Here is a 57,671-nt window from a genome sequence, read left to right on the forward strand (position 1 = left end):
AGGGGCGACGCGCGTGCAGCAGCGCGGCAGTGTCGAGCAGCGCCTGGGACTCAATTGGCAGGAAGAAAAGCAGACGCCGAAAGGTTCGCCGACGACGACCAACCAGGCCCTCACCGCGCAGGCCGGCTGGACCTGGCGGCACGCGCGGGATCCCCTCGATCCGTCGGAGGGGATTGCCCTGCAGTTTCAGCTTGGCGGAGCCAGCAAACAGCTGCTGTCCGATCAGAACTTCCTGCGGACCTACTTTCGCTACGCGCAGGGGGTGCCGCTGGGCGCCAGCGATGGCCTGCTCCTGCGCGCCGAACTGGGCGCCACCTTGGCGCCCTCGAGCAACGGTATTCCGCAGGATTTCCTCTTTCGTACCGGCGGCAGCAACTCGGTTCGCGGTTACGCCTATCAGAGCCTCGGTGTGCAGCAAGGCGAAGCAGTTGTCGGCGGCCGTTACCTGATGACCATGAGTGCCGAATACACGCACTGGATCACCCCCTCCTGGGGTGCGGCGGCATTCGTCGACGCGGGTGACGCACAGGACAGTCGTGACGCCTTCGATCTGGCGGTGGGCTACGGTCTTGGCGCGCGCTGGAAGAGTCCGGTTGGCCCGCTCGGTCTGGATCTCGCTTACGGCCAGCGCGACGGCAAGTTGCGCTTCGACTTTTCGCTGGCGGTGCCGTTTTGAACGACGAAAAAGAACCGCCCGCGGCGCCCGTGGCGAGTCCGCTCGACGGACAGGCGGAGGCGCCCGAGGGCGCCGGCGGCGACAGCCGGGCGGCGCCGCCGGCGCCATCCAGGCGTTCTCTGCGCTGGCTATGGATCAGCCCGTTGGCCATCGTACTGGGCCTCTTCGTCGCCCTGGCCTGGCTGCTGGCGACCGAGAGTGGTTTTCGCGTCGCCTGCCGCGCCCTCGAGCAGCTCGCCGGGGGGCAGCTGACGCTCGGCGAACCGACGGGCTCGTTGCAGGGTTCGCTGACCCTGCCGTCGCTGCACTGGCGCGACGCGACGCTCGACGTGCAGCTGCAGGACCTGCAGTTCGACTGGCGCCCCGCCGAGTTGTTGCAGGCGCGACTTTCGGTCAGCCGTCTGGCCGTGGCGAGCCTGCGCTTCGCCAGCCTTCCCAGCGACGAGCCGCTGGTCGTGCCCGACAGCCTGCGTCTGCCGCTGGCCATCGACGTCGAGCAACTGCAGCTCGGAAGCATCGAAGTCGGCGCACTATACCCCCCCGACGGAAAGGCGGCGATGGTCGTCGAGGCGCTGGCGCTGGAGCTGAGCAGCGCTGGCGAATGGCATCGCGTGACTGCGTTGACCGCCAATGTCAGCGGGCTGGCGCTCAGCGGCGAGGCCTCTCTGGCCGCCGACAAGCCGTACGCGCTGCGGCGAAGTTGCGCATCGAAGGCGAAGCCGCTGGACGAGCGCTGGCTTTCGATCTGCTCGCCGACGGGCCGCTCGAAGAACTGAGCCTGCGGGGCAGCGGTGAGCCGATCGACGGTAGAACCGGCGAGAGTTTTGCGGCTGAAGTCAGTGCTCGACTGAAGCCTTTCCTGGCGCAGCCGATCGTCGAAATCGTGGCCAAGATATCGGGAGTCGACCCGGCGGCATGGAGCAAGGGTGCGCCACAGGCAGCGCTCGATCTGGGCGTCGATTTGCGGCCGCTCGCTGACGCGCCGGACGTCCTGGGTGGGCGTTTGACGCTGCGCAATCGGCGTCCGGGCGCTGCCGACCAGCAGTCGCTGCCGGTCGAGTCCCTGCACGCCGGTTTGCGGCTGAGCGGCGACGAGTTGCAGTTGGCCGATCTCGATCTGCGCTTGTCCGGCGGCGGGCGCCTGCGCGGCAGTGGCCTTCTCCGCGGCAGCGAACTGACCCTGCGCCTGATGGCCACGGCGCTCGACGCGCGCGCCCTGGTCAGCACATTGCGCCCAACCAAGCTCGCCGGCCCGTTGCGCGCCAGCCTGGGCATCAATCAGCAGCTGCTCGAGCTGGAACTGCGCGACCCGCAGTTCAGCCTCGACAGCAAGATCGCCATCAAGCCGACGGAGATCGTCGTCGACCAGCTGCGATTGTCCACTGGCGACGCCAGGCTCGTCGCCAGTGGGCGGCTCGGCCTGGTCGACGCCGGCAGGTTTGTCGTCAAGGGAAGTCTGAAGAACTTCGATCCCAGCCGCTTTGCCGAGGTGCCGCCGGCACGGCTCAACGCCGACTTCGACGCCAACGGCAGCAGCCGGCCGCCGCTGACGCTCGCTCTGCGCTTTCAGCTGCACGACAGTCGCTTTCGCGGCCAGTCGCTGACCGGTTCCGGAGAAGTCGATCTTGCCGGTGAACGCCTGCGCAAGGCCGACGTCGAGCTCAACGCGGCCGGCAATCGGCTGACCGCGAAAGGCGCTTTCGGCGCCCGTGGCGACCGTCTGACGGTATCGATCAGTGCGCCAAGACTCGATCCGCTGGGTGTGGCCGGCGATCTCAACGGGACGCTGCTGCTCGCCGGTACCATGAAGTCGCCCGAAGTGTCGGCCGACCTGCGTTCGGCGCGTCTGGCGGGGAAGGACTTCGGCGAAATCCGCGGGCTCGATCTCGCAGCCCGCCTGGGGGACGGCAAGGACGGCGCGCTGTCGGGAAGGTTGCAGCTCAGCGGCGTCGATCTGGCCGACGGCAATCCGGTGGCCGGCAAAGTGCTGTTCGAGGCCGACGGCGTACGCAGCGCACACCGCCTGCGCGGCCAGCTTGCGCTACCCGGAAAACGCGATCTGCGCCTGCTGCTCGAAGGGGGGCTGACGACTCCGGCGAGCGGCATGGCATGGACTGGCGCGCTCAGCGAACTGAGTGTCTCGTCGCTGGCGAGCAAGGACAAGCCCTTCGTCCGCCTCGCCGGGCCCTTGCCCTTGCAGGTCGCTGCGGCGCGCTTCAGCGCCGGTCCCGCAGACTTTGTCGGGCCGACGTGGTCGGCGCGCCTCGAGCGGGTGTTCTACGCGGGGCAGCGTTGGCAGACCGCCGGCAGTCTGCGCGGCCTGCCGCTGGTCGCGACGCTCGCCGAATTTCCGGAATGGTTCGACGACTCGGCCATCGGGGCCGCCAAGGGCAGCGGCGAGACGCTGCGCCTGAACGCCGAGTGGGATCTTGGCAACAGCGGCGATAGCCGTGCAAGCGGCCAGCGCAAAGTGGCGAAGAGCAGCTTGCCGACGGGCCGTCTGCGGCTGTGGCGCGAGAGCGGCGACCTGTCGATCGGCGTCGTTCCGCTCGGTTTGACGGAGGGAGTGGTCAGCCTTCTCGCCAAGGATGGACGTCTCGACGCCGAACTCAGCCTGCGGGCAAGAAACTGGGTGAGCTGAGTGGCAGGCTCAGCGCGGCGAGTTCGGCGACGACGCTGATCAGTCAGCAGGCGCCGTGGCGCGGGCAACTCAAGATGGACGTTCCGGATCTGGCCTGGGCCGCTCGCCTGGTGGGAGACGGCTGGCAATTGGGCGGTCGTCTGGAGGGCGCGATGCAGCTTGCCGGAACTCCGGCGAAGCCTGAGCTCGGCGGAGAATTGCGTGGTGACGGCCTCGCCGTGCGCGCCCTGGACCACGGGATGCGCCTGGAACGTGGCAAGTTGCTGCTGCAGCTGACCGGCGACAAACCCGGTGACGTGCGCCTGCTTCTCAAGCAGCTGTCTTTCGAGAGTGATTTCCAGGCCATGCCGCGCACCCTGGCCCTCGACCCCGGCGTCGCTGCCGCCAACCTGACCGCCAAACCCGGTCGTGTCGAGGCCAGCGGCGAATTGCATCTCGGGAATACCGATGGCGTCTTGACCCTGCGCGCAGATCGTCTCGGGGTGACGCAGCGCGCGAATCAGTGGATGCTCGTCTCGGGCGACGCCAAACTGACCCTGGGCGAGAAACTGCTCGACGTTCTCGGAAGTTTCAAGGTCGACGCCGGTTACTGGGAATTGGCCAAGAGTGGCACACCGCAGCTCTCCGACGACGTGGTGATCAAACGCAAGGAACAGAAGAAAGCCAAGGCGCCGGCGGCGGCGCGTCTGTTGTCGCTGAAGATCGACGCTGACCTCGGACGCTACTTCCATTTTCGTGGTGCCGGCGTCGAAAGCCGCCTCGCAGGCTCGATCAAGATCGCCTCGGAAGGAAGCGGCCTGCCACGAGCGACCGGGTCGATCCGGACGGTAGGCGGCCGCTTCGACGCCTACGGCCAGAAGCTGGCCATCGAGCGTGGCATTCTCAACTTCCAGGGACTGATCGACAATCCCGGTCTCAACATCCGGGCGATTCGTACCAACCTGCCGGTCGAGGCCGGTGTCGAAGTCACCGGAACCGCCCGGCGACCGATCGTGCGCCTGGTTTCCGACCCCGTGGTGCCGGATGCCGAGAAACTCTCGTGGCTGGTTCTTGGGCACGCGTCCGACCAGGAGGGATCGGGCGGTGGTGGCGTCCTGCTGGCCGCCGCGCAGACGCTGTTTGGCGGCCAGGACGGCGGGACGCTGGGCAAGCTGCAGCGCAGTCTGGGGATCGACGAATTCGGTGTCAGCAGCGGTTCGATCGGCGGTTCGGGCCGCTCGCAGACCAGCAGCATTGCCAACACCAGTTCCTTTGGTTCGACCAATACCACCACCGGCCAGATCGTCAGCGTCGGCAAGCGGCTGTCGTCGGATGTCCTGATCAGCTACGAGCAGTCACTGAGCACCGCGGAAAGCGTCGTCAAGCTGACGGCCTATCTCAACCGCAACTTCTACGTCGTCGGTCGTGCCGGTTCAGACAACGCTCTGGATTTCTTCTGGAAATACAGTTTCGGGCGTTGAGGCGGTCGCAATCCCGGCAATCCCGGCAATCCCGGCAATCCCGGCAATCCCGGCACTCCCCGCGCCGTCAGCCTCGTTTTTCCGGGCCGGCCTGCCGCTGACCGGGAGTCGGCGTTACCCGTCGCGCAGACCCGTGGCCTGAGCGCCAGCGGCAGAGCGCCGCAGGCGGTCGGTGACGGCAGCCCAGGATGGCGTCACGGGGACGTCTTCGACGACGATCAGGTCGGCCGCGCTGTGATCAAGCTCGCGCAGGGCCCGGTAGAGCGCGCGCGCGTAGCCGCGGGGATCGTCGGGCAGCTTGCGCAGCGCGTGCGGCGAGACGGCTTGCGGCAGCGGGCTGCGGCAGACGACCGCACAACGGCGTCCCGCCTGCTGTAGCGCGTCGACGACGTCGGCAAGCTGCGCGGGGGCGACCAGTCGCAGGGGCGTCGTCGGCGCGTAGTGAGCGGCCAGCGATCCGGACACGCGCGGCGCGTCGTCGCTCGTCGCCGGCGTCGCCGTCTGCGGCAGGACGCCGATCACCGCGGCGATCTGTTCGGGCGTCACGCGTCCCGGGCGCAGCAGCCGCGGCGGCTGGGTCTCGCCGCGGCTCAGGTCGACGATCGTCGACTCGATGCCGACCAGGCAGCGACCCCCGTCGAGGATCAGCGGCACGGTCTCGCCCAGCTCTTCGCGCACATGTCTCGCTTCGGTCGGGCTGATGCGCCCGAAGCGGTTGGCCGACGGCGCGGCGACACCGCACATGCCGCCGACGCCTCCGCCGGCCTCGGCGTAGGCACGCAGCAGCGCCAGGGCCACGGGATGGGCCGGTACGCGTACGCCGATCGTGTCCTGGCCGCCGGTGGTCGCAGTGGGAACCGCCGCTGCGCGCCTGAGGATCACGGGTCAGCGGTCCCGGCCAGAAGGCCTCGGCGAGTTCCCAGGCCAGTGGCGGGACGTCGCGGGCCCAGCGTTCGAGACAGCCGGCGCCGGCGAGATGGACGATCAAGGGGTGATCGGCGGGGCGACCCTTGGCCGCAAAAATCCTCGCCACTGCGTGCGGGTTGGCGGCGTCGGCCCCCAGACCGTAGACCGTCTCGGTCGGAAAGGCGACCAGCTCGCCGGCCTGCAGCAGCGCGACGGCACGATCGATGTCGGCCTGCTCAGGAAGCATCGACGATGCCGATCGCAGCGCGCGCTGCCAGCGCCCTTTCGCGGGCTTGCTGCGGGTCGTCGTCGACCACCGTGAAATGCCCCATCTTGCGACCGTGCCGTGCGTGGTGCTTGCCGTAGAGGTGCAGCTTGAGGCCCGCAAAGGCGTGCAGCTGCGACCAGTCGGGTTCCCGGTAGCGAGGACCGGCCGGGGCCGTTTTCGTACCACAGGTCGCCGAGGAGGTTGACCATCGCCGCTGCCGAGTGCGCGCGCGGGTCGCCGAGTGGCAAGCCGCAGAGCGCGCGTACCTGTTGCTCATACTGGCTGGTCAGGCAGGCGTCGAGCGTGAAGTGACCGCTGTTGTGCGGACGCGGCTGCCATTTCGTTGACCACCAGCTCGCCGTCAACGACGAAGAACTCGACCGCCAGCGTGCCGATATAGCCCAGGCCGTCGGCGATCTTCTCGGCCAGCTCGGCGGCCCTGCTGCGCAGCCCGGACGGCGCGCGCGCCGGTACCAGGGAAACGTCGAGGATGCCCTTGCGGTGACTGTTCTCGACGGCCGGAAAGCTCTTCATCCGGCCGTCTTCGTCGCGCGCCAGGACGACCGAGATTTCGCTGCCGAGCGCGAGCTTCTGTTCGAGGACGCAGGTCTCGCCCTGGAAGTGCTGGAAAGCAGCGATGGCTTGTTCACGGCCGTCGACCACCGCCTGTCCCTTGCCGTCGTAGCCGAAACGGGCGACCTTGAGGATGGCCGGGAATAGGCCCGGCGCGGCACTGCGCAGATCCGCTTCGCCCGTCACGGCGATGAAGTCGGCGATCGGCAGGCCGTGCTGGCGCAGGAAGTTCTTCTCTGCGATGCGGTTCTGGCAGACGCTGACTGCCGCTGCCGACGGTCGGACGAGGACGAACTTGGCCAGGTAGTCGAGGGTGGCGGCGGGGACGTTCTCGAACTCGGTGCTGATCGCCGTGCACGCCTGCGCCAGTTCGTCGAGCGCTGGATAGTCGTCGTAGCCGGCGACCAGATGGCGGTCGGCAATCAGTCCGGCGGGGCTGCGCGGGTCGGGGTCGAGTACCCAGACCTTGTAGCCGAGTTCGTGCGCGGCGGCGACGAAGAAGCGGCCGAGTTGGCCGCCGCCGAGCATGCCGAGATTTGCAGGAGGAAGAATCATTTTCTTCTCACGTGGCGCGCGGCGATCCGTTGAACGAGACGCGGATAGCGGCGCGTGAAGGAAGTGTTGCCGGAAGCGGGGGGCTGCTCGGCGCTGCGCTGCGTCACACTTCCGGCAGCTTCATGGCCATGACCTTGGTCGCCTGCGCCTGCCGGAACTCGTCGAGGCGCTGGGCCAGCGCCGGGTCACCGGTGGCCAGCATGGCGACGGCAAACAGCGCGGCATTGGCCGCGCCGGCTTCGCCGATGGCAAAAGTGGCGACCGGTATCCCTTTCGGCATCTGCACGATCGAGAGCAAGGAATCCTGTCCCGACAGCGCCTTCGACTGCACCGGCACACCGAGAATCGGCAGGGTGCTCTTGGCGGCAAGCATGCCGGGCAGATGCGCCGCGCCACCGGCGCCGGCGATGATCGCCTTCAGGCCTCGCGCGGCAGCTGTCGACGCGTACTCGAACAACAGGTCCGGGGTGCGATGGGCGGAGACGACGCGTGCTTCGAAAGGCACGCCGAACTCCTTGAGCATCACGGCCGCGGCCTGCATGGTTGGCCAGTCGGAATCAGAGCCCATGACGACGCCGACCAGCGGAGCCTGTTGCTGCGCCATCAGAGCGCCTCTCTTTCGGCGGCTTCGAGGGTGTTGGCGAGCAGCATGGTGATGGTCATTGGCCCGACGCCGCCGGGGACCGGCGTGATCGCCGAGGCGACCTGGCTGACCGCAGCGAAGTCGACGTCGCCGCAGAGCTTGCCATTGGGCAGGCGATTGATGCCCACGTCGATGACCACCGCACCGGGCTTGACCATCTCGGCGGTGACGAATTGGGCACGCCCGAGCGCGGCGACCAGGATGTCGGCGCGCCGGGTATGGAACAGGAGGTCGCGCGTCTGCGAATGGCAGACGGTGATCGTCGCGCCGGCCTGCATCAGGAGCATGGCCATCGGCTTGCCGACGATGTTCGAGCGACCGATGACCACTGCCTCCTTGCCTTTCAGGTCGATGCCGGCGTCGGCGAAGAACTTCATCACGCCATACGGGGTGCACGGGATGAAGCGCGGATTGCCCTGCATCAGGGCGCCAAAGTTCTCGGCATGAAAGCCGTCGACGTCCTTCTCCGGCGAGATCGCCTTGAGTACCGCGTCGCTGTCGAAGTGTTTTGGCAATGGCAACTGGACGAGGATGCCGTGGATCCTGGAGTCGGCATTGAGTTCGGCGATCTTCTTGAGCACCACCGCCGGCTCGACGTCGGGCGGGTAGCTGATTTTCTCGGAGTGGAAGCCGGCCTGCGCGCAGGCGTTGACCTTGTTGCGGACATAAACCTGCGAAGCGTGGTCTTCGCCGACCAGGATCACCGCCAGTCCGGGGCGTGTGCCGCGCGCGGCAAGGGCTTCGGCGCGGGTCTTGAAGTCGGCACGCAGTTTTTGTGCGAGAACGGTGCCGTCGAGGATTTTTGCGGTCATGTCGGGTGTTCCTGGAGTCGCCAGAAGGGAGGTGGAGAAAGGGGCGGGAAGGGCAATGGCGGACGGCAGCGGCGGGCGACGTACGGGCGCCAGCCGCGCTGACGGTCGCAGGGAGCGCGGCCTCTTCTCAACACCTCGGGAAAGCCGCGATTTTATCGCAAATCGGCCCCTGCCCGGTACTGCCAAGCAGGGTGGTGCCGAGTCGCTGGTCGAGCTTGGCCGCCGCAAGGGAAGCAAGCGCGCAAGGGTCGTGTTGCACGCGGTGTGGAAGCCAAGGATTCCGGCGACGACAGGCTTTCAGGCGGCTGCCCAGTTTGCTGAAGGCGGCGGAATTGCGGCGCCACGCCCGCCCCGAAGTGGCGACCAAGGCAGCGGTGTTAAGCGGGCCAGCGAGCCGCTGATTGACGATTTTCGGTTGCCGCCGATCAACTTCCTGGCCAAGGCACGGTCAATAGGAAGTGCCGAAAAGCCTCGAAAGTGCCACTCGGGGCCAAAAAATTGCACGATACAAAATGCTGTTTTACAATGCGATAAACAGGCGCTTGCTGCACTGCGGTACTTTGTCGGCACGCAAGCGTTTACCCTCCGTGTTGGCGTCCGCTTTGGCGTCCGGCAAGACTATTCATTTCATGATTCTGCAGACCAGGAGACAAGTTCATGGCAGCTCTGCCCGAAAACGCGCTGTCGGCCGGCGCCACCGATGCCGACCCGCAAGAGACCCAGGAATGGCAAGACGCGCTCAGTGGTGTAATCGACAGGGAAGGCGCCGAGCGCGCTCACTACCTGATCGACGGCCTGATTTCGCAGGCGCGCCAGGAGGGAATCGATATCCCCTACAGCGCCACTACCGAGTACATCAATACCATCCCGGTCGATCAGCAGCCCAAGTATCCCGGTAATGCCGATCTCGAAATCAGGATTCACAACTACATTCGCTGGAACGCCATGGCGATGGTTGTGCGCGCCAACCGCGACACCAACGTCGGTGGCCACATCGCTTCCTTTGCCTCGGCGGCGGCGCTTTACGATGTCGGCTTCTCGTGGTTCTGGCACGCGCCTTCCGAGCAGCACGGCGGCGACCTGATCTTCTTCCAGGGACACTCGGTGCCCGGTGTTTACGCGCGGGCGCACCTGCTCGGGCGTCTGACCGACGAGCAGATGGACTGCTTCCGGCAGGAAGTCGATGGCAAGGGGGTGTCTTCCTACCCGCACCCCTGGCTGATGCCCGATTTCTGGCAGTTCCCGACGGTGTCGATGGGCCTCGGTCCGATCCAGGCGATCTACCAGGCGCGTTTCATGAAGTACCTCGACAGCCGCGGCTTCATCCAGGCCGGAGACCGTAAGGTTTGGGCTTTCCTCGGCGACGGCGAGACCGACGAGGTCGAATCGCTGGGCGCCATCGGCATGGCCGCACGCGAAAATCTCGACAATCTGATCTTCGTCATCAACTGCAACCTGCAGCGTCTCGACGGGCCGGTGCGCGGAAACGGCAAGATCATCCAGGAACTCGAAGGCACTTTCCGCGGCGCCGGCTGGAACGTCATCAAGCTGGTCTGGGGAACGCAATGGGACACGCTCCTGCTGCGCGACAAGAAGGGCATCCTCAAGCAGCGCATGATGGACGCCGTCGACGGCGAGTACCAGACCTTCAAGGCCAAGGACGGGGCCTACGTCCGCGAGCATTTCTTCAATACTCCGGAACTCAGGGAACTGGTCGCCGACTGGACCGACGAGCAGGTCTGGGGGCTGAACCGCGGTGGTCACGACATCTTCAAGATCTTCAGCGCCTACAAGGCGGCCGTCGAGCACCAGGGCCAGCCGACGCTGATTCTGGCCAAGACGATCAAGGGCTTCGGCATGGGCCAGGCCGGCGAGGCTATGAACATCTCGCACCAGCAGAAGAAACTCGATTACGAGGCGATCAAGCGCTTCCGCGATCGCTTCAGCCTGCCGGTCGCCGACGACCAGCTCAAGGAACTGCCGTACCTGAAGTTCGCGGAGGGCTCGCCGGAACTGACCTACATGCGCCAGCGGCGGATGGACCTCGGTGGCTACCTGCCGAAACGCCGCCGCACTGCCGAAGCACTGGATATCCCCGCCCTGTCGGCTTTCGACGCGCTGCTCAAGGCGTCGGGCGAGGGGCGTGAAGTATCGACCACGATGTCCATCGTCCGCTTCCTGAACATCCTGCTCAAGGACAAGAAGGTCGGCCGCCACGTGGTCCCCATCGTTCCCGACGAATCGCGCACCTTCGGCATGGAAGGTCTCTTCCGGCAGATCGGCATCTGGAATCAGCAAGGCCAGAAGTACGTCCCCGAAGACCACGACCAGCTGATGTTCTACAAGGAGTCGATCGACGGCCAGGTGTTGCAGGAAGGAATCAACGAAGCCGGCGCAATGAGCGACTGGATCGCTGCGGCGACCGCGTACTCGGTGCACGGCGTCCAAATGATTCCCTTCTACATCTGCTATTCGATGTTCGGTTTCCAGCGCGTGATGGATCTTTGTTGGGCGGCTGGCGACCAGCGCGCGCGCGGTTTCCTGATCGGCGGTACCGCCGGCCGGACGACGCTCAATGGCGAAGGCCTGCAGCACGAAGACGGTCATTCGCTGATCCTCTCCGGTCTGATCCCGAACTGCATCAGCTACGACCCGACCTTCTCCTTCGAAGTCGCCGTCGTCATGCGTGAAGGGATGCGCCGGATGTACCAGGAGCAGGAGGATGTCTTCTATTACATCACCGTGATGAACGAGAACTACGAGCATCCGGAGATGCCGGCAGGCGCCGAGGCCGACATCCTCAAGGGCATGTACCTGCTGCGCCGCGGCGCGTCCGCGGAGGGCAAGGCAGCGGCGCCACGGGTGCAGTTGCTCGGTTCGGGAACCATTTTCCGCGAAGTCATTGCCGCCGCCGACCTGCTCAAGAACGACTGGGGTGTCGATGCCGACCTCTGGGGCTGCCCGGGCTTTGGCGAACTGGCACGCGAGGGCAATGACGTGCAGCGCTGGAACATGCTCAACCCGACCGAGAAACAACGTCTGTCGCACGTCGAGAAATGTCTCGGCGAGACGCGCGGTCCGGTCGTCGCGGCGACCGACTACGTCAGGTTGTTCGCCGAACAGATTCGTCCCTTCATCAACCGTCGCTACGTAACCCTGGGTACCGATGGCTTCGGCCGCTCGGACACGCGCGAGAAGCTGCGTCATTTCTTCGAGGTCGACCGCCGCTGGGTCACCGTGGCTGCGCTGAAAGCGCTCGCCGACGAGGGAACGATCGAGCCGGCAACGGTCGCCACGGCAATTGCCCGCTACGGCATCGACGTGAACAAACCCAATCCGATGACGGTTTAAGGGAGCCCCCTGATGAGTCAAATGATCGAAGTAAAAGTCCCTGATATCGGTGATTACACCGACGTGCCGGTGATTGACGTCTGTGTCAAGGCGGGCGATGTGGTCAAGGTCGATGACGCCCTGGTCACCCTCGAATCCGACAAGGCGACGATGGACGTGCCGTCTTCGGCGGCCGGCGTGGTCAAGGAAGTGCGCGTCAAACTGGGCGACAAGATTTCGGAAGGCGCGGTGGTCGTCGTCCTCGAAGCCGCCGGGGCAAGCGCTGCCGCCGCGCCTGCCGCAGCGTCTTCGAACGCGCCCGCCGCTGCGCCCGCCGTGGCTCCGGCTGCGCAGGCTCCGGCCGCTGGCGGCGCGAGCGTCGAGGTCAGCGTGCCCGACATCGGCGACTACAGCGACGTGCCGGTGATCGACATCTGCGTCAAGGTCGGTGACACGGTCAAGGTCGACGATGCGCTGGTTACCCTGGAGTCCGACAAGGCGACCATGGACGTGCCGTCATCGGCGGCCGGCGTGGTCAAGGAGATCAAGGTAAAGCTTGGCGACAAGGTCTCCGCCGGCGCCGTGGTCGTCGTTCTCGACAGCGCCGGGGGCGCGCCTACCGCTGCCGTTGCCGCTGTTCCGGCGAGTCCCGTGGCCGCGGCGCCCGCTGCTGCGGCGCCGGCCGCCAGCGCGGCGCCCGCCGCCGTCGCTGCCCCGCCCGCAGCCGGTCTGGCCATCGGTTCCAGGACGCATGCCAGCCCCTCGGTGCGCCTGCTCGCCCGTGAACTCGGCGTCGACCTGTCCCGGGTCACGCCGAGCGGTCCCAAGTCGCGGATCCTCAAGGAGGACGTCAGCGCCTACGTGAAGAGCGTCCTGAGCGCCGGGCCGGCCGCCGCGGCGGCCGCCGGTGCTTCGCTGGGCGGCGGTCTCGACCTGCTGCCGTGGCCGAAAGTCGACTTCGCCAAGTTCGGCGCCGTCGAGGTCAAGCCGCTGTCGCGGATCAAGAAGATCTCGGCGCAGAATCTGGCCCGCAACTGGGTGATGATCCCGGCGGTGACCTACCACGAAGACGCCGACATCACCGATCTCGAGGCCTTCCGCGTGGCGATGAACAAGGAGAACGAGAAATCGGGGACCAAGATCACCATGCTCGCTTTCCTGATCAAGGCCAGCGTCATGGCGCTGAAGAAGTTCCCCGAGTTCAACTCCTCGCTCGACGTCCAGAATGGCGAAATGAGTCTGGTCATGAAGCAGTATTTCAACATTGCTTTCGCCGCCGACACACCGAACGGCCTGGTCGTACCGGTGGTCAAGAACGCCGACCAGAAATCGGTGACGCAGATCGTCGTCGAAAGCGGCGAGCTGGCGAGAAAGGCGCGCGATGGCAAGCTCGGCCCGGCAGACATGTCCGGCGCCTGTTTCACCATCTCCAGCCTGGGCGGTATCGGTGGCACCTATTTCTCGCCGATCGTCAATGCGCCGGAAGTGGCCATCCTGGGGGTCAACAAGTCGGTCATGAAACCGGTCTGGAACGGCCGCGAGTTCGAGCCGCGCTTGATCCTGCCGATGTCCTTGACCGCCGACCATCGCGTCATCGACGGCGCACTGGCCACCCGCTTCAACGTCTATCTTGCCCAGTTGCTCGCCGACATGCGACGCGTGCTGCTTTGATCGGGAGAAAATCATGAGCCAGGTCATTGAAGCAAAAGTGCCCGACATCGGCGACTATCACGACGTGCCGGTGATCGACGTCTGCGTTGCCGTTGGCGATACCATCAAGGTCGACGACGCGCTGGTCACCCTCGAATCCGACAAGGCGACGATGGATGTTCCGAGCAGTGTCGCCGGCGTGGTCAAGGAAGTGCGCGTCAAGCTCGGCGACAAGGTCTCCGAAGGGGCGGTCGTGGTGCTCATCGAGACCGGCGCCGCCGTGTCGACGGCAGCACCGGCAGCCGCGGTGGCGACCACCGCCGCGCCGGCGGCAAGTGTCGCCCCACCCCCGCAGGCCGCCGCAGCGATCAGCGGCAACGCCGACATCGAGTGCGAGATGCTCGTCCTCGGCGCCGGTCCGGGCGGCTATTCGGCGGCCTTCCGCAGCGCCGATCTGGGCATGAAGACGGTCCTCGTCGAGCGCTACGCAACGCTCGGCGGCGTCTGTCTGAACGTCGGCTGCATCCCGTCGAAAGCACTGCTGCATATCTCGGGGGTGATGGAGGAGGCGGAGCACATGGCCGATTGCGGAGTCAGTTTCGCCGCCCCGACCATTGACCTCGACAAGCTGCGCGCGCACAAGGACAAGGTCGTCGGCAAGCTGACCGGCGGTCTCGCGGGCATGGCCAAGGGCCGCAAGGTCGAAGTGGTGCGCGGCGTCGGTCAGTTTCTCGACCCCAGTCACGTCGAAGTGGCGCTCGCCGACGGCGGCAAGAAGATCGTCAGGTTCCAGAAGGCGATCATCGCCGCCGGCTCGCAAGCCGTGGCGCTGCCGTTCATGCCCAATGACGACCCGCGGGTCGTGGACTCGACCGGTGCCCTCGAGTTGCGCCAGATACCCAAGCGCATGCTGGTCATCGGCGGCGGCATCATCGGCCTCGAAATGGCCAGCGTCTACTCGGCGCTCGGCTCGCGCATCACCGTCGTCGAGCTTGGATCGGTACTGATGCCCGGTGCGGACCGCGACCTGGTCAAGGTCTGGGAGAAGAAGAACGCGCACCGTTTCGATCGTATCCTGCTCAACACCGGCGTCGTCGCCTCGACGGCGAGCAGTGAGGGCATCGAAGTCACCTACAGCAACGACGAGAAGGAAAGCTTCGATCTGGTGCTGGTCGCCGTCGGCCGCTCGCCGAACGGCAGGAAGCTGGCGGCCGAGAAGGCGGGCGTCGCGGTCAGCGACCGCGGCTTCATTGCCGTCGATACGCAGCAGCGCACCAACGTGCCGCACATCTTCGCTGTCGGCGACATCGTCGGGCAGCCGATGCTGGCGCACAAGGGTGTGCACGAGGCGCACGTGGCCGCCGAAGCCGCGAACGGCAGCAAGCGCTGTTTCGACGCCCTGCAGATCCCGTCGGTCGCCTACACCGACCCGGAAATCGCCTGGGCCGGCAAGACCGAGGAGCAGTGCCGCGCCGAGGGGATCAAGTTCGGCAAGAGCGTCTTCCCCTGGGCGGCGTCGGGTCGGGCGCTGGCCAACGGTCGCGAGGAGGGCTTCACCAAGCTGATCTTCGACGAGGAAACGCACCGCCTCATCGGCGGCAGCATCGTCGGCACTGAAGCCGGCGACCTGATTGGTGAAATCTGCCTGGCGATCGAGATGGGCTGCGACGCCACCGACATCGGTCACACCATCCACCCGCACCCGACACTGGGCGAGTCGGTGGGAATGGCGGCCGAAGTTTATGAAGGCGTGTGCACCGATCTGCCGGCGATGAAGAAGAAGTAGGCGCGACCGCCGCCGGTCGTAGTTACGATTACGCCGCCGCACGCGAAGTGCGGCGGCGTTTTGTTATTTCGACCGGCTTTTCGTTGCCGTGACGGGAAGGGTGCCGGCCGGGGAGACCACGGCCTGCACTCAAGGCTCGACCAGGATACCCCGCACGAAACACTGCCAGCCGGTTTGCAGGATGCGTTGGCGACCCGAGAGGAGATACATGGTGGGCTGCTTTACCTCGGGCACGTCGAATTCGAGCCGGACACGATGGACCGTGGCCGCGACAGTGTCCGGGCGCGACTTTATCGCCAGGCGCGTGCCGTCGTGTTCGATGAGCAGACTCGACGATTCTGCCGACCTGGGTTTGAGAAGCGGCAGATCCAGGCGGGTGTCGACCGGAAACTCGAGCAGCGCACCATCGGCGCCGACGGTGGTCAGCAGGTCCAGGCTGGCCACCTGCCCACCCTTGATCCACAGACTCGCTTGCTCGGTCCAGGTGCCGGGCGTCGGACAGGTCCCGTTGATGCCCATGAGGCTGGCGAAACCGCTGCCTTCCAGGGTCTCGGTGGCGGGTGCTCCTGGCGCGTGAAGCAGGCCAAGGGCCGCGCCGCCGTCGGCCAGTCGGTATTCGATCAGCGCTTCGCCGGCCAGCTTGCCTGCCTTGTGGCACACCGTCGATCCTGCTTCGATTGGCCATTGCAGCAAGGGCTCGGCGGGGTGCGCGCGCGAGCGCCAGCGTGACACAAGCAGCGTCTGGTCCTTGCCGGTGCGATTGGCCACGCAAAGACGAGGCTTCCTTGCCTGCCAGATCTCCTGCACGAAAATCCCGCGATTGATGTCAAGGCCGAGCGGGATCCGGTCGGCAACTGCGTAAAGCGGTGCCATCAGGGCGCCGCCGAGCATCGCCAGTGCTGACCGTCGAAAGAGTTGTTGCACTTCAATACTCCAAACGAACGAGCCGGCCCGCGGCCGGCTCGACACACCGCCGTGGCTACCGCTCGGGCAGCCACGGAACGGGGCGACCTTGCACTCTTGCCGATCAGGCGGCCTTGCGACGACGCGCCGCGCCAAGCAGGCCGAGGCTTCCGAGCAGCAGGAGAACGGACGACGGCTCGGGCACCGTGCCGCCAGGTGGCTGCGTCTGAACGCCGAACTGGGTATACCCGATATCGCGCATCATGCCGACTTCCAGCGCGGTGATCGTGCGCACACCCAGGCCCGAGATCGTCTGGGCCTCCATCATATAGGTGCTGACCGTGTTCGGGGCAGTGTAGCAGTTGTCATCGAGGTGCGAGCCCGAGCTGCCATCTTCCCAGGTAGTGGGCGCGTAGATCTGCGGCGCGACGCCGCCGTTTGCCGCCACGGCATTCGGGCCGTTGAACAGGGTGCCGGCTCCGCAGCCCGACAGGCCATTGCCATCGGCGGACAGCCGGGCCTGATCATAGATCACTTTATCGAGAATGTACGTCGTCTGATCGATGAACGGCGTGCCGTTGTAGCTGGTCAGGAATTGGGAAAACGGCGACCATACGCCGGCAGTGCCAGGCACGTCGCCAAATCCGTCGTTGCCATTCTCCGCGATACCGGCGGCAAAGCCGAGGGCATGCACGAGCTCATGCACCGCGGTCGAGAAGAAATCGTATTCGCCGGGCTGGAACGTGTTGCCCAACGCCCAGTCATTGGTGGCAAAGTTCCATTTCACCGTTCCGTCTGCGGTGCCCACCGCGGGATCCGCGGCGTCGCCACCGAGAATCTTGAGCATCACGTCACCCCTATCGTTGAAGCCGTTGGCGGGTCTTGACGCGTTGAAATTCGAACTCGCCGACGCCAGGTTGCCCGGCGTATTGCCGCTGCCATCGACACTCATGAAGATGTTCGCGGTATAGCTGGTCAGAAAGGTACTAACGTAGTTGGCAGCCGACTGCAGTTCGCCTCGCCGTGCAGCCCCTGCTGCGATATCGTTGAATCCGACGCCCACGGCATCCAGATAGTCGAACGACCAGGTTACGGCAGCATGGGTCGGTGCAGCGGCAAACGCAGCGCAGAGGGCTGCGGCGGCAAGTCTTTTCTTCATGGGGCATTGCTCCTGATTGTGGGTCCGGGCATCTGCTATGCGTTGCCCTGTTTTTCGGTGGTCGTCGAGGCAGAAATACTTTGTACGCGGGTCTTGGCAGTCGTGCCCTTGCGTAGCATGAGATCATCCGTCGCACAGCTATTAATGGAATCTATTCCAAAGGCCTGCGCGCTGGACTGAACAGAAAAAGCAACATCCATGCCTATGTGATAAGAAGCAATGATATCAATAACCTGCGGGCGCCAGGCGAAGCCCGGAATCCCTAAGTGTAAAGTTTTCCGACAGCCGGTTTCCGGCATGGATTGGCCTCGGCGAGCGTGCCACGAGGCGGCTGTCAGTCGGGCCGGGCGCTGTCGTGTTGCTGGCTGCAAGGTGAACGCTCCGAAGTCCGTTCCATCGCCGCAGGCTACGGCTATAATTACCGGCTCTATTACCCAATTTCCAGGATCGACATGCGCCTACTCAAACTTCTCCCGTCTGCGGTGGCAATCGTTCTTGCTGCCCCGCTTGCTTTCCCGGTGTTCGCGGCACCGGTACAAATCGACCTCTCGCATCGCCTTGACGAGGAACGTGGCGAACGGCTCGAGAAATTCGTCGCGCGTTTCAATGAGCGGCAGAAGGATTACCAGCTCAACGTCGTGCGCCGCGTCGACGGTGACGCGCCGAAACACCTCAATCTGGTCACGCGCGAAGAACAGGCACAGTTCCAGACCCGCAAGGAGGACTTCAAGCCGCTGTACCTGGTGATGAAGCAGGCCAAGCAGCCTTTCGATGGCCGCAAACTGTCGCCTGAGCTGCGCGTCGGCCTCGACGACGCGAAAGGAAACCTGTTTGCCCTGCCGCTGGCCTTGTCCACGCCGGTCCTCTATATCAACAAGGAAGCTTTCCGCAAGGCCGGTCTGGATCCCGAGAATCCGCCCAAGACCTGGGCCGCGGCGCAGAAGGCCGCCGACAAACTGTTCGATTCGGGTAGCGCCTGTCCTTACACCACCTCCTGGCCGGCGTGGGTGCATATCGACAATCTGAGCGCCTGGAACGGCAGTGAAGTCTCCGATGCAAAGGGCAGGCTGGACTTCAACGGCCTGGTTCAGGTGAAGCACACGGCGATGCTGACGACCTGGTCGAAAGCCAAGTTCTTCACCTATTTCGGTCGGCGCGACGAGGCTGACCGGCGCTTTGCGGATGGCGAGTGCGGCATGCTGACCAGCACGTCGTCGCTCTATGGAACGCTGCGCGCGGGTCGCAAGGTCGAAACCGGAGTGTCGGCGCTGCCCTATCACGACGATGTGCAGGGCACGCCGCAGCAGACGCTCGCCGACGGTGCCTCGCTATGGGTCGGGGGCGGCAAGAAGGCAGACGAGTACAAGGGTGTGGCGCTCTTCGTCAACTTCCTGCTCGAACCTGACCTGCAGGTCGAACTGACCGCTCTTGAGGGCTTCCTGCCGATGACTTCGGTGGCCCGCGCCGCCGCCAATAGCCAGCTCCTGCGCGCCGACGTCGCCAGTCTCGACGTCGCCTACCTGCAGTTGCAGGGCAAGGGCGCCTTGCGTCAGCTGCGGGTTTCGCAAATCGAGCCGGTGCGCATCATCGTCGAGGAAGAGCTGGAAGCCGCCTGGGCTGGCCGCAAGCCGGCCAAGGAGGCGCTCGACAATGCCGTCGAGCGTGGCAACCAGGTCCTCCCGGCGGCGCTCAGGGCGCAAGTCTTGAAGTGATTCGTCCGCGGCTCGGCTGGTCCCTGCCGCGCGTCTTCGCGCACCGCTGTGGCGGTGCGCTGGCCCCGGAGAACACCCTGGCCGGCCTGCGTATCGCTGCCCGGATGGGAGTGCGGGCAGTCGAGTTCGACGTCATGCTTTCTGCCGACGGCTCGCCCTGGCTGATGCACGACGAACGCCTGGAGCGCACCAGCAACGGCTCCGGGCGGGTCTGCGAGACCAGCGACGCGACGCTGCGGGTGCTCGACGCAGGCGCTTATCAGCACCCCGCTTTTCTGGGTGAGCCGGTCCCCTCTCTGGCGTCGGCGGCCCTGCTTTGTCGGCAGCTCGGGCTGGTGGCCAACGTCGAGATCAAGCCGGCCGCCGGTTTCGAGGTGCTGACCGGCGAGGTTGTCGCTCGGCAGGTCCGTGAGTTCTGGGCGGGTACCGAGCTGCCGCTGGTCTCGTCGTTTTCCGAGGACGCGTTGCTGGCCGCGCGCGAGGTGGCGCCCGAACTGCCGCTCGGCGCGCTCTACGAACGTCCGCCGGACGACTGGCTGACGCGGGTCAACCGCGTCGCGGCGCTGAGCCTGCACTGTGACGCCGAGCAGCTTGACGACAGCGTGCTGAGCCGTGCGCGGGCCAACGGCATTCCGCTGCTGTGCTACACGGTCAATGAGCTCGGCGCGGCCGAAGCACTTTTCCGGCGCGGCGTGATGGCGGTTTTCAGCGATCGCATCGACTGCGTGCGCGACAGCTCAGAGATCTTCCTTCCGGCGTTGGCGATGCGGCAACCGTGAAGAAGTCAGAGGGTGGCGCTGGATTGCCGCGTCGGCTGCGCCTCCTCGCAATGACGGTGTGGGTGGGTGCCGCGTGCCGGCGGTGGCGCGCGGCAAGTCTCGTCAAGAAGGCACGCTGCACTGGCTGCGCCTGTGCCTGAAAGATTTCCTGCGCCGTTGCCTGTTCCCCGCTGCCAAGTGGAGCCGTGCTGGCGTGCGCCCGACCGTATTGGGGCTCAGCGGGCGATACGCCGGTCGCGGCTTGCGCTTTCACGTTAGAATCGCAGCTTTTTGAACGACCCCGCGCGGGTACGGACGACGATGAAAAGCACCACCATGAGCAGCGCTGAAATCCGCGAGAAATTCCTCAGGTTCTTTGAGTCCAAGGGCCACCAGATCGTCGAATCGAGTTCTCTGGTACCGCATGCCGATCCGACGTTGTTGTTTACCAATGCCGGAATGAACCAGTTCAAGGACGTCTTTCTCGGTTTCGACAAGCGTCCTTACCAGCGGGCGACAACGTCACAGAAGTGCGTTCGCGCCGGCGGCAAGCACAACGACCTCGAAAACGTCGGCTATACCGCGCGTCACCATACCTTTTTCGAAATGCTCGGCAACTTCTCCTTCGGCGACTACTTCAAGCTGGAGGCGATCCGCTACGCCTGGGAGTTGCTGGTCGATGTCTACGGCCTTCCCGCCGATCGCCTGTGGGTAACGGTGTATGCCGAGGACGACGAAGCCTACTCGATCTGGACCCGGGAGATCGGCGTGCCTGCCGAGCGCGTGATCCGCATTGGCGACAACAAGGGCGCGCGCTACGCCTCCGACAACTTCTGGATGATGGGCGACACCGGTCCCTGCGGACCGTGTACCGAGATCTTCTACGATCACGGCGAAGGCATCGCCGGCGGTCCGCCCGGCTCGCCCGACGAAGAGGGCGACCGCTACATCGAGATCTGGAACAACGTCTTCATGCAGTTCAACCGTGACGAGGCCGGCGTCATGCACCCGCTGCCGAAACCATCGGTCGACACCGGCATGGGGCTCGAGCGGACGGCTGCGGTCCTGCAACACGTGCACAGCAACTACGAGATCGACCTCTTCGTCCGCCTGATCGCGGCGGCAGCCCGCGAAACCTCGTCGGCGGACATGGACAGCCCGTCGCTGCGGGTCCTCGCCGACCACATCCGCGCCTGCTCCTTCCTCCTCGCCGACGGCGTCATTCCGGGCAACGAGGGGCGCGGCTACGTCCTGCGCCGCATCATCCGGCGCGCCATTCGCCATGGCTACAAGCTGGGTGCGCGTGCCGCCTTCTTCCACCGCATGGTGCCCGACCTGGTCGCCGAGATGGGCGCCGCCTATCCCGAACTGGTGGGTAGCCAGGAGCGTGTCAGCGAGGTCCTGCGCCAGGAGGAGGTGCGCTTCTTCGAGACCATCGAACACGGCATGAGTCTCCTGGAGAGCGAACTCGCGGCCCTGGCTGGCGATGGCGTTTTCAGCGGCGCCACGGCTTTCAAGCTGCACGACACCTTCGGCTTTCCCCTCGATCTGACCGCCGACGTCTGCCGTGAGCGCGGCGTCAGTGTCGACGTCGCCGCCTTCGACGCGGCGATGGCCCAGCAGAAGGAGCAGGCGCGCGCCGCGGGCAAGTTCAGGATGGCCGCCGCACTCGACTACAGCGGCCCCGAAACGGCCTTTCACGGCTATGACGCGCTCGACTTCAACGGCCAGGTGCTGGCGCTGTACAGGGATGGCAGCCCGGTCGATGAACTCAGGGAAGGCGAACTCGGCGTCGTCGTTCTCGACCAGACGCCGTTCTACGCCGAGTCGGGCGGCCAGGTCGGCGACCGCGGCGTGCTGCAGGGCGCGCAGGGCATTTTCGCCGTCGAGGACACGCAGAAGATCCAGGCCGCCGTTTTCGGTCACCAGGGCGTCGTCCGCACCGGCGTCGTCGTCGTCGGCGACCGGGTCGCTGCCCGCGTCGACGTCGTTGCGCGGGCACGCACCGTGCGCAACCACTCGGCGACGCACCTGATGCACAAGGCGCTACGCGAAGTGCTCGGCGCGCACGTGCAGCAGAAAGGCTCGCTGGTCGACCCGGAGAAGACGCGTTTCGACTTCGCGCACAATGCGCCGATGAGCGCCGACGAGGTTCGCCGCGTCGAGCGTATCGTCAATGACGAGATTCTCGCCAACGCCGCCGCCGAAGCACGCATCATGGCCATTGACGACGCCCGCAAGTCGGGCGCGATGATGCTGTTCGGCGAAAAATATGGTGACCAGGTGCGCGTGCAGACGATCGGCTCGTCGATCGAATTCTGTGGCGGCGTGCATGTTCGCCGAACGGGCGACATCGGTCTGTTCAAGATCGTCTCCGAAACCGGCGTCGCGGCTGGCGTCAGGCGCGTCGAGGCGGTCACCGGGGACGTTGCGCTGGCCCTCGTGCAGCAGCAGCAGACGATGCTGGCCGAAGCGGCAGCGGCTTTCAAGGCGCCAATCGCCGAGGTCCCCGCCAAGCTCGCGCAGGTGCTCGACAACGTTCGTTCGCTGGAAAAGGAACTTGCGCGCCTGAAGGCGAAACTGGCGTCGGCGCAAGGCGACGACATGCTCGCGCAGGCGGTCGATGTCAAGGGGGTCAAGGTTCTCGCGGCACTCATGGAGGGCGCCGACGTCAACGCCCTGCGTTCGGCCGTCGACAAGTTGCGCGACAAGCTGAAGAGCGCCGCGGTCGTCGTCGCCTCGACCAGCGCCGGCAGGGTGACGCTGATTGCCGGCGTGACCGCCGACCTGACCGGCAGGGTCAAGGCCGGTGAACTGGTGAATATGGTCGCCCGCCAGGTCGGTGGCAAGGGCGGCGGTCGCCCGGACATGGCGCAGGCGGGCGGCAACGAACCGGAAAAGCTGCCCGCCGCGCTGGCCTCCGTGGCCGCATGGGTCGCCGAGCGTCTTTGATTGATCAACGCTCCGCGACCGCAAGTGCCAACGCGATGACGACCGGCCAGCATTTCGCCAGTGACAATTACGCCGGCGTCTGCCCGGAGGCTCTGGCCGCCCTGCTGGCGGCCAACGACGGCCACGTTCGCTCGTATGGCGACGACCAGTGGACGCTGCGCGCTGCCGACCGCCTGCGGGAAGTGTTCGCGACCGACTGCGACGTGTACTTCGTTTTCAACGGGACGGCGGCCAATTCGCTGGCCCTCGCCGCGCTTTGCCAGTCCTACCACAGCGTCATCTGTCACCAGCTGGCGCACGTCGAGACCGACGAATGCGGCGCCCCGGAGTTCTTCTCGAATGGCGCCAAGCTGCTCGCCCTTGCCGGCGAAGAGGGCAAGCTGACTCCGGCAGCGATCGAAGAGGCGGTGACCAGGCGCACCGACATCCACTACCCGAAGCCAAAGGTGGTGACGCTGACCCAGGCCAGCGAAGTCGGCACGGTGTACCGTCCCGACGAATTGCGCGCCCTCACTGCCACGGCCCATGAGCTGGGTTTGCGCGTGCATATGGACGGCGCCCGCTTCGCCAACGCCGTCGCCGGCCTTGGCGTCGCTCCGGCCGACCTGACCTGGCGCGCGGGTGTCGATGTGCTCTGCTTCGGAGGCACCAAGATGGGGCTGCCGGTCGGCGAGGCGGTGGTCTTCTTCGACCGCCGCCTGGCTGAGGACTTCGCCTACCGCTGCAAGCAGGCCGGCCAGCTGGCGTCGAAGATGCGCTTTCTTTCCGCGCCGTGGCTCGGGATTCTCGAAAACGACAGCTGGTTGCGCCACGCCGCGCACGCCAACGCGATGGCCCGCCGCCTGGCCAGCGGGCTGGCGGAAGCCGCGGGTCTGCAGACGCTTTTTCCGGTCGACGCCAACGGCGTTTTCGTGCACCTGCCAGGCGTCGTCGAGCAGGGCCTGCGCGCGCGCGGCTGGCTCTTCTACACCTTCATCGGCGCCGGCGGTGCGCGCCTGATGTGCGGCTGGGATACCGCGCCGGAGACCGTTGATCGCTTTCTGGCCGACGTCCGCGAGTTGTTGGCCGCGTCGTAAGCGAAGTAAGTGAAGTAGCGAAGTGAGCGACGCTTGGAATTTCTGCCCCCGCTGCGCTGCTCGTCTTAAGTCCAGCGACGAGGGGGGGTTGCCGCGGCTCTCCTGCAGTGCCGGCTGCGGCTTCGTGCATTGGGACAACCCGGCGCCGGTGCTGGCGGCGCTGGTCGAGTATCAGGGCGCCATCGTGCTGGCGCGCAACCGGGCCTGGGCGGCAGGGGCGTTTGGCCTGATCACCGGTTTTCTCGAGCGCGGCGAAGACCCGGTGGTCGGTGTCGCGCGCGAGGTCAGGGAAGAACTCGGCCTGGAGGCGTCGGCGACGACGCTGATCGGTGTCTATCCCTTCGCCCGCAAGCACGAAGTGATCATCGCCTACCACGTCGTCGGTCGCGGCGAGATCGCCCTCAACGAAGAGCTCGCCGAGTTTCGCCTGATCGCCCCCGAAAGGCTCAAACCCTGGGACTTCGGAACCGGCTTCGCCGTCAGCGACTGGCTGGCGCGCCGTGGCGCCTGAAACACTCAGTCCGGGCTGCTGTTCAACCAGCTCAGCGCGGCGCTCAGGCCGGTGTTGAGCGTCTGCCGGTCGTAGTTGCCGGGTAGCCGGGACAGCAGGCTGTCGCAGCAGGCGGCGTCGTCGTTGTCGAAGCACTCGAGCAGCGCGAGGAGCGTTCCCAGCAGACCTTCGTGCTGACGCAGCGCGTTGCCGACTTCGCGCTCGACGGCGATCTGTTCGAGGATTTCTTCAATCGGCAGGCCGAGCGCGGCCGGCATCATCGACAGGATGCCGGTGATGAACGCCAGGTCGGCCTGCTTGTGGTCTCCCGGCTTGCCGACGGCGACCAGCAATTCCATCATCCGCCCGCGCAGGGCGGCGACTTGCAGCAGCGGCGAACGGGCGGGGTCGAGCGAATCGTTGGCCTGGTTGCCGGGTGCCAGCAGCAGCAGCGATAGCCAGCGCTGCAACTGGCGCCTGCCGAGCAGGGTGATGGCGTGGCGCAGCGAGGTCACCGGTTGCGTCGAGCGGTTGCCGAGGCGCCCGACCGAGTTGACGATGCGCAGCAGGTTGAGCGTCAGTGCCGGCTCGTGTTTGAAGGCGTCTTCGATCACCGCCGTGTCGACGTCGCGGCCGACCAGGTTGCACAGGCGAATCAAGGTCGCGTGCGCGGCCGAGAGGCGGCGGCCGCTGACGATTTCGGCCTGGGCAAAGTAGCGGCCCTGGAAGAGGGCGAAGCCGAGGTTTCGACAAGCTTCCATCTGCGCGTGGTTGTCGACCCCCTGCGCCAGAAGCTTGAGTGGCAGTTGCCGCAGCGAGCCCGCCAGCTCTTCCAGGCGGGCCTGGCCAGCACGACGCAGGTCGATCTTGACCACCGAAACGAGCGGCAGCAGCGGCCGGCTGCGGTCGTCGATGCCCTGGTAGTTGGTCAAGGCCAGGGAATAGCCGCGCTGGAGAAGTACATGACAGCGCGTCAGCGTGGCTTTCTCGGGAACGCCGTCGACGAGCAGTTCGAGCACCACACCTGGCGGTGGCAGCAGCTCGATCGCCTCCTGTTGCAGGAAGTCGGCGTCGACGCCGATGTAGGCGCAGGTATTGCCCAGGGCGCCGTGCATGCCGAGTTCGGAATAGGCCGCACACAGGGGTGCGCCGGCGCCGCGCGAGGCCGAGACAGCGTCATCGTCGTCGATTCCTTCGCTGCCGTGGAACGACAGCTGGTAGCCGGCGAGCTCCTGCCGGCGGTTCAGGATTGGCTGGCGGAAGAGGAATGCGTTCTGCAGGAATTGATCACTCATCGGGCCTGCTCATCTGTGCGGTGCATTCCGGTGTCTCGCTGATCTCGTGCGGCCATCTTAGCATTCCATTTCGGCGAAGCGCTCGTGCGGGGCGCTCAGAAGGGCAGTTCCAGTCCCGGGCGCGCGGCGTGGATGACGCGGCGGAAATCAGCCTGGATGCGTTCGAGTGCCGCCGGGTTGTCGGCCTCGAAGCGCAGGACGACCACCGGCGTGGTATTCGACGGGCGGGCGAGGCCGAAGCCGTCGGCGTACTCGACGCGCAGGCCGTCGATGGTGATGATTTCGCGGGCGCCGTCGAAGCGGGCGTTGCGGCGCAGCTCGTCGATCAGCGCCAGGGGTTCGCCCTCGTGCATGGCGATGTTCAGTTCGGGCGTCGAACTGCTGTCCGGCAGGCCCGTGAGCAGGGCGTTGGCGGCGTCGGCGTCGCTGCTGCGCGAGAGGATCTCGAGCAGCCGGGCTCCGGCGTAGAGGCCGTCGTCGAAACCGAACCAGCGCTCCTTGAAGAACACGTGCCCGCTCATTTCGCCGGCCAGTGGCGCACCGGTTTCCTTCAGTTTGGCCTTGACCAGCGCGTGGCCGGTCTTCCACATCAGCGGTTCGCCCCCATGCTCGCGAATCCACGGCGCCAGCTGGCGGGTGCACTTGACGTCGTAGATGATCGGCTGGCCCGGACAGCGACTGAGGACGTCGGCGGCAAAGAGCATCAGCTGACGATCCGGGTAGATGATCTGGCCGTCCTTGGTGACCACGCCGAGGCGGTCGCCGTCGCCGTCGAAGGCGAGTCCGAGTTCGGCGTCGGTGTCGCGCAGGGCGCGGATCACGTCCTGCAGGTTTTCGGGCTTCGACGGGTCGGGATGGTGATTGGGAAAGTTGCCGTCGACGTCGCAGAACAGTTCGACCAGCTGACAACCGAGCGCGCGGAAGAGCTGCCCGGCAATCACGCCGGCAACGCCGTTGCCGCAGTCGACGACGATTTTCATCGCTCGCGCCAGGCGGACGTCGGCGACGATGCGCGCCAGGTAGGCGGGCAGGACGTCGGCACTGCTCGCCGTCCCCGCACCCTCGCGCAGCTCGCCGGCGTCGACGCGCCGGCGGATGCTCTGGATCGTTTCGCCGGCCAGCGTTTCGCCGCCGACGACCATCTTCAGCCCGTTGTAGTCAGGCGGGTTGTGGCTGCCGGTGACCGCCACGCAACTGCCGCAGCCCAGCTCGTGGGCGGCGAAGTAGGCCACCGGCGTCGGTACGCAACCGACGTCGATGGTGTCGACGCCGGCCAGGCGGATGCCTTCCATCAGTGCCGCCGCCAGCTCCGGCCCCGAAAGGCGTCCGTCGCGGCCGACGGCAATCGCTTGTTGACCCCGCTCGGCGGCCAGAGAGCCAAGGCCATGGCCAATGCGGCGGACGATGTCGCTGGTCAGCGTCTTGCCGACGATGCCGCGAATGTCGTAGGCCTTGAAGATTTCGCTGGGCAGGGCGGTGGCGTTGGCGGTGGCGTTCATTCAAACCTCGTTCTGAAAATAGTGGAGAAGGCGCTGCGGCAGCCAGTCAAGGTGCCCGGGTGGCTGGCCGGCAACGAAGCCGACGTGGCCGCCCTGCGCCGGGAACTCGCGCCGCACACTGGCGGCTACCTGGCTGGCGGTGGGCAGCGCCGGCTCGGGCAGGAAGGGATCGTTGCGCGCGTTGAGGAGCAGGGTCGGCAGGCGGATGCCGGGCAGCCAGGGCTTGCTCGAGGCGCGTCGCCAGTAGTCGTCGGCGCTGGCAAAGCCATGCAAAGGCGCCGTGACCTGTTCGTCGAAGTCGTGCAGATTGCGCGCTGCGCGCATCCGTCGCTCATCGAAGATTCCCGGGTGGCGGCGCAGCTTGGCGGCCGCCTTGCCCTTGAGCGTGTGCAGGAAGTGCCGGGTATAGACGCGGTTGAAACCACAGGCCAGATGGTGCCCGGAGACGCTGAGGTCGAGCGGGGCGCTGACTGCTGCTGCGGCGTGCAGGCAGTCGGCGGCTTCGGTTTCCCGTTCGCCAAGCCACTTGAGCAGCGCATTGCCGCCCAGAGAGACGCCGACTGCGTAGCGCAGGCGGTCGGAATGGAGCTGCTGCAGGCGGCGCAGAATCCAGTCGATCTCGTCGCTGTCGCCCGAATGGTAGGCGCGTGGCAGGCGATTGAGCTCGCCCGAGCAACCGCGGAAATGCACCACGACGCCGGTCCAGCCGATGGCCGCGGTGGCGCGCATCAGCGCGCTCGCGTAATGGCTGGCCGAGCTCCCTTCGAGGCCGTGAAAAAGCGTCAGCAGCGGTGCGGAAGCCGCCGTCGTCACGCCCGGCTGCGGGTCGCTCCAGTCAAGGTCGATGAAATCGTCGTCGGGTGTTGGCCAGCGTTCGCGGCGATAGCGCGGGGGAGCCGGCTTGATGAGCAGCGGGTAGATCGTCTGGGCGTGGCTACCGGGCAGCCACGACGGCGCACGGTAGCCGGTCAATGCAGAATCCGGGGCGGGCTTTCCTCGCGCTCGCCGGCACGCTTGTCGGCCAGGTCGCGATCGGCCGCGGTCGATGAATGATGGGCCAGCAGGCGCCAGCCGCTGGTTCCGCGCTGGAAGACGTTGGTGGCGAGCATCGGGCCGTGCGGTTTTTGCTCGTCGCCGATGTACAGCGTCTCGACGACGTTGTGCACCGCCAGGAGCATGCTGTTCCAGCGCAGAACGCGCGACAGGCGTACCTTGAGGCGCGGGTTATTGGCGAAAATACTCCGCCAGCTGTCACGGATCGCTGCCGTGCCGCTCAGCCGCTGGCCGGTCGGGTGGATGCAGACGATGTCTTCGTCGTCGGCCCAGACGCTCATCAGGGCGACCAGGTCGGCACGCGCGATGGCCTCGTAGAACGCAGCCTCGACGTCAGCGGGGCTGGCGAAGGTGGCGATCATTCGGCACTCCTCGCCAGGCAGGCGTCGAGCACGCGCTGCGGTTCGAGCTTGTTCAGGCAGTCGAGGTGGCCGAGCGGACATTCCCGCTTGAAGCAGGGGCTGCATTCGAGGCGCAGGCTGATGACCTGCGCCCGCTCCGACAGTGGCGGCGTGAAGCCTGGCGACGACGAGCCGTAGACGGCGACCAGCGGCCGGCCGAGTGCGGCGGCGACGTGCATCAGGCCGGAGTCGTTGCAGACGACGAAAGACGCTGCGGCCAGCAGGTCGATGGCCTGGCTCAGCGAGGTGCTGCCGCAGAGATTGCGTGGCGCGCTGGTCGTTTGCGCCAGCTCGGCGATCTGTTCGGCAATCGGCCGGTCTTTCGCCGAGCCGAGCAGCCAGACGGCGTAGCCCCGCGCGGCCAGCGCGTCGGTCAGCGCGGCGAAATGGCGCGCCGGCCAGCGCTTGGCCGGGCCGTACTCGGCGCCGGGGCAGAAGACCGCCAGTTTTTCAGGGAGGTCGAGGGAAAGTTCGGCGAGGGTTGCCGCGCGTTGCTCGTTGCTCGAAGTCAGTCGTGGCGACGGCAGCGGTCGCGGCAGCGGCGCGCCGGGGGCCTCGGCAAGCTGGGCGAAGCGCTCGGCCATCTGCGGCAGCACGGTCTTGTCGAGCGCATGGCGCTGGTTGATCAGGCCGTAGCGCTTCTCGCCGACGAAGCCGATGCGTTCGGGAATGCCGGCAAAAAACGGCACCAGCGCCGATTTGAGCGAGTTGGGCAGGACGTAGGCACGCTGATAGCCGGCTGCAGCGAGCCGGCGGGCGAGGCGGTGACGTGTTTTCAGCGACAGCTCGCCGTGGACAAAGGGGCTGTCGACGACCTGTGCGATTTCCGGCATACGTTCGAGGACCGGCGCCACCCAGCGCGGCGCCAGTGCGTCGAGCTGCAGGCCGGGCGTGCGTTCGTGCAGGCGCCGGAACAGCGGCTGCGCGAGAACCGTGTCGCCGATCCACGATGGGGCGACCATCAGCGCTTTCATGAGAACCTGTTCAGCCGGCTACCCCGCAGCGGACAGCCGCCGACGATCAGTGATGCCCTTTCGGCAATCCGCCGGTCAGCACGTAGTGCGCACTGCAGTACGGGCAGACGGCCTCCCCGGTGTGGGTGATCTCGAGAAATACGCGCGGATGCCGCGCCCACAGCGGTGCGTCGCTGGTGGGGCAATGCAGGGGCAGATCCTTGGCGCTGATCTCGATGGGCTTCTGCGGGGTGTTCTGGGGCATGGTGGAAACCTTGCAAACTGGGTTAGACGTAGGCGAGCCAGTCTGCATGCGCCGGAACCCGGCCATTCACGCAGTCGAAGTACAGGCTCTGGATGCGGGTGGTGATCGGTCCGCGGTGGCCGGCACCGATCTGGCGATTGTCGAGTTCGCGAATGGGCGTCACTTCGGCGGCGGTGCCGGTGAAGAAGGCTTCGTCGGCGCAATACACTTCGTCGCGGGTGATCCGCTTTTCGATCACCGGAATGCCGAGTTCGTCAGCCAGCTCGAGCACCGAGGCGCGGGTGATGCCCTCGAGGCAGGAGGTCAGATCCGGTGTGTACAGCTTGCCGTGCTTGACGATGAAGACGTTTTCGCCGGCGCCTTCGGCGACGTAGCCATCGACGTCGAGCAGCAGCGCCTCGTCGTAGCCGTCGTGCGCCACTTCCTGATGGGCGAGGATCGAGTTGGTATAGGTCCCGACCGACTTCGAGCGGCACATGTTGATATTCACGTGGTGACGGGTGAATGACGAGGTCTTGACGCGAATGCCCTTTTCCATGCCCTCGACGCCGAGGTAGGCACCCCACGGCCAGGCGGCGATGGCCACGTGCGTGCTGACTGCCGTGGCGGCAATGCCCATGGCTTCGGAACCGTAGAAGACGATCGGCCGGATGTAGCACGATTCGAGCTTGTTGGCGCGCACCACTTCCTTCTGTGCTTCGAGCAGCGTTTCCTTGTCGTAAGGCATTTTCATCTGGAAGATGTAGGCCGAATTGAACAGCCGGTCGGTATGCTCCTCGAGACGGAAAATGGCGGTGCCCTTTTCGCCCTTGTAGGCGCGAATCCCTTCGAAGACGCCCATCCCGTAGTGCAGGGTGTGCGTCAGCACGTGCGTCGTTGCCTGGCGCCACGGCACCAGCTTGCCGTCGTGCCAGATGAATCCGTCGCGATCCGCCATGGACATGTCTTGTTCTCCCTTTTGCTGGAAATCCTGAAGCGGAAAGTTTAGCCGATTTCGCCCCCCGGTTGGCGGTAAAATGGCGAGTTCCCGCTACCCGCAAGGCTTGTCGAATGGTCTGGAAACCCAACGTCACCGTCGCCTCTGTGCTCGAACGAGATGGCCGCTTTCTGCTTGTCGAGGAGGAGACCGAATACGGTGTCTGCTACAACCAGCCGGCAGGCCACCTCGAGTGTCGCGAGTCACTGATCGATGCGGTGGTCCGCGAGACGCTCGAGGAGACGGCCTGTACGCTGAATCCGCAATACCTGGTCGGCGTCTACAACTGCCGCAACGAAGCCCTCGACCTGACCTACCTGCGCTTTGCCTTTGGCGGCGAGATCGTCGCTCACGATCCCGGCCGGCAGCTCGACACCGGCATTCTGGCTGCGCACTGGCTGAACCTGGCCGAGATTCGCGCCCTGCAGGCGCAGCATCGCAGCCCCCTGGTGCTGCGCTGCATCGAGGACTGGCTGGCGGGCAGGCGCTATCCGCTGGATCTGCTGACCCACTGTCAATGAAGTGGCTGCTGGCGCTGGCGCTCCTGGCTGCGGCGGCACCGCTGAGCGCTGGCGAGGCGATCAGCGTCTGTTACAACTACGGTTGTCTGAGCCAATCCGACGTGCACTACGCCGACGAGCAGCTGGCGCAGATTCAGGCCCTGCTCGGCACGGCAGAGAGTGCCGCCGACGAGCGTGCGAAGCTGTCGCTGGCGATGGGCTGGCTGCTCGGCTGGGCCGGCCAGCAGACGCCGATTGCCGCCGACCGTGGCGGTAACACCGCCGACAATGGTGTCTATGGGAGGATGGATTGCATCGATCACTCGACCACCGGCACGCGCCTGCTGCGCTTGCTCGAGGCTCGCGGCTGGCTACGCTTTCATCGCGTTCTCGATCCGGTGTGGCGCGTGCTCTACCTGTTCCAGGTGCACCATGCGGCGCAGATAGAGGAGGTCGCGGCAACGGTCGGGAGCGAGTCGGGGACGAACGCCGCCCAGGCGGCAAGCGCCGGGGGCGGGGGCGGGGCAGCCGAGCCGGCGCGCTACGTCGTCGACAGCTGGTTTCGCGACAACGGTCAGCCGGCGCTGGTGATCGATTTGCAGAGCTGGCTGGATGGCCGGGAAGAGAACCTTGAACCTTAGCAAAGGCGGGAACATGAAGGTGGCAAAGACGGTGGTCGTCGGCTTGTCCGGGGGCGTCGATTCGGCAGTGGCGGCCATGCTGCTCAAGGAGCAGGGCTGGCACGTTCTCGGCCTGTTCATGAAGAACTGGGAGGACGACGACAGTGACGAGTATTGCTCGTCGCGACAGGATCTGGTCGATGTGATGAGCCTTGCCGACGTGATCGGCATCGACGTCGAGGTGGTGAACTTCGCTGCCGAATACAAGGAACGCGTTTTCGCCCACTTTCTCAAGGAATACCAACTCGGTCGCACGCCGAATCCGGACGTGCTGTGCAACTCGGAGATCAAGTTCAGCGCCTTTCTCGAACACGCGCTGAGCATTGGCGCCGATTGCATCGCCACGGGCCACTACGCCGGCGTGCGCGAGTTTGCCGGGACGTTCCAGTTGCTCAAGGCCGAGGACGGGACCAAGGACCAGAGCTATTTCCTGCACCGCCTGAATCAGCAGCAATTGGCGAAGACGCTGTTCCCGCTGGCCGGCCTGTACAAGCGCGAGGTGCGCAAGATTGCTGAAGCAGCCGGGCTGCACGTCGCGCTGAAGAAGGATTCGACGGGTATCTGCTTCATCGGCGAACGCCCGTTCAAGGACTTCCTGATGCGCTACCTGCCCAGGCAGAAGGGCGAGATTCGCAGCCTCGACGACGATCGCCTGCTCGGCGAGCACGACGGCGTCGCCTATCACACCATCGGCCAGCGCAAGGGTCTGCACATCGGCGGGGTCAAAGGCGGCAGGAGTGGTGACGGCGGCGACCACGACGCCTGGTTCGTGGCCCGCAAGGACATCGCCAGCAACACTCTATACGTCGTCCAGGGGCACGCACATCCGGCGTTGCTGACCGACGAGCTGCGTGCCGAGGACCTCTCCTGGGTGGCCGGCAGGGCGGCGCACACGCACTGGGTGTACACGGCCAGGACGCGTTACCGCCAGGCCGACGCCGCTTGCGAAATCGAGCGCATCGATGCCGACGCGTGCCTGATCCGCTTCGCCGAGCCGCAATGGGCGGTGACGCCGGGCCAGTCGGTCGTGATCTACGAAAGCCGCGTCTGCCTCGGCGGCGGCGTTATCGCCTGATCGCGGTGGTGTTTGCCCGCGGCGCCCCTCATGTGGCGCCACGGCTGTCGCGCCGGCTTCAGACCCACGCGTCGGCGCCTGCTGATCGCAGGCGGTCGCCGATGTTCGCCCCGGACTCGTCTGCCGCCCGATCTGATCGATGTTGGCCGGTGCGAAATGTCACGTTGACGGGCGGCAAACTGTCGGAAAATTTTACAGTGGTATGCATTCTTGGCTGTTGAAGTGCGCTAAGTCTTTGATTGTGCGATGTGAAATGTTTCTGGCACGGTACGTGCTTATAGTTGGTCGGGTCCCATGAAAGTTACAGCCCGCCAGGTTTGCCGAGTTCAATGGACTAACTAATACCCTCAAGGAGAAAATTGTGATGAAAAAAAGAATGCTGGCTTCGGCCATCTGCGGCCTGGGCCTTATGGCTTCGGGTGCTGCTTCCGCCACTGTCATCGGGGGTGTCGATTTCGGCCCCTTCGGCTTCCACATCGATACCACCACGCTGGCCGAGACCTTTGTCGGCGCTAACGGCGACATCGCCCGGGGTTACGGCGTCGTCAATACCATCAACGGCAACAACGCCTACGCCGGTACCGACAAGCTGTTCTTCATCTTCGACAACTATGTCGCGAAGGATTACACCCCGACCACGGTCAACTTCTCGGGTGGCGTGATCAAGATCTACAAGCGCGCAGACTTCAACCTGCTCCTGCAGGGCTCGGAAGGCGTCGGCGGCAACCTCGACCTGATCGACGACGGTATCCTGTGGGCGACGATGACCGGCCATGCGCAGCAGGGAACGGTCAATACCCTGTCGGCAAGCGGTCAATTCACCGGTGCGTCGCTGAGCTTCACGGGTGCGGGCCTGCTGGATATCGACCAGACCCCGGGTACCGGCCTGCTCGACGTGCAAACGCGCCTCAACGGCAACGACATCCCGGACGGCGTTGCTCCTGGTTTCGGCTTCGCGGACGTTGCCCTGACCACCTCGGCCAACAACTTCGTGCTGAACCCGTTCGACAATACGACTGGCTGCCGCACCGGCGGAGCAGTTGCTGGTCAGTGGTGTCTTGCTGGCTCGGCCGACCTGCGCGGTACCATCATTCCTGAGCCGGGCGTTCTGGCTCTGCTCGGTATCGGCCTGCTGGGCGTGGTTACCTCGCGCCGCAAGAGCAAAGCCGCCTAATCGGGCTTTGCGGGGGGCGAATAGCCTCCTCGTTTCGGGAGCCCCGCTTGCTTGGCAAGCGGGGCTTTTTCGTATATAAACGGGCGATGCCGAACCCCGCCCTGATCCCGACCTTCCTGCGCGAACTGCTGGTCAGCCGCAGCCTGCCACGCGAGCCCGAGCCCGACCTGGTCATGGACGACCCGCAACAGGTTGCCGCCTACGCGGAAGCCGGGCGCATCGACGGCATCATGGCCTCGTCGTACCTGTTCCATTCGGCGCGTATCAGCCAGGTCGTCCAGGGGTGCAAAACGGTGCTCGACCTCGGTTGCGGTCCGGCGACACAGCTTGCCCAGGTCGCCCAGTTCAATCCCGAAATCGCCTTCACCGGCCTCGACCTCTCGCCGGCAATGCTCGCCGACGCGCAGCGCCATGTGCAGGAGCTGGCCCTGAGCAACGTGGATTTCCGTCAGGGCGACATCACCCGCCTGGACAGCTTCGCCGATCACAGTTTCGATGCGGTGATCAGTACCATGGCGCTGCATCACCTCCCGACCCTGCAACACCTCGACGACTGCCTGGCCGAGGTGGCTCGCGTGTTGCGTCCGGGTGGCGCCCTGTACCTCACCGATTTCAGTCGTCTGAAGTCGCTCAAGTCGGTCATTTTCTTCGCTTACATGAATGCCGACCATCAACCGCACATTTTTTCGCTGGATTACGAGCGCTCCTTGCGCGCGGCGTTCCTCAAGGAAGAGTTCGAAAGTCTGGTCAGCCGCCATTTTCCTGCCGAGGTCAGCGTTCAATCGACCTTCAAGGTGCCCTTCCTGGTGATCATCAAGACCGCGGATCACCCTCTGCCAGAGGCGCTTCGCCAGCGGATCGCGGCGATGTACAAGGCACTGCAGCCGCGCTACCGTCGTGACCTCAACGACATCCGCAATTTCTTCGCCCTCGGCGGCCTGCGCAACGATCCCTTCTCGTAGTCGCGAAGCAAAGTGGAGTGGCGTGGGAGTGTGGCTCCCGAGTTCGACACTTTCCGCGTGCCAAGCGCATAAATGACGCCCCAAGGCTTGCAAAAACAATGCGTTAGTGTTTTGCGGGAAATGGCCATGTAGTGACACGTTATTTCCTTTAGGCTATTGCCTATAGGTTTTGTGGCCGCTACAGTAGCGACATGTTCGTAAAGATCACCACTTCGGGGCCGAGGCGCTACGTGAAGCTCGTCGAGGCCTACCGCGACACCGGCGGCGTCTCCCGCCAGCGAGTCATCGCCACCCTCGGGCGGATCGAAGCCGTGCGCGCCGGCGAAGCCGACTCGCTGGTCAATGGCCTGTTGCGCGCAGCAGGCAAGCCGTCCCTTGACGAGGGCACCGGTGACGTATCCTTCGCGCCGGCGTTGTCGGTCGGCGACACCTGGCTGCTCACCGCCCTGTGGCAAGAACTGGGCTTCGCCGATGCCTTCCGCCGGGTATTGCGCAACCGCCGCCAGTTCGACGCCGAGCGCCTGTTGCGGGTGATGGTCTTCAACCGTCTGTGCGATCCCGAATCGAAGCTGGGCATCCTGCGCTGGCTGGAAGGCACCCGCGTTCCCGAAGTGGCCACCGAGTCGGTCACCCATCAGCATCTGTTGCGTACCATGGATACGCTGGCGGACGGCGCCGAGACGGTGGATAAGGTCCTGGCCGGTCTTCTGCGCCCCTTGATCGACCAGGAGTTGTCGATCGTCTTCTACGACCTGACGACGATCCGTACCGAAGGCGGCACCGATCGCCCTGACGAGGTCCGGCGCTTTGGCCTGTCGAAGGATGGCGGGATCGTCCGGCAGGTCATGCTGGGGGTGGTACAGACCGCCGAAGGCCTGCCGATTCATCACGAGGTCTTTGCCGGCAACAGCGGCGAGACGACGACGCTGGTGCCGACGATCGACAAGGTCCTGGCGCGCTATCCGATCAAGCGGGTGGTGCTGGTTGCCGATCGGGGCTTGCTGAGTCTGGATAATCTGGAAGCCATCCGCGCGATTCGGGTGGGCGGTCAGCCACTGGAATTCATTCTGGCCGTCCCGGCCCGCCGCTACGCGGACTTCGATACCTTGCTGGCCGAATTCCATGAGCAGCGTTGCCTGTCGGCGACCGAAGAGGTCGTCGGGGAAGTGGAATGGCAAGGCTTTCGTCTGATCGTGGTGCACCGCCCCGACATCGCCAGCGAGCAGGGTCAGGCGCGGGATGAGCGCATTGAGGCGCTGGAGGCCGACGCGGCAAGGTGGGCGGGCAAGCTCGATGGTCAGGATTCCGGGCAGACACACCGTGGCCGGAAGTTGTCGGACGCCGGCACGACGGCGCGCTTCTACCGTGCTGTCACAGAGGCCCACCTGGCGAACATCGTCAAGGTCAATCTGGCGGCGGAGGTATTCACCTACGAGATCGACGAGCGGGCCTTGAGTCGTGCGCGCATGATGGACGGCAAGCTGATCCTGGTCTCGAACATGCCGGATCACACGCCTGCCGAAATCGTGGCGCGCTACAAGGCACTGGCCGACATCGAGCGAGGTTTCCGTGTCCTGAAGTCGGAGATCGAAATCGCGCCGGTCTTCCATCGCTTGCCGAACCGGATTCGGGCGCATGCCTTGATCTGTTTCCTGGCTCTGGTGCTCTATCGGGTGCTTCGCATGCGCCTGAAGGCCAGGGATAGCCAGCTCTCACCGGAACGTGCGCTGGAGATCGCGCGCCGCATCCAGTTTCACCAGATCACCTTGCATCAACGTCAGTCGGCGTCCGGCCTGTCGGCCATGACGCCACAACAGAAGGAGCTGTTCGAGACCGTCGCCCTGCCAGAACCGTCCGCCAAGCGTTTGTAGTGCCAATTTCACTTGCGTGAATTGCGCATATTCAATGGTTTACGGGATTTACTGTCGAACTCGGGGTGGCTGGCTGTGGCGGCCGGCGGCCTCAGGGCGCCGCCCCATCCGCCCGCACGTCATTGCGAGGAGGCGCAGCCGACGCGGCAATCCAGAGGTCTTGTTTTTCGCCTGGCCGACGGAGCGCACCCGTCGCCAGAGAATGGAGCTGGATTGCCGCGTCGGCTGCGCCTCCTCGCAATGACGACGGTGGCTGGCGAGTGCCTGTCCGGATTCGGCGACGCGGGCAGCGGCGTGGAGCAGGTGAAATCCCGCCAGCGCACGGGTTTCAGGCGGCGGTCATGGTCGCCGAAAGTCTTGTCAAGAACGCCGCTCTCCACGACCCCGACAATCCTGCAAGGCCACCACGAACCCGCTGTGCGCAGCGGGCCGTGGCGCTGCGCTCGTGCGCCTCAGACGACCAGTTCGCCCGGTTCGATACGTCCCATGCCGATATAGACGTGGGCAGCCTGATTGAACAGGCTGTCGAGATCCGGCCATCTCGTCTCCGGAACGGCGCCGGTGATCCAGCCGTTCGGCGCCTGCAGGAAGAAACCGGTATAGCAGTCGTTCGCCTTGTCGCCGCCATCGTCCATGTTGCACAGCGCCAGCGGGCCGATGGCCGTGATCGGCACAGGGTAGCCGTCGTCGGCGCGGACGCCGAAACCGATCACGTTGAAGCGCTCGGTGATGCTCCAGGTCTTGATGTCGTCCTTCGCCGAGGTGTCGATGGAAATCACTATCCAGCCAGCCTCCGCCGGCACTATCGCCTCAAACTGTCTTTTGGCCATCTTTCTATCCTTGAAGTTGTGAGCAGACTTGCGCAGCACCATTGCCGGCACAGGCGGAAACGTATCACGTTCGCGCGTTCACAAGAAGCGTGGCCGGGCAGCGTTTCCTTGCCGTCCGGCGGTCCGGTTGGGCGGTAGAAGCGACGCCAGCAGGCGCCGCGGGCCGGTACTCAGGCCGACCGGGTGGCTTGCGGCGAGGAGTCCAGCGTCACCTGCAAACGGCTGTTTGGATTGACGGTCTTGCCTGCCAGTTGGGTGACGAAGGACAGCTTCCAGTTGTCGCGCCGGTAGCGCGGGTCGTCGCTGCCGAAGGTGAAGCCGGCGAAGGGGGCGCCGAAGTCGATCTGCGGCTGCCCTGGCCACGCCTGCGGCTCGGCAAAGGTCAAGGACAGCCCCGTCGGCGCCTTCGCTCCCTGGGGCCATTGCAGGTCGTGCAAGGTCTGCCCGATCGTGGACACATCCGCTGACGTGATTCGGTGGTCGGAATCGACGTCGGCGACGAGCAGAGGATCGATTCGCGACCAGGCGGCAAAACCGTTGTCCGCTTGCAAGGCAAGCCGCGAAATCAGCGCCAGATCGGCTTTTTCCCAGGTGCCGTTGCCGTTGGTGTCGCCGACATAGCCGACACTCTGCAGCCCGTCGCGGTCGGCGCCGGAGAGCGACTGCGCGTTGATCGACACCTGCTGGATATCGAGTACCTGCTGCGTGCCGTACGGTGCCGTCGCCGGAACGCTGGCGACGAGGTCGAGCAGCGTGACCGTGCCGGCGGCGATGGCGGTTGCGGTCTCGATATTTACCCGAAGTTCACCGCGAAGCGGGCGGTCGATCTTCAGCACGGCATCGGCAGGCAGGCCGGAGCCGGGGAGCGCAGCGCTGATTTCAAGCAGCGCGGGATCGAAACGGATGACGAAGCTCAGCTGCCGCACCTCGCCCGGGCTGAGCAAGGTCAGCGGCAGATGCTGGCCGGCGGCCGGCACGTTGACCGCCTGGCCGGGCCCGCGCATGAAGTCGGGCAGCGCCAGCTGCGTTGCCGGCACGGCGTCGAGCGTGAACGAGGTGCGAAAATCGTCGCCGGGAACGATGTCGCCGTCACCGTTGCCGTCGAGGTCACTCCATGCGCTGTGAAACGCCTGCGGCCCACTCCTCAGCGTCAGGCGGTAGGTGTCGGCGAGCAGGCCGTTGCCGCCGACCAGGTAGCGCAAGCCCCGGTAATCCGCGTCGACGACCAGCGACCCGTTGACCACGCCGGCACTGCCGATGAGAACGATGTCCGCCGCGCCGAGACCGGTGAGCGCTGAGTCGTAGAGATTGATCCTGCCGGCCTCGAAGACGTCGTTGAAACGCACGGTAAAGCCGCCATGGTCGTAGCTGAACGAAGTGACTTGCAAGGGCGGCGGCAGAATCGTCACGGCCAGCGGATCGAGCGCATAGCGGCCATCATCGTCTACGGCCGTGGCACGAATGAGCACTTCGCCGAGTACACCGCTGTAGCGGTGGCTGACTTGGCCGGGATTGCCGTCGATGTCGACGATCTGGCCGTCGCCCCAATCGATTTGCCAGCCATTGATGCGGTCGTCATCCGGATCGCTGCTCCTCAGTTCGAGCGTGAAATCCTCGTCGGCGTAGGTCGCCTGCAGGCCCCCGGCGCTCAGCGTCGGCGCGTCGTTGACCGGGGTGACGATCACGCGGACGGTGGCGATATTCGATTCGACCTCCTTGCCGAGCAGGCGATAGGCGAAGCGATCGGTGCCGTTCCAGTCGGCTTGCGGGCTGTAGGTGAAGCTGCCGTCGCCATTGACGGCCACCTTGCCATGTAGCGGGCCGTCGACGAGCACGGGAACGATGCCGCTCGTCTCGCTGCCGATCTCGTCGCCAGACTGCACGCCTGAATCGTTGTCCAGGACGGCGATGCGTAGTGGCGTGTCCTCGGCGGTGGTTGCCTCGTCGTCCCGCGCTGCAAGCGCTTGCCCGCCACCGAGCCGCAGGTCGCGGACCGTGACCTGGCTGCTGACCGCGGCGGCACCGCGCCCAAAGCCGATCAGGTCGAAGCTCAGGTTGACGACCGTACCCGGGGCGATGCCGGTCAGGTCGACGACGACCGACACGCCGCCGTCGGCGTTGTGCAAGGTCGTGACGCCGGCGGCCCTGTGCTCGCTCCCATCCGCTTGCAGGTTGAAGATCGCGTCACTGTTCGCAAGGCCGCTGCCACCCATCAGCGATTGCCCGGTGCTGGCGTCGATGAGCGCCACTTCGAAGGCGTCGTCGGGCGCGGCGTCGACGTCGTCCAGGGCGATGTCGGCCAGGGTGAAGGACAGCGTACGGTCGTTGGCGCCGACGACAAAGGCCTGGTTGAGGCGGGTCTGCGACGAGGCAGCTTCCCTGAGCGTCGCAGCACCCTGCGTGAAGACGACTTCGCCGCTGGTGGACCAGGCAGAGCCGTCGATGAAGCCGGCGTCAAGCAGGGTGGGGTTGGCGGCAATGCTGAACTGTGCGATCGCAGCGCTGAGCGTGTCGCCGGCCGGGTCGTTTGTTTCGGCTGGGCGCAGCCGCCTGAGCCGCAGCGATCCGACGCTACGGCTCAGCGGCAGCGGTGCGCCGGGAGGGGTGGAAGGATCGTACGGCAACGGTGCCGAGTTGGTGCCGGCGAGCAGACCGTGCAGCGCGGCGAGTTCGCTGGACGTGGGCAGGCGACGCACGCCGGGCAGAAGTGTTGACGCCATCAGGTCGTGGCTGTCGCCGCTGTGCTCGAGTCCCGCCGCGTGGCCGTATTCATGGCGCAGAACGGTGAGCAGATCCATCCTGCCCTCGGCGTCGGAGCCCGGTCTGGCGATCAACTCGAACGGGTTGCTTGTGGGCAGGAACTCGGCGTTGTCGGAGGGCGTGAGGTCGACGAACCAGCCGTAGCCGGCGGCGGTGGGGGAGAGGGTGATGGTTGAACCTTGGCTTTGGCCCGTGGTTTGCCCGATCACTGCATGGGGAATATCGCCAAAACTTAAAAGGGGCGCGCGTTGCGCGGCATTAGTGGTTAATCCGATGAGGTGACTTTCTAGAGGGTACTCTTTCGGCAGGTGGTTAAGTATGCGCCATTCGCCTTGTTCGCAGTGTTTTCTGTATATTTTCTGATATTTATCATAGTCAGCCCCGGGTTTAATTGAAATGTCGATAACCTCTATGAAATAGATTACTTTAATATTTTTTTCTCCAATATTAACTAGAAAAACTACTTGGTCGTCACCGATGTAGCCATTTTCTGGTGCGTATTTAAACTGAAATACGTTTCTTGTTGAAATCGTGCCGTGCCGTGGTTGTTGAATTATGTTAACCGCTGCTGCCTCGATGTCTGCTTGCAGGGTGCCGTCGAATCTGGCGTCTGGAAATATCTGTCCAGCACTATCTCTTGGGTGAATGTCAAGTCCATCTGAAAAAGGTGAGTCGCCGCCCTTTGCCATCCGTTCAAGAGTGGGTGATACGACACAAACACCCATGGTTCCATAAATCAACTCTGGTCTCCCGGTGGCGGTGTTGTCTGCAATTTCAATGACGGACTGAGGTGTCATATCAATACCATAATCAACCATGCTCGGCATGTCTGAAATTAACATCTTTGGTTCTCCCGGAAAGCTGTAGATGTTGGGCTTCGATCCTCTCGGAAACTCGTGCAAATCCGTTTTTGAGGCGGCCGTAAATGCGGATTTAGGCTCGCTCCGCATGTTCTGGGCGCTCGGATCAATCATTTGCAGAGTTCGTGTATTTAGAACTAAGCCAAACTTCCTGTTGTAAGTCTGAGCTTTTTCGATCGTGATGCCCATGGCTTTGAGCGCTAACTCCATGTTACCGTAGGCGTTTTGGTCGTATACTAGCCGATTGATATTGTTCCATGTTTCCTGTCTTTGGTTTCTTTGAAATTGTGTTGGATTTCCTTGAATTCCTGAATGAACCTCTCTAAAGTTCTGCTGGTCACCTTGCGAAGTGTTGTCAATGCGTTCATTTAGGTCGTTCCAAATTGACCCATATCTCCAATACCACGCGCCAACTTGGGCCGCCAATTGCCGATTCGACGACACCAAGGCGTAGTCGGCGATCAAGTCATAATTAGTCCCGAGAAGAGTGTTCAAGCTAGGCACTTGGCGCTGCAGGAAGGGCCTGTAGCTTCTATCGGGGCCGCGGGTTAGTTGAAGTGAAGCAATCGTTCCTCCATTTGTCGCAACTGTGTAGTTGTTTCGACCAGTAATATGGAGAAGTCCGCGCCCCCTAAAGGCGGAGCCGTCATGTGTGTTTGGCATGTTTCCATTGCGGTTGGCGTACTGCTGATCAAAGTACGCTGCCGTTGCAGCTTCGGAGTTCCAGCCGCTCTCATACATCCATTCCAGCCTACCAGTTTCATGGTAGGTATTTGCCAAAAATGCGGCAAGCCTCTTTGGGGTGTTGATTTCAAAGGTCCTCAGTGCTTCATTAATAGGAGTCACCCATTCGGCCATTCGTTCACTGCTTGAGTCCATGATTGCCGCCAGCGACTCGGCAGTCAGTTGTGAACCAATACCTCCACCGTGGTCGCCAAGACCACCTAATAGCAGCTTGCCATTGTTGATGATTCCTCCGGCCGATGTTCCGTCGCCAAACAATGCTCGATGAATGGTCAGCTGCTCTTCAGGCGTGCTTCCCGAACGAACCCGCTGCACCTGCTCGTCGAGCGATCCATTGCCGCTTACCTCGTCTGTGCGGACGGAAGCGTATACAGCCAGGAAGTCACGCAAGGCTTCCATCTGATTGTTGATCCCTCGTCCATTTATCAAAGGGTTTTCCGGGTCAGTGACGCCGCGGCGTCGATTGGGGTTTTGAAGAAGTTCCGACAAGGCGAGCGCATTTGTATAGTTCCATGTTCCGGTATTCAAAGCTGCTGTTATTCCCCCGTTATCTGATCGCAGGCCGAACAGCCACTCGTCTCCGTCGATCGCCGTCTGGTTTGGAAGTGACACGTATCGCTCATTGATCCCCAGGTTGAGCATCGTGCCCAAGGAGCCGGTGCCGTTGAACCACAGCGCATAAGGCCTGCCCTGCGCAGTCGCTGCATCTTGCGCCGAAAGCATGAGGTCATAGATCCAGCTCGTGCCCATCGCTGCAGTGGGGTTCGTCTTGTCGGTCATGTCTTCCCAGCCCACGAGCTGCTGACTTCCGGACGGAAAGAAATCGAGCCAGTGCGGTGCGTTGTAGGCGTTCAGCCAGGCGACGTCACGCTCGGAAAGCGTGACGGGCGGCAGCGGGGTGGTGCGCGTGCTGGCTCGTCCCCCTACCGTGATTTGCTCCGTAAGGGTGGTGGCGTAGGCGGTCTTTCCATCGATGATCTGGTCAAACTGCCGCAAGGCGATGTGCTCGGCGTCGTCGATTGTGCCGTTGACGGTGATTTCTCCCGTATTCATTGCGGAGAGGCCAAAGCCCAGGTACTTCAATCGTTGCTCCACCCGCCACACGTCGAGAAGGTCGTTCTCGGCGCCGGGGCGCGCACTGAGGCCGGCTGCGCCGGCGAAGGGGTGGTACCCCGGATTGTTCAGCGGCCGATCGCCGAAGAAAACGGTTTCCGCCGCTCGCGTGTAATCCACTACGCGCAGTTTCAGGAGCAGGCGCTTTTCCGGATCGTTCCTGTCGTAGCCCTTGAGGGAGAGGGTGATGTCGGCGGCAGGCAGCGTCTTGCCCTGGCGCAGGCGATCGACATCGATTTTCGGCGCGAGGAAGACGATGCCGCTGTCGCGGAGCGTCTTCTTGCCCAGGTCGGTGCTGACCGCTTGCAGTCCGGAGTAGGTCGCACTGGTCGCTGCCTGCGCCGACGTGAATCCATCCTCGCGTTCGGCGGTGAGCAGGAAGCCCTGGCCGTCCCTGACCAACTGCGCGGCGCCGCCGACCTCGATGTTTTCCCAGTTGATGTTGAAGTCCGCGTCGTTCAGATCCGCCAGCGTGCTTGCGTATTCGTCACGGATAAGCTTGAAGAGGTCTATGCGGGCGACGTCGCCGTAGTTGATTTCAGGGACTTTTCCGCCCGCGTCAGGGTCGATGGTCGTCCGGAGGAACGAGCCGCCATCGACCGGCGCCGTGAAGTCCACCGCGTCGGGTTGCAGTAGTTGGCTGGTCGCCATTCCGTGGATCCAGCCGGAAGTCAGTTGCGGGCTGTCGGCGAGGTTCAGCTTGCTGGGCGTGACGACCTGGGTCGTCACGCCATCGATTCGCTGGCGATCGATCGGCAGGGGTCGTGGCGACGCCTGCCTGGCGAGCGAATTTCTTTCCGCGGCGGCGATGAGCGCGTCCAGGTCCCAGACCAGGAGGCCGCTCGCTGGCGGTGCTTCGCCAATGGTCGGCCAGTAACGGATGTCCGCCCACAACGTCCTGCCGCCGTCGGTGACTTGCAGGCGTGAAAAGTTGGCGTCGATGATCGGCGAGGTCGCGCCGAGATATTCCGGCGCCGCAGCGAAGGGATTCTTGACGATACCGATCTTGCCGCCTGCCTGCCGGGCACCGGTCTGAGGGTCATCCAGCGCGTACAGCGGATCGACGAAGTCGAAGAAGTAGTCGGCGACGAGCGCGTATTCGTTGCCGTTGCGCGCAACGATCACCGCTGGCGATTGCGCACGCTGGATATTCAGCTGGTAGTTGCCGTCGAGGCGGCTCATGCCGGGCAGGGCGCCGGACATCGGGATTTGCCTGAAGACCGGCGTTCCCTGAAGTCTTCCCGAATTGCTCAACTCGACGGTGATCGTGGCCAGGCCCGCGTTGTCGTCAAGTGCGTCGCTGAGCAGCAGTCGCAGCGTATTGCCCTTGATGCCCGCGGACGCAATGTACTGCGGCCCCTTTCCTTCGCGGGTCGGGAAATCGACCTGCACGAAGGCGCCGGCGCCGGTGGCGGCGAGGCGGCCGCTTCGTTCCTGCAGTTGATCCAGGTCCAGGATGAAGACGTTGCCGCTGTCCGGCTGGCTACGCGCCATGGCCACGTCGATGCTCTGCTTGCTGGCAGTGAGCGCCAGGTAGCTGTGGGCGCCGTGCGTCAGCGCCATGTCGATATAGCCGTACGGCGCGTTCTGGCCGCTCACTGCCGCGGGCAGCTCGACTTGCCGGATGGCCAGGAAGTCGCTGGCGGTTTCGTCGATATTGACGCGCAGGAGACGGTAATTGCCAGCCGGGTCGTAGGGGCCGCCCTCGGCGACATAGAGCCACTGCCCGGAAACGGCCAGGCTGCTGACATTGGCCGTTCCGACGCTGAAGCTTATTGTTGCGCTCATGGTCGCCGTATCGATGACATGGATGGTGCCGTGCGCACCGGCGACGAAGGCGAGGCGGTTGTCGAGGCTGAAGGCGATCTGGTCGGTCTTGCTGCCGCCACCGACGGTCGGGTCGCCGTTGGCGTCCAGATAGGGGATCTCCTTGACGATCTCGCCATTCCTGAAAATCTGCATCCGGTTGGCGAGGGTGACGACGCTGAAGTCGGTCTGTCCTGCGAGGGCGACGTGGCCCGCCTCGCCGTTGGCCAGCCAGCGTGTCGCGCCGGGATTGGCCGGGTCGACGCTTTGCAGCATGCGCTGCACGGTGATCACATGGAGTCCCAGTGCCAGCTGCGGCGGAAGGTCGATGTCCACGGTCATGCGCGCAGCGCCGGGTGCGACCGCTGCGAGGTCGACCACCTTCTGCCACAGGCGCATGCCGTCGCGCATTTCCTGACTGTCGTTTCGCCAGACGGCGGAACTCGCTTTGCCGTACGGATCGACCTTGGGCTCGTCCGGGGAGATCCACACTCGCAGGGCGCTGGCTTGCGCCGCCATTCCGGGGACTGCCGCCGGCTGGAGGTCTTCGACGGTCAGCTGCAGCTTCCCGGCAGCGAGCATTTTGACGTCGGTGATGCGTGGCGAAGTGCCCGTGTCCCGGGTGCCCGATCCGCTTTCTCCGGGTGTCGCGATGGTCAGCGTGAGTTCGCCGTTGTCGAGGCTTCTCTGCACCGGGACGACCTGGTAGACGCCGCCGAAGTCCAGGTTGATGGCGTAGATTTCCGACGTTCCGGCGAACATGCCGATCAGGTTCGTCGCTGCGCCGGCACCCGTCAAGCCGCCGTTCGCCAGGTTGCCAGCCAGCGAAATCGCCAGCGAATTCGTCGTCAGGGCAAAGACGTTGACGCCGTTGCCGCGCACTGTCAGCGCACCGGTCTCATGGTTGCTGCGGGTCTTCACGACAACGAGATCGCCGGAAGCGCTGACGCCGCCGTACGGTGGGCTGGCGGTGCGGGCGACGAGCCGGCCCTGCGCGTCGGTGCCGACGAAGCCGTTGTCCAGGAGCCACCATTTGTCCTGCAGGATGCCGTTGACGTCGGGGGCGGTGCCGCGGCGCAGAAACAGGACTTCGTCGCCGGCTTCGACCCCGACCTCGGCCTGCAGCGGGATCGCCAGTTGCACCGGGACGCTGCTTGCCTGTTCGCCGAGATCGAGGCGGAACGCCGCGAGGGTTTGCAGGACCTCCGGTGCCGGCGCAGACATTCCCGTTTCGGCGAGCAATTCGGCCACGGCGATGCGCCGTATCGAGACCAGCGCATCGTCGCGCAGGGCTCCCGCTCCGATCATCACCGTCTCGCCGGTCGCCGCCTGCACCACGCCACCCTGGTCGGCGGCGATGGTGATGCCGGCCGGGGCGGCGGTGTTCGGGTCATCGTCGGTCAGTGCGGCGGCCTGCACACGCAGGCGGATAGTGCTCTGGCCGATGACCTGGTCGCTGACGCCGCCGTAGCGATCGACGACGCTGGCCAGGTGAACGATGGCGACGCTGACTTCGCCGGGTCGCAGGGCGGTGATCAGCCCGTCTTCGCCGAGGCTGGCGATGCTCGCGTCGGAAACGACGTAGCGCGTGCCGCTGTACACCGGCGGGGTGGCCGGGATGACGATGTCGAAGCTTTCGCCGCTCTCCGGGTCGAGGTAGCGTTCCAGCGTTTCCGGTGCGCCGGAGAAGTTCGTCTGGCTCGCGGTGTGGATGTCGATCGGCTGATCGCTGTAGGGGTCGGGCAGGCGTACCTTCAATTGCCGCGTGTCGCCCGGCATCAGGGTGAGCGTGCCCGGGTAGACGTCCGGCTCGATGGACAGGCTTTCGTCGCCGCCGTAGCCGCTGGCACTTTCGTTCTCCTCTGCGCCGGCTTCGCGGTCGAAGGGCAGCGCCGCAGCGCGAACGTTGATCGCCGCGGCGGCCTGGACCAGGCGTCCATCGTTGTCTACGCGCTGAATCATGAGCAGCGCCGGGCCGACGCCGGTCGCCCGGACAATGTCGTGCGTGTCGTCGACCTGCAGCGGGTTCGGCAAGCGGCCACCGAGCTCCGTCAGATCGGCGCTGCCGAGCGTGAGATAGGCGGCGTCGGTGATGGCGACGGACTGCTCGTCCGCGAAGTCGGCGCTTGCCTGCAGGCGGGCAAACTGGCCACTGGCCAGCGCCGGCAACTGCGCGAGATGCAGGCGCAGCAAGCTTGCGCCACTGACGTCGATCGTCAGCTCGAGCGGAGCGCCGGCGGCGAAACCGTCATCGGCCTGCAGCGTCAGCGTCGCTGCACCGCTGTAGCCGGCTTCCGGGGTGAAGCTCAGCGTCTGGCCGTCGGCTTCTATTCGGCCGCTGCCGTGGCTGCTGCCGAGAACGCGCCAGAACAGCGTGTCGCCTTCGAGGTCCTCGGCGAACTTGCTCAGCGCGCCGCGCGTGGCCAGATCGGTGTGCGTGTTGAGTACTGCGGAAGCACCGTTTGCCGTGTTCGCTGCCGTCGGCGCGCGATTGGCCCTGAAACCGTAATTGGCGTAGAGGACCTGGCGGTCGGCGCTGTCCATCCGGCCGTCGCCGTTGATGTCCGCCACACGGTCCTGTGCGGCAGCGGCTTGCTCCCAGGCCTGGCTGTCGGCGGCGTCGATGCGGCCGTCGCGGTCGAGGTCGCCGGCGACGCTGATGCGCAGTTGCGCTGCGCCGTTGCCGCTGATGCGAATCAGCTTGACGCCGGCCTCGCTGACGCGCAACAGGCGGGTGTGCGTGCCGTTCACCGTGGTGCTGCCAATGGTCTGGGCGCCGACGACTTCGAGCCGGGCGTCGGCGGGGAGCATCGTTTCGAGCGCCAGGATCACGGCGCCCTGAGCCCCGGGCGCATGTATCGTCGATTCGATTTCACTCTCGCGCACACTGAAGGCGAGGTTGATGCCCGTATCGGCGTTCAGCTCGCCGGCCCAGGCGTTGGTGTCGCTGCTGCCCCAGCGCACGGCGGCGCCGAGGTAGGCGGTGAGGGGGTCGGTGAGCACTTGCCCGCCAGCGGCGTAGGCGATCGGCGTCCCCGGATCGCCGTCGTCGAGGCGGCGGACGAGGATCAGCCGGCCGGCGCTGTCGTAGCGGTAGGCGATGGCGGTGGTGCCACCGGCGCCGTCAGGAGCCGTAAGGCGCACGATGTGCCCGGCGCTGTCGCGCTGGAAATCCACGCGCTCGGCGAAATCGCCGTTCACCGCCGCGATGCCGGCGTCCGAAACGAGCCAGGATTGGCCGTCGGCGAAGGCGATGCCGTTGATCGTCCCTTGCGCGTCGAGTGTGTAGCGCGTGCCGTCCGGGGCGGTCAGCGTGTAGGCGCCGGGCACCCAGGGCAGGCCGCTGTCCTGCGCGTAGAGTCGATCACCCTGGCGCTGGAGACGGTCAGCGCCGCTGCGCGCCTCGTCGGCGTGCGCCTGCAGTGTCCAGCCGCGGTCGCCGCTGAACGACGGCCGCCAGACCTGCGCTGCGCCGGCTTCGCTGCCCAGGCGTTCGCCTTGCACGCCGAGAACGAACGAGAGCTGGGTCAGGCCAGCGCTGGCGTCGGCAAGGTCGGCCGGGATGCTCAGCCAGACGCGCGCGCCCAGCGCCCACGCGGCGCTTGCCCCGTTGGCCAGCATTGCCGGCTGGTCGCTGCTCAGCCGACTGGCGAGCAGCGGCAGCGTCCAGTTGCCAAAGTCGCCGCGGTTGTCGGCCGGCGCGCCGCTATTCGTCGGCTGCCAGTGGCGGGCGAGGGCCAGCGTGTGGCCGGCAAGGGTCAGCGCGGCGTCGGTCTGGCTGTGGCTGGCGAACGTCTTGTCGGCGCTGTCGATGATCAGCGTGGCGTCGATCTCGCTGCTGCGCCCAGCGAGGTCCCAGGCGGTGAGGCGCAGCTGGTAGATGCCGTTGTCGAGCTGCTGGGGATCGAGCGTCGCCAGGGCCAGCGTTTGCGCGACGCTGATCGCCGGCGTTTCGGCCTCGGCCAGCGTTTGCCAGCGATTGCTGCCGGCTGCGGCGATCTGCAGTTGCCAGCCCATCAGTTGGCTTTCCGCGATGCGGGCGGTGAGGGTCGTGCTGGCCCGCACTTCGTGCGGCTGGCTGCTCGCGCTGGCGCCGGCAAGCGTGCCGCTCCACGCCAGTAGCGGCGCCGCGGTGTCGGCCGGGTCCCTGACGCGCAGGGTCTCGGTGTGGGTGGCGCTGAAGCCGTCGCAGTCTGTGGCCAGGACGCGCATTTCGATCAGGCCTGGCTGGCTGGCGCTGAGCCGGACGCGCCCGGCGCTGTCGAGCGCAACACTCTGCCACCTCCCGACGCCGCTTTCCGCGTCGATTGCCGAGCCACGCACGGTCACTGCGAGTTGCGCGACGCCACTCCAGGCGTCGGCGCGCACGCTGGCCAGGATCGTTTGCCCCGGCAGCGCCGGCGCGCTCGGCGTGGTCGAGACGACGATCTTCGGCGCGTTGGCTGCCGCTTCGGCGATCACCCGCAGGGTGAACACCGCCGTTGCCGTGCCGTTGCGCGCCTGGCCGTCGTTGACCGTGGCGCTGACCGTGAAGTCGCCGATCTGCCCGGCGCCCGGTGTCCAGACGAGGCGCCGACTGTCCGCGTCGTAGCGGGCACCTTCGGGAAGGCCGCTGAAGCTGATCGCCAGCGCCGCGGTTTGAGCCGGGCCGTCGGGGTCGCCGAGCGAAATCCCGTTGCTTGCAGCGGCGAAGACGACCGGGATGCTCAGCGTGTCGCCGATCACGACGGCGTGATTGCTGGCGCTGATCTGCGGTCGCCGATTGACGTCGAAAACGCGTAGCTGCACGCTCTGTGTGGTCAGTGAGTTGTCGGCAGCGCGGCCGTCGTTGGCGCGAAAAGTGACGCTGTACGAGCGGCTGTCGGCGCTGCTGTTGTCGACGACATCCCCCGGCGTCCATTCGAAACGGCCACTGCTGGCGTTGAACGAGACCCCGGCCGGCGTTTCCTGGTCATGCACCAGGCTCAGTTGCACGGCGTCGCGATCGGCATCGGAGGCGACGACGGTGAAGGCCAGCGTCTCGCCTTCGTCGATCAGCTGCAGCGCTATCGGCACGATGCGCGGTGCCTGGTTGGTGTTGGCGACGACGATCTCGATGTCGCGGCTGAAGCTGGCCATGCCGTCGCTGGCGGTGACGCTGAAGCGCCAGTGGCCGGCGCGCAACGCGCCGCCATCCGGGTCGCTGCCGTCCTGTGCCGCGAAGAGATCGGGAGTCCAGTCAAACGCCGCGCGACCGCCGTCGGCGCTGAAACCCATGCCGCGCGGCATGCCGGCGACGCGCCAGTGCAGCGCGTCGGCGTCGCTGTCCTGCGCGAACACTTCGAGGGCCAGTGGCTGCCCCTCACGAGCGTCGATGCGCAGCGGGCCGGTGTTCACCGAGCCGCCGGCGTTGCCGGCAGCGACGCGATCGTCGGCGAGGGTCTGCCCGTTGACCCGCACGCCGAGCAGCTCGGGTGCGGCGTTTTGCGAACGAACGACGATGCGCAGCGTGTGCCGGCTCACGTTCGGCAGCGGCTGTTCGGGGGTGCCGAAGCCGCCGTTCTGCGGTGGCAGCCCGCTGTCGGTAACGATCAGCTCGACGTCGCGGCTGCCAAGATCGTCGGCGGTCGGTGTCCAGCGCAGCGTCGCGTGTCCGTACTGGCTGGCCGGAATCAGCTCGGCGCCGAGTGGCAGGCCGTTGCTCGACCAGCTCAGCGGGTCCTGGTCGAGGTCGCTGGCGACGATGGCCACCGACAACGGCTGGCCGACCAGCGCGACGACCTGGCGTGGCGCGGCGATCAGCGGCGCTTCGCTGACGCTGCGAACGCTGACGACGAAGGCGCGCGTTGTGCTGAGCGCCTGCGTGGCGTTGCCGTCACCGTCGTCGCTGGCGGTAATGGTGACCGTGTAGTCGCCGCGGTCGCCGGCACCGGGGGCAAAGCGGATGCTGCCGCGCAGTTGGCCAAATCCCTGGCCAGGCGCCTGCTCGCCAGTCGCCGGCGGCAACTGCGTGTAGCTTGCGAAACGCGGCAGGCCGCTGATCGTGATGGCGATCGGATTGCCGTCGACGTCGCCGACGCTGAACGGGATTTCGAGCACGCCGCCGGCGTCGACGAAGGCATTGCCCAGGTCGCCCATCTGTGGTGCGCGGTTGGCGTTGCCGACGACGATCGGCACGACCAGCTGGCTCAGTGCGGGTGTTCCCATACCGTCGCCGTCGTCGGTCGCGGTGACGACGACGCTGTAGCTGCCGGCCTGGGTGTAGCCCGGCGTCCACACGATTTCCAGGGTGTCGGGGTCGAAAAAGGCGCCTTCCGGCAGGCCGCTGAGCTGGTAGCTGACGCTCGGCGCGCTCGTTTCCGGGCCGATCGCTGCACTGCCCGGACGCATGCGCACAGCTGGCGTGAAGGCCGGGTTGTCGGGGTCGAAGGCGAAGACACTGATGCGTAGCGGCTGGCCTTCGAGGACGCGCCAGGTTTCGCCGGCGGCGAAGATTGGCGCGCCGTTGGCGTTGGCGACGTTCAGGACGACATCGCGGTCGAGCACGCTGCGACTCGTTTGCCCCGAGGGCGCCGTCCAGGTGGCGATGACGCTGACCGGCACGCGGTAAGTGCCGTGCTGGTCGAAGCCCGGCGTCCAGGCCAGCCAGCCGGTCTGCGCATCGAGCGTCGCGCCGCCTGGCAGCCAGCGCGCGCCGTACTCGACGCTGAGCGTCGTGCCGTCGGCTTGTGCGCGACCGGGCAGCATTCCCGGTACGCCGGCGGCAAGCTGCAGCGCCCAGGCCTCGCCCTCGCGCAGGGTTTGCGCGGCGACGGCGGCCAGGACCGGTTGCGCGCGAGCCTGTTCGACGGTGATCGTGAATGTGCGGCTGGCGGTGCTCTTGCCGTCGCTGGCGAGGACCGTGACCGCCTCCCAGACGCCGGCCTGATCGTGGTCCGGCGTCCAGCTCAGGACAGCACTGGCCGCGTCGAAGACGGCGCCGTGTGGCAGGTTGCGCAGCGCCAGCGTCAGGCGGTCGCCGTCGGCGTCGGTGGCGAGCAGGGGCAGCGACAGCGTTTCACCTTCGCCGAGGGTGACGTCGTCAATGCCCTCGATCACCGGCGCGCGGTTGCCGCCGATCACCGCCAGGCGGAACTCGCGCAGGGCGACGCCGCCGCGACTGTCGTCGACACGCACCACGACGCGCGTACTGGCGTCGGCGCTGGCGAGTGGCGTCCAGTCAAGCGTGGCGGTCGCGTGCGCGGCTTCGCCGGACAGGTCGATTTCGGCCGCTGGCGTCAGCGTGACGCCGGCCGGCGCGTCGACCAGCTGCCACCAGAAGCGCGTTCCGTCGAATTCAATCGCTTCGATCGCTTCGATGCTCGCGCTCCATGCCTCGCCGACGCGCGCCGGCGGCAGGAGATCGCTGTCGACCAGACCGGCGAGCGAAAGGGTCGGTGGCCGGTTGTCCTGCGGGAGAGCGAAGACGCCGTGCCCGAGGTTGGCCTTGAGCAGCTCGCTCAGGCCGGCGCGCGGCACCGTTTCGCTGCCCGGCGTGACGCGAACGGTCTGGCCGGCAATCGTTGCGCCGACCGCGAGGCGGCCGCCAAGCGCCTGCAGCGCGGCGCCGAGGTCGATGGTCCAGAGGTCGGCGTGGCCGGATTGACCATCGCTGGCCGGCTCGGCGTCGGCGATGGTGCCGGCAAAGTAGCGGCCGGCGTCGAGGAGCAGGAGCAGGGGGCCGCGGATTTCGTCGCTGCCGATATTGGTGACGCTGACATCGTAGCTGACCTCACCGCTGGCACGGCTGGCGCGGGTGTTGCTGAAACCGAGCTGCAGCCGGCTGCTCATGTCGGCAAGGGTGGTGAAGCGGCTCGAAAAGCCGCTCTGCAGCGGCGTCCCGGCGGCGCTCTGCAGGCTGGCAGCAATGTCGATCCGGAAGTCGCCGGCGGCGAGGCCACCGATCGCCAGCCAGGCAGTGCGGCTTGCGCCGTCCCAGCGCACCGCTTGCGGCTCGCTGCGCGCATTGGCAGTGCCCGCCGTGGCCCCCTCGCTGGCGAGCGCGGTGAGCACGAAGTTGCCGGGGTCGAGGACGCTGCGCGGGTCATGGCCAGCGCTGCCGTCAGCCAGGGTGCCGAGCCACATCGCCTGGTCGAAGACGACGCCGATCTCGTTCAGCGGCAGCGGCACGAGCGCGCCGTCAGGGACGGTGATCGCCTCGACGAGTGGGGCGCGCTGCAGGGAGATTTCGTCGATGCGCGTCGTTTGGGCGACCAGGATGCGCCCGTCGCCAGTGGCGACGATGCTTTCGCCGCGGCTGCCACCGCCGGCCACCTGCAGCGCTTGCCGGCTGGCGAGTTCGACCATCCACACCGGCGACTGCTGCGGCGTGCCCGTCGCACCCGCGCCGACGTTGCGCTGGCGAAGGTTGCTCGAAGCGAAGAGGAGTCCGTCGAGGCTGCTCCCGGCGGCGCCGAAAGCGATGCTGTCGACGATGCCGGAGAGACGATATTCGAGTTCGGCGCGTCCGACGGAGCGGCCGCCGAGCGGGAAGCTGACGATCTCGCTGGTCGCCTGCAGTCGTGCCCCGGCGACCTCGCTGCCGCTCCACTTGACGCCCCACAGGCGGCCGTCGGCGGCAAAGGCCAGGTCGCCGACGCGCTGATTGCTGAAGTGCCGCCAGGCGCGGGCGCGGTCGCTTTCGGCGGGGTCGAAGATCTCGATTCCGCCGCCCGAAGAAACGTAGATCCAGCCGCTGCCCGGGTCGATGGCCAGCGCATGGGTCAACGGCTCGCCGCCCGGTCCGCGATGGCGTTCGATGACCTGGCCGCTGTCCACGTCGACCTGCAGCAGTTCGGCGCCGGTCGTCAGCCAGAGCTGGCCGAAGCGATCGACGGCCATGTCGAGGATAGGCTCGGCGAGCGTGAACAGCGGTGTCAGGCGCGCGTTGAGGAGCTGCGCCGAGGCGGTGGCCGCATTCGTGGCCGGGCCGCCATTGCTGTCGAGGTGGAAAACCTGGTTGCGCTCGCTGCCGGCGCTGGCCAGGAAACTGTGATCGGGCAGCTCGACCAGCGCCTGCGCGCCGATGTCGGCGTCGCTGGCGGCGTAGCCGCTGGCCAGGCCGCGCACGCTGAACGGCGCGAGTACCGAACGCAGATCGCTGCCCTGGCTGTCGGCGACGTGGCCGGGCAGCAAGCGTGACGTCTCGGCGAACAGGGCGTTCGCCGCGTAGCTGCGCTCGGCCGTGGCCAGTGGCAGCTCGGCAGTTGCCGACAGCGACTCGTTGCTGCCGATGGCGTCGAGGATCTCCTGCCGTGCGCCGTCGTCGGGCAGAACGGCGTTGGCCAGCGACGCGGCCTCGCGGTTGCCGGCGCGGTCGGTGGCGGCGGCAAGGAACTCATAGCGCTTGCCGGCGCTGCCGGTGAAGATCGCCTGGCCGGTTGCCGGGTCGACCTGACGTTGCCAGATGCGAAAATCGCCGCCGTCTTCGGCGACATAGACGCTGACCGACTTGACGCCACTACCCGTGCCGCCAGCACTGCCCGCAGCAGGCGGCGTGTCGTCGGTCTGCCAGCGGACATCGAAGCTTGGGGCGCCGTCGGCGTTAGCGCCGAGGGCGCTCACCGTCAGCGTCGTTCGCGGCGCGTCGGCATCGAGCTTGACGACGCTGCGCTCGCTGTCGATGGGCGGTGCCTGGTCGATGAACATCCGCGCGCCGGCAACGATGTCGGCGCCGGAAACTGCGCCGTCGCCGGCGCTGACCGTGTAGCTCAGCGAGGCACGCTGCGCAGCGCCGACGCCCGCTTCGCCGGCAGCCCGGGCGAGCAGGCCGCGCGTCGCGTCGTGCAGGACTTCGCCGGTTTGCGGGTCGATGGCCTGCAGCAGCCAGGTGGCGATGCGCGTCGTGACGTCGATGCCGGCGCTGACGCGCAGCACGAAGCCCTTGCTGCCGCTGAAGTCGAAGTCGCCCTGGAAGCTCGCCCTGCCGGCCGGCAGGTGCACGTTGATGTCGCCGAGCTTGAGATCGCCGAGGCGGAAGGAACGCGCGTCGAGGCTGGCGTCGAGTGCCATCACCAGGCGCAGTTGCCCGGCCGGCGCGTTACCCGGCATCCTGAAGTCGACGGCGTACGGCAGCGCTGTCGCCGCCGGGACCCAGGCCTGGCCGTCGTCGCCGAGCAGCGCCTGCGGCCCGCGCACGCGGAGCAGGGCGGCAGCGGCTGCCGACTCGCTGGCCGCCTGCTGCAGATAGTGCGTGAGGTCGAGCGCCTGGCCGGGGACAGGCCTGAAATCGGCGTCGAGAACGCCGACATGGCGCAGGTACTCGAGCTCGCCGAGGCCGCCGGCAAAGACGTTGAAGTTGATGAAGTGCGTTTTCTGCGCCGCCTGCCGGTCGTAGTCGGCACGCTCGGCCGAAACGGGGACGGGGATTTCGACGAAGCCGGCGAGCGACTGGCGGACCTCGCGGTAGTCGACCGGTGCGGTCGTCGCCTGCGGATCGCCGGCGAAAGCGGCGCTGTCGCCATACCATTTCTGAACCGTCGCAAAAAAACCGAGCAGGTCGCCCTGCGTGCGATAGGCGTCGCCGCCGCGGGCCAGCAGGATGCCGCTGGCGAGCGTGCTGTTCAGGCTGACCACCTTGGGGTGGGAACGGATCGGCGGCGCTTCGTCGACCGGCCGCAACAGTCCGCCGGCTTCGAGTGCGCCGAGCCAGCCGGCGACCCACTGCCCGGGGTCGGCAGCGAGCGTTGCCAGGCTGGCCGGTGCGCGCTCGTCGGCGAGGATCGCGGCGCGCAGCCTGCTCGCGTGGGCGACCTGTTCGGCGACGAATTCGTCGCGCGTCAGCGGCGTTGCCGCGCCGCTGACGTCGAAGCGAAACGGCAGCGCCAGCCTTTCGATCTTGAGCAGGTGTTCGTCGGCAACCGTCGACACGAACTTCCTCGCCAGTCCCTCGGCAATGCGGTCGAGGTCCTGCACGCCGCCGTCGAGCAGTCCCTGTTCCTTCCACTGCGGGTGCAGCGCGTAGAGCTTGTCGCGCAAGCCGTCGAAGTCGTAGGCAATCCATTCGGCGAGGCCCGGCCAGGTCTGGACGTTGAAGCTCATGCCGACGTAGCCGCCGGCTGCCAGGTCGACCACGTAGCCGGGCAGCAGATTGACGCCGCCGGTATTGAGCGTGCCGTCGAGGCTGGCCCAGGGAATGTCCGGGCGTGTCGTGCCGCTGCTCGGCGTCGGGCCGTAGCTCTGCGTGTTCCCGGCGGCGTCCACGCTGACGCCGTCCGGGCGGCCACCGATGTTGCTGCCGACGACCAGGTAGGGCAGCGCGATGCCGCTGAGTACCTCGTCGCTGTAGCCCATTTCGGGAACGCCGAGGTCGAAGCGCACGTAAGGCGTGTCGACGTTGGCCAGGCTCTGCAGGGCGACGCTGTAGCGGCCGTTGTCGCCAGGAGTCAGCGTGCGCGGGCCGCCGATGCCGATGGTCACGTCGGCTTCGATGCCGCGCTCGACCAGGAAGCGCTGCGCTTCGACGACCCGTTGGCCGTCGGGATTGATGACGCTCAGGTCGTAGAGACCGAGCGGCACGCCGCGCAGATCGAAGACCGCCCGGATGCGCGTCGCGTCGAGCACCTGCCAGCGTTCGGGTTCAAGTTCATGCACCCCCGGCCGGGTCAGCTTGACCAGTGCGCCGGGCTTGAAGTGCGCGCCTTCGATGTCGATGCTCAGCCAGCGGTGCGCGTTGTCGCCCGGGTCGCCGCTGCCGCCCTGATCGGGGCTGATGCGGGTGATCGACAGCGGCAGCAGGTCGGCGCGCAGCGTCACCGGCGCGTTGGCCGCAGCTTGCCGCGATCGCAGCAGGAGATAGTAGTCGCCCGCCTGCGTGCTCGGCAGCCAGACCTCCTGGTCGCTGGCCAGCGGCCGGTCGTAGGCGGCGTCGAAGGCGTAGCCGCTGGGCACGTCGCCGTAGCGCAGATAGAGCTCGTTGTGGCCGTCGTCGGCGCTGGCGGTGAGGCTCACGCGCAGCGTTTCACCGGCCGCGACGGCGACCTTGTAGAGGCGTTCCTGCCCCGGCGAGAGCGTCGTCTGCAGTGGCGTGCCGACCTGCATTCGCGGGACGCCGACCTGCACGCTGCTGCCCGAAGCGCTGCGGTTGTTGGCCTCGCCGGGTGGCAGGTTCATCCCCTCTGCGCCGGTGCCGGGGCCGCTGATCGCGCCTTCGAACACTTCGTTGTACAGGTCCGGGCGGACGATCAGCCGCCAGTTGCCTTCCTTGAGCGGCGGCAGCGTGGCGGTCAGCGTGCCGTCATAGCTGCCGTTGGCCGCCAGGCCGGCCGGGTCGCTGACGTGGTCGACCTTGCCGAGCAGGAGGTCGCCGAGGTCCCATTGGTTGTCGGCGGAAAGGTAAACGGCGTCGGTCCACCGCCCCCAGGCCGGGTTGCTCGACTGGTTGGCGACGCTGAAGTCGATGCGCAGCGTGTCGCCGACGCTGGCGCTGGCGGGCACGACGACCTGGGTGACGACCAGGTCGGCCGGCGGCGGGATTTCGATCAGCAG

The 57,671-nt window shown here is 65.9% G+C and carries 32 protein-coding genes and 2 pseudogenes (1 of these 34 running past the window's edge); 18 read left to right on the forward strand and 16 right to left on the reverse strand.

Annotation, left to right across the window (positions count from 1 at the left end; genetic code table 11):
• The 4 genes from QZ613_RS20300 to QZ613_RS20315 form a co-directional block, all read left to right on the forward strand.
• Positions 1–676: BamA/TamA family outer membrane protein (locus QZ613_RS20300; RefSeq protein WP_291983779.1), on the forward strand; the 676-nt coding region annotated here is incomplete at its 5' end.
• On the forward strand, positions 673–1,452 hold the full coding sequence (locus tag QZ613_RS20305) for a hypothetical protein (protein ID WP_291983781.1): 780 nt from the start codon (positions 673–675) through the stop codon (positions 1,450–1,452). The genes QZ613_RS20300 and QZ613_RS20305, both read left to right, overlap by 4 nt.
• Positions 1,377–3,317, forward strand: coding sequence for a hypothetical protein (locus QZ613_RS20310; protein WP_291983783.1), 1,941 nt, complete (start codon positions 1,377–1,379; stop codon positions 3,315–3,317). The genes QZ613_RS20305 and QZ613_RS20310 overlap by 76 nt, the downstream gene beginning before the upstream one ends.
• A gap of 74 nt (positions 3,318–3,391) precedes the next feature.
• Positions 3,392–4,777, forward strand: a complete 1,386-nt coding sequence (locus tag QZ613_RS20315; protein ID WP_291983785.1) for a translocation/assembly module TamB domain-containing protein — start codon at positions 3,392–3,394, stop codon at positions 4,775–4,777.
• Positions 4,778–4,891: 114 nt separating this feature from the next.
• On the opposite strand, the pseudogene QZ613_RS20320 reads toward QZ613_RS20315, so the two are convergent.
• The 4 genes and pseudogenes from QZ613_RS20320 to folD form a co-directional block, all read right to left on the reverse strand.
• Positions 4,892–5,930 (reverse strand): annotated as a pseudogene (locus QZ613_RS20320) (L-threonylcarbamoyladenylate synthase).
• Positions 5,920–7,079 (reverse strand): annotated as a pseudogene (locus tag QZ613_RS20325) (5-(carboxyamino)imidazole ribonucleotide synthase). Before QZ613_RS20325 ends, QZ613_RS20320 begins: the two co-directional pseudogenes overlap by 11 nt.
• A 103-nt stretch (positions 7,080–7,182) precedes the next feature.
• The gene (gene purE / locus QZ613_RS20330) at positions 7,183–7,683 is read right to left on the reverse strand and encodes a 5-(carboxyamino)imidazole ribonucleotide mutase (RefSeq protein ID WP_043570912.1); all 501 of its coding nucleotides are present in this window, start codon (positions 7,681–7,683) and stop codon (positions 7,183–7,185) included.
• Complete coding sequence (gene folD, locus QZ613_RS20335; protein ID WP_291864617.1) at positions 7,683–8,534, reverse strand: bifunctional methylenetetrahydrofolate dehydrogenase/methenyltetrahydrofolate cyclohydrolase FolD; 852 nt, start codon at positions 8,532–8,534, stop codon at positions 7,683–7,685. The genes purE and folD overlap by 1 nt, the downstream gene beginning before the upstream one ends.
• 657 nt (positions 8,535–9,191) lie before the next feature.
• Here folD and aceE point away from each other — a divergent pair.
• Genes aceE through lpdA form a run of 3 tightly spaced genes read left to right on the forward strand, consistent with a single transcriptional unit; the run spans position 9,192 to position 15,300 of the window.
• Positions 9,192–11,885: a pyruvate dehydrogenase (acetyl-transferring), homodimeric type gene (aceE, locus tag QZ613_RS20340; protein WP_043570921.1), complete on the forward strand. Its 2,694-nt coding sequence runs from the start codon at positions 9,192–9,194 to the stop codon at positions 11,883–11,885.
• Positions 11,886–11,897: 12 nt separating this feature from the next.
• Entirely contained in the window at positions 11,898–13,535 is a 1,638-nt protein-coding gene (gene aceF, locus QZ613_RS20345; protein ID WP_291983787.1) for a dihydrolipoyllysine-residue acetyltransferase, read from the forward strand.
• 13 nt (positions 13,536–13,548) lie between these two features.
• Positions 13,549–15,300, forward strand: coding sequence for a dihydrolipoyl dehydrogenase (gene lpdA, locus QZ613_RS20350; protein WP_291983789.1), 1,752 nt, complete (start codon positions 13,549–13,551; stop codon positions 15,298–15,300).
• Positions 15,301–15,429: 129 nt separating this feature from the next.
• Here the strand turns inward: lpdA and QZ613_RS20355 are convergent, their stop codons facing one another.
• From QZ613_RS20355 to QZ613_RS20365, 3 genes are all read right to left on the reverse strand, one after another.
• Positions 15,430–16,224, reverse strand: coding sequence for a hypothetical protein (locus tag QZ613_RS20355; protein ID WP_291901400.1), 795 nt, complete (start codon positions 16,222–16,224; stop codon positions 15,430–15,432).
• Between the two features lie 103 nt (positions 16,225–16,327).
• Positions 16,328–17,362: a PEP-CTERM sorting domain-containing protein gene (locus tag QZ613_RS20360; RefSeq protein ID WP_291983792.1), complete on the reverse strand. Its 1,035-nt coding sequence runs from the start codon at positions 17,360–17,362 to the stop codon at positions 16,328–16,330.
• 35 nt (positions 17,363–17,397) lie between these two features.
• On the reverse strand, positions 17,398–17,661 hold the full coding sequence (locus QZ613_RS20365) for a hypothetical protein (RefSeq protein ID WP_291901394.1): 264 nt from the start codon (positions 17,659–17,661) through the stop codon (positions 17,398–17,400).
• Positions 17,662–17,814: 153 nt separating this feature from the next.
• Between QZ613_RS20365 and QZ613_RS20370 the strand changes: the two genes are divergently transcribed.
• From QZ613_RS20370 to QZ613_RS20390, 5 genes are all read left to right on the forward strand, one after another.
• Positions 17,815–19,074 carry an extracellular solute-binding protein gene (locus QZ613_RS20370; RefSeq protein WP_043564864.1) on the forward strand — a complete coding sequence of 420 codons (1,260 nt, stop codon included), beginning with the start codon at positions 17,815–17,817 and terminating at the stop codon, positions 19,072–19,074.
• A complete protein-coding gene (ugpQ, locus tag QZ613_RS20375; protein WP_043564862.1) occupies positions 19,071–19,853 on the forward strand; it encodes a glycerophosphodiester phosphodiesterase in 783 nt (260 codons plus the stop codon). The genes QZ613_RS20370 and ugpQ overlap by 4 nt, the downstream gene beginning before the upstream one ends.
• Before the next feature lie 315 nt (positions 19,854–20,168).
• Positions 20,169–22,784 (forward strand): alanine--tRNA ligase, encoded by a 2,616-nt coding sequence (gene alaS / locus QZ613_RS20380; RefSeq protein ID WP_291983885.1) that lies wholly within the window; start codon positions 20,169–20,171, stop codon positions 22,782–22,784.
• A 35-nt stretch (positions 22,785–22,819) separates the two neighbouring features.
• Positions 22,820–23,860 carry a low specificity L-threonine aldolase gene (locus QZ613_RS20385; protein WP_043564858.1) on the forward strand — a complete coding sequence of 347 codons (1,041 nt, stop codon included), beginning with the start codon at positions 22,820–22,822 and terminating at the stop codon, positions 23,858–23,860.
• A gap of 22 nt (positions 23,861–23,882) precedes the next feature.
• Positions 23,883–24,371, forward strand: coding sequence for an NUDIX domain-containing protein (locus QZ613_RS20390; RefSeq protein ID WP_291863765.1), 489 nt, complete (start codon positions 23,883–23,885; stop codon positions 24,369–24,371).
• Between the two features lie 5 nt (positions 24,372–24,376).
• Here the strand turns inward: QZ613_RS20390 and QZ613_RS20395 are convergent, their stop codons facing one another.
• The 7 genes from QZ613_RS20395 to QZ613_RS20425 form a co-directional block, all read right to left on the reverse strand.
• The gene (locus QZ613_RS20395) at positions 24,377–25,645 is read right to left on the reverse strand and encodes an EAL domain-containing protein (protein ID WP_291863764.1); all 1,269 of its coding nucleotides are present in this window, start codon (positions 25,643–25,645) and stop codon (positions 24,377–24,379) included.
• Between the two features lie 95 nt (positions 25,646–25,740).
• Positions 25,741–27,144 (reverse strand): phosphomannomutase/phosphoglucomutase, encoded by a 1,404-nt coding sequence (locus tag QZ613_RS20400; RefSeq protein WP_291983794.1) that lies wholly within the window; start codon positions 27,142–27,144, stop codon positions 25,741–25,743.
• Positions 27,145–28,116 (reverse strand): hydrolase, encoded by a 972-nt coding sequence (locus QZ613_RS20405; RefSeq protein ID WP_043564849.1) that lies wholly within the window; start codon positions 28,114–28,116, stop codon positions 27,145–27,147.
• Positions 28,113–28,559, reverse strand: a complete 447-nt coding sequence (locus QZ613_RS20410; protein ID WP_043564847.1) for a nuclear transport factor 2 family protein — start codon at positions 28,557–28,559, stop codon at positions 28,113–28,115. Before QZ613_RS20410 ends, QZ613_RS20405 begins: the two co-directional genes overlap by 4 nt.
• Entirely contained in the window at positions 28,556–29,572 is a 1,017-nt protein-coding gene (gene waaF / locus QZ613_RS20415) for a lipopolysaccharide heptosyltransferase II (RefSeq protein ID WP_043564845.1), read from the reverse strand. The genes QZ613_RS20410 and waaF overlap by 4 nt, the downstream gene beginning before the upstream one ends.
• A gap of 46 nt (positions 29,573–29,618) precedes the next feature.
• Positions 29,619–29,816, reverse strand: a complete 198-nt coding sequence (locus QZ613_RS20420; protein WP_043564843.1) for a zinc-finger domain-containing protein — start codon at positions 29,814–29,816, stop codon at positions 29,619–29,621.
• Between the two features lie 22 nt (positions 29,817–29,838).
• Positions 29,839–30,759 (reverse strand): branched-chain amino acid transaminase, encoded by a 921-nt coding sequence (locus tag QZ613_RS20425; protein ID WP_043564841.1) that lies wholly within the window; start codon positions 30,757–30,759, stop codon positions 29,839–29,841.
• A gap of 107 nt (positions 30,760–30,866) precedes the next feature.
• Between QZ613_RS20425 and QZ613_RS20430 the strand changes: the two genes are divergently transcribed.
• From QZ613_RS20430 to QZ613_RS20455, 6 genes are all read left to right on the forward strand, one after another.
• Positions 30,867–31,313, forward strand: coding sequence for an NUDIX hydrolase (locus tag QZ613_RS20430; RefSeq protein ID WP_043564838.1), 447 nt, complete (start codon positions 30,867–30,869; stop codon positions 31,311–31,313).
• Positions 31,310–31,933: a hypothetical protein gene (locus QZ613_RS20435; protein ID WP_043564836.1), complete on the forward strand. Its 624-nt coding sequence runs from the start codon at positions 31,310–31,312 to the stop codon at positions 31,931–31,933. Before QZ613_RS20430 ends, QZ613_RS20435 begins: the two co-directional genes overlap by 4 nt.
• A gap of 13 nt (positions 31,934–31,946) precedes the next feature.
• Positions 31,947–33,047 carry a tRNA 2-thiouridine(34) synthase MnmA gene (gene mnmA, locus QZ613_RS20440; protein WP_291863761.1) on the forward strand — a complete coding sequence of 367 codons (1,101 nt, stop codon included), beginning with the start codon at positions 31,947–31,949 and terminating at the stop codon, positions 33,045–33,047.
• A gap of 364 nt (positions 33,048–33,411) precedes the next feature.
• Positions 33,412–34,221: a PEP-CTERM sorting domain-containing protein gene (locus QZ613_RS20445; RefSeq protein ID WP_291863760.1), complete on the forward strand. Its 810-nt coding sequence runs from the start codon at positions 33,412–33,414 to the stop codon at positions 34,219–34,221.
• Between the two features lie 86 nt (positions 34,222–34,307).
• Complete coding sequence (locus tag QZ613_RS20450; protein ID WP_291864362.1) at positions 34,308–35,183, forward strand: class I SAM-dependent methyltransferase; 876 nt, start codon at positions 34,308–34,310, stop codon at positions 35,181–35,183.
• 191 nt (positions 35,184–35,374) lie between these two features.
• Positions 35,375–37,054, forward strand: a complete 1,680-nt coding sequence (locus QZ613_RS20455; RefSeq protein ID WP_291983796.1) for an IS1634 family transposase — start codon at positions 35,375–35,377, stop codon at positions 37,052–37,054.
• 452 nt (positions 37,055–37,506) lie between these two features.
• On the opposite strand, the gene QZ613_RS20460 is transcribed toward QZ613_RS20455, so the two are convergent.
• Together QZ613_RS20460 and QZ613_RS20465 are read right to left on the reverse strand one after the other, a co-directional pair.
• The gene (locus QZ613_RS20460; RefSeq protein ID WP_291864366.1) at positions 37,507–37,884 is read right to left on the reverse strand and encodes a hypothetical protein; all 378 of its coding nucleotides are present in this window, start codon (positions 37,882–37,884) and stop codon (positions 37,507–37,509) included.
• 170 nt (positions 37,885–38,054) lie between these two features.
• Positions 38,055–57,671: the 3' portion of a CARDB domain-containing protein gene (locus tag QZ613_RS20465; RefSeq protein WP_291983797.1), read on the reverse strand. The gene runs 16,674 nt beyond the window's last position; 19,617 of the gene's 36,291 nt are visible here — the last part of the coding sequence; its start codon lies beyond the right edge, outside the window; it ends in the stop codon at positions 38,055–38,057.

Origin of the sequence: Candidatus Accumulibacter sp. ACC005 (assembly GCF_907163215.1) — a bacterium.
GTDB lineage: Bacteria > Pseudomonadota > Gammaproteobacteria > Burkholderiales > Rhodocyclaceae > Accumulibacter > Accumulibacter regalis.

Bases quoted from the DNA above. Each gene is read 5' to 3' on its own strand.
- folD (WP_291864617.1), bottom strand. From the start codon at position 8,534: ATGACCGCAAAAATCCTCGACGGCACCGTTCTCGCACAAAAACTGCGT.
- QZ613_RS20420 (WP_043564843.1), bottom strand. From the start codon at position 29,816: ATGCCCCAGAACACCCCGCAGAAGCCCATCGAGATCAGCGCCAAGGAT.
- QZ613_RS20360 (WP_291983792.1), bottom strand. From the start codon at position 17,362: ATGAAGAAAAGACTTGCCGCCGCAGCCCTCTGCGCTGCGTTTGCCGCT.
- QZ613_RS20315 (WP_291983785.1), top strand. From the start codon at position 3,392: ATGGACGTTCCGGATCTGGCCTGGGCCGCTCGCCTGGTGGGAGACGGC.
- QZ613_RS20395 (WP_291863764.1), bottom strand. From the start codon at position 25,645: ATGAGTGATCAATTCCTGCAGAACGCATTCCTCTTCCGCCAGCCAATC.
- QZ613_RS20460 (WP_291864366.1), bottom strand. From the start codon at position 37,884: ATGGCCAAAAGACAGTTTGAGGCGATAGTGCCGGCGGAGGCTGGCTGG.
- QZ613_RS20370 (WP_043564864.1), top strand. From the start codon at position 17,815: ATGCGCCTACTCAAACTTCTCCCGTCTGCGGTGGCAATCGTTCTTGCT.
- QZ613_RS20430 (WP_043564838.1), top strand. From the start codon at position 30,867: ATGGTCTGGAAACCCAACGTCACCGTCGCCTCTGTGCTCGAACGAGAT.
- aceE (WP_043570921.1), top strand. From the start codon at position 9,192: ATGGCAGCTCTGCCCGAAAACGCGCTGTCGGCCGGCGCCACCGATGCC.
- waaF (WP_043564845.1), bottom strand. From the start codon at position 29,572: ATGAAAGCGCTGATGGTCGCCCCATCGTGGATCGGCGACACGGTTCTC.
- purE (WP_043570912.1), bottom strand. From the start codon at position 7,683: ATGGCGCAGCAACAGGCTCCGCTGGTCGGCGTCGTCATGGGCTCTGAT.
- QZ613_RS20400 (WP_291983794.1), bottom strand. From the start codon at position 27,144: ATGAACGCCACCGCCAACGCCACCGCCCTGCCCAGCGAAATCTTCAAG.
- QZ613_RS20410 (WP_043564847.1), bottom strand. From the start codon at position 28,559: ATGATCGCCACCTTCGCCAGCCCCGCTGACGTCGAGGCTGCGTTCTAC.
- QZ613_RS20455 (WP_291983796.1), top strand. From the start codon at position 35,375: ATGTTCGTAAAGATCACCACTTCGGGGCCGAGGCGCTACGTGAAGCTC.
- alaS (WP_291983885.1), top strand. From the start codon at position 20,169: ATGAGCAGCGCTGAAATCCGCGAGAAATTCCTCAGGTTCTTTGAGTCC.
- QZ613_RS20435 (WP_043564836.1), top strand. From the start codon at position 31,310: ATGAAGTGGCTGCTGGCGCTGGCGCTCCTGGCTGCGGCGGCACCGCTG.
- QZ613_RS20385 (WP_043564858.1), top strand. From the start codon at position 22,820: ATGACGACCGGCCAGCATTTCGCCAGTGACAATTACGCCGGCGTCTGC.
- aceF (WP_291983787.1), top strand. From the start codon at position 11,898: ATGAGTCAAATGATCGAAGTAAAAGTCCCTGATATCGGTGATTACACC.
- lpdA (WP_291983789.1), top strand. From the start codon at position 13,549: ATGAGCCAGGTCATTGAAGCAAAAGTGCCCGACATCGGCGACTATCAC.
- QZ613_RS20445 (WP_291863760.1), top strand. From the start codon at position 33,412: ATGAAAAAAAGAATGCTGGCTTCGGCCATCTGCGGCCTGGGCCTTATG.
- QZ613_RS20450 (WP_291864362.1), top strand. From the start codon at position 34,308: ATGCCGAACCCCGCCCTGATCCCGACCTTCCTGCGCGAACTGCTGGTC.
- QZ613_RS20425 (WP_043564841.1), bottom strand. From the start codon at position 30,759: ATGTCCATGGCGGATCGCGACGGATTCATCTGGCACGACGGCAAGCTG.
- QZ613_RS20365 (WP_291901394.1), bottom strand. From the start codon at position 17,661: ATGCCGGAAACCGGCTGTCGGAAAACTTTACACTTAGGGATTCCGGGC.
- mnmA (WP_291863761.1), top strand. From the start codon at position 31,947: ATGAAGGTGGCAAAGACGGTGGTCGTCGGCTTGTCCGGGGGCGTCGAT.